Genomic DNA, 42,829 nt, shown 5'->3' with positions numbered 1-42,829 from the left:
CATCTTCATCGACGAGATCGACGCCATCGCCTCGAAACGGACGGACTCGAAGACGTCGGGCGACGCCGAGGTCCAGCGCACCATGATGCAACTGCTCGCCGAGATGGACGGCTTCGACGACCGCGGCGAGATCCGCATCATCGCGGCGACGAACCGCTTCGACATGCTCGACCGCGCCATCCTCCGCCCCGGCCGCTTCGACCGCCTCATCGAGGTGCCCGAACCCGGGGCCGAGGGGCGCGAGCGCATCCTCGACATCCACACCGACGGGATGTCGCTGGCCGACGACGTCGACTTCGCCGCCCTCGCCGAGGACACGGAAGGCTTCAGCGGTGCGGAACTCGCCAGCCTCGTCACCGAAGCCGGGATGTTCGCCATCCGTGACGACCGCACCGACGTCCGCATGGAGGACTTCGCCGCCGCCCACGAGAAGGTCGCCGGCGAGGGCGACGACTCGCCGGGGACGCCGGTCGCGTTCTACTGACTGCCACCGACGCTCCCGCGTTCGGCCGGTCGCTGTTCTCCCGCTCTCGCTCTCTCTCGCACCGCTCGCACCCCTCTGTTCTCACCGCGACACGAGCCGTCGTTCCACTCCTCGGGGAGGGTTTATCACCGAAGGGGCGGCCAGCGCTCCCCGTGACGTGACTCACGTCGCGGCGAGGGACGCGAGTGTGCGACGCCACTCGCCGCGAGCGGCCGCGGCGTCGCCTGTTCGCCACGCGATTCGCCTCGGACGAGACGGCCACGAGCGCGGACGGGGAGTGAGAGCATCCGTCGCGCGTCGAGCGAAGCGCAACCGCTTTTCGCGCGCTTACCCTGAGTGACGACGATGGGACTGATTCGGGTCGTGAGCGGCACGGCGAGCGCCCCAACGCCCATGGCGTCGTACGACGCGGCACTGGCAGCCGCGGGTGTCCACAACTACAACCTCGTGACCGTCTCCTCGGTCATCCCCGCGAACGCGCGCGTCGAACGCGTCGGGGTCGCGCCGGACCTCGGACCGCCCGGCGAGCGGTTGACGGTGGTCGAGGGGCGCGCCACCGTGGAGACGGGCCGTGCGGTCGCCGGTCTGGCGTGGGCGCGCGCGCCGGACGGCCCCGGCCTCTTCTACGAGGCCAGCGGGAGCGACGAGGCCGCCGTCGAGTCGCGCCTCGACGAGGGACTGGAGGCGGGGAAGGCCCTGCGGGACTGGCCGTTCGAAGACGAGGGGCGGGAACTCGTCGCGGCGGAGGCGGCCGACACGGGCTACACGACCGCACTCGCGCTCGCGGTGTACGGCGAGAGCACGCCGCTGCTCTGAGCGAACCTCGCATCACTTTTAAGCGTTCGACCCGAGGGTCGGTCGAATGCACGGCAACACACCGTACGCGGGCCGGTCGACGGACGCCGACGTGGACCTGACACCCGAACAGGTCGCGACGTTCCGGACGGACCTCACGGCGATGACGGCGTACGCGCGGACGCTGCTCCCCGACGAGTTCGTCGTCGGCTCCGAACTACGAGACGGGAGCGACGGCCCGGAGGCGACCCTCGCGGTCCAGCCACCGGTCGGTCACGTCGTCTCCGCCGGCGTCACCGCCGACGCGACCGAAGAGGAGCGTGCGGCGCTCGTCCACGAACTCGCCGCCGGCGCCGCAGTGCAGGTGAAGCAGGCGGTCGACGACGTGACGCCGACGGCCGGCTGACGGTCCGCTCCCGTTCGTTCCGCTCGTTCACCGCACCCAGTTAGACGAGCGCGCCCGACTGCAACAGGACGATGAGTGCCGTCAGCGTCGGGATACTGAGCAGCGTCGACGTGAGGACCGTCGCGCTGACGAACTCGGCACCCGAGAGACCGTCGGTCTCCGGCCCGAACTCCAGCAGGAGGATGAGCGGCGTCACCGCCACCGGGGTCGCACACTCGAGGACGAACACGCGTGCGGCGGTCTGGTTCGCCGGCGCGAGGAGGAGGACCACACCGACGGCGACGACCGGCGCGACGAGCAGTTTCAGGACGTTGACGGCGCCGACGCTCCCGACCGCCGTCCGGACGTCCGTCCCAGTGAGTTCGCTCCCGAGCATGAGGAGCATGAGCGGAATCGCGCTGTCGCCGACGAGTCGGAGCGTCTCCATCGCGCTGCTGTCGGCCGGTGGGAGGACGCCGAGCCACCGGAGGCCGATGGCGGCGACCACCGCGTAGACCAGCGGGATGGCGAAGACGTGTTTCACGCCCTCAGTCGGGTCGTTCCCGCCGCTGCGCGCGGCGATGAACACCCCGACGGTGTACATGACGACGTTCTGGACGGCGGTGTAGAGCACCGCCGTGCTCCGGCCGACCTCCCCGAAGGCGAACGTCGAGAGGGGGATGCCGAAGTTCCCGCAGTTGGCGAACGCGCACGTGAGGAGGAACGCGCCGAACAGCGGTTCGCCGTCGGTCGCGTACCGGCCCACGACCGCCGCGATGCCGAGCATCAGGAGGACGAAGACCGTCACGCCGACCGAGAGCTTCAGGATGGTCTCGCCGTCGAGCGTCGTCGTCGCGAGGCTGTGAAAGACCAGCGCCGGCGCGAAGACGTAGACGGTGACCGTGTTGAGAGGGCCGGTATCGAGGCCCTTCGCACGGCCAAGCGCGTAGCCCACCGCGCCGATGGCGATGATGGGGGCGATGGCGGTGGTGAAAATCGAGACGAACGACACGTCGGGTGGTTCGGTGGGGAGGCTACAAGCGTTACGTTCCGTCGGTCGACGCGTGGAGTCGCACGCGAGTCGTCGCTCGCGCTACGCCCCCTCGGGCGGGTCGACGAACAGCGCGTAGCCGAGCAACCCGGAGGCCGGGAGGCTCCCGCCGGCCAGGCCGACCACGAACGGGACCGAGAGGACGGCCCCCGCGACGCCCCCTACAGCGAGCGCTACGGGCATCGCGGCGAGCAGTGCGTCGTATCGCGTCGGCGCCGTCTCGTGGTCGCTCACGGTGTGGGCGACGAGCGCCAGCTAATTAATAGTTATTACCAGCGTCACTTCCCCCAGAAGGGGTCGACCTTGCGGCGCTTCTCGAGGTACTGGCTCAGCGCCTCGCGCTCGTCGCCGGGGATGTCCTCGAGCAGTTCCTGTTCGAGGATCTTCGCGTGTTTCTCGGGGAGTTCCGCCCACAGTTCGTCCCCCTCGTCTATCTGGCGGCCGACGGTCGGGCCGTCGATGGCGGCGGCGACCTGTTCGCCGACGCGCGCCTCGTCGACGTCCTCGCCCTGCGCCTGGAGGCTCTTGAGCGTCCCCACGCGCTTCGGTTCGTTCCCCTGGAAGACGACGACGTTGGAGTTGCGCCGGAGCGTCCCGGAGGCCACCTCGACGCCGACGACGGCGGGGTTGCTCTGACGGAAGACGTGGTCCTTGAGCACTCTGAACCGGCAGGGTCGGGAAATCTTGTCCATCACCGCCGTCTGCTGGGCGCGCTCGATCTCCGAGACGAACTCGTCGTACTCGTCGACGAGCTGGTAGATGACGTCGTCGGAGAAGACGCGGATGTCGCGGTCTTCGGCCTGCTGGGCCGCGTCGGGGAGCACCTCGACGTTGAACGCGAGGATGACCTCGTGTTTGGGGTCGTCGGCGGTGCTCGCCACCGCGACGTCGCGGGGGGCGACGTCGCCGACCTCGGCGCGGACGATGGGCACCTCCGCCTCGTCGAGTGCGTTGGCGATGGCCTCCAGCGAGCCGAGGGTGTCCGCCTTCACGACGATACCGTTCTCGGCGGTGTCGACCTCGATGTCGGCGAGTTCGGCCTCGACCTCCGCGACGACCTCCTCCTCGGGACGGCCGCGGACGACCCGGACGGGGGCGCCGGCGAGGGCGTCGTCGAGGTCGGGGGCGGCTATCTTCACACCCGCGGCGGCCGTCACGGCGTCGACCTGCTCGAAGCGTTTCTCCGTGCGAATCTCCGCGAGCGGCCGGGGTTGCAGGAGCGCGCGCACCTCGGTGACGATGGGGTCGTTCTTCGCGCCGACGACGACGGTGTCGTCGGTCCGGATGACGCCGTCGTAGAGCACGACGTCGAGGGTGGTGCCGAAGCCGCGTTCGTCCTTCACTTCGAGGACCGTCCCGGCCCCGGGGCCGGTGAGGTCGACCGCCATGTCCTCCTTCATGTAGCGCTGGGAGAGTCCCATGAGGACCGTGAGCAGGTCGGGGACGCCCTCGCCGGTGAGCGCGCTGACGGGGACGACGCCGATGTTGCCCCGGAAGTCCTGGACGCGCCAGTACATGTCGGCGGAGAAGCCGTTGTCCGAGAGTTCGCCGATGACCTCGTAGAGGCGCTGGTTGAGGGTGTTCTCCGCGCGCTCGCTCTGAGCCTCGATGGTCTGGAGCGTCGGGGTGTCCTCCTGGGGGTTCCAGCCGGGCGTGGTGTCTATCTTGTTGGCCGCGACGACGAACGGCGTCTGCGTGCGCTTGAGGATGTCGAGGGCCTCGAGCGTCTGGGGCTGGAAGCCGTCGTTGACGTCGACGACGAGGACGGCGATGTCGGCGAGGGCGCCGCCGCGCGAGCGGAGCGTCGAGAACGAGTGGTGGCCGGGCGTGTCGATGAACAGCAGGCCCGGCAGGTCGAAGTCCGAGGGGTCGATGAGGCTCCCCGCGATGTCGGAGATGACGTCGAGGGGGACGGCCGTCGCCCCGATGTGCTGGGTGATGGCCCCGGCCTCGCCGTCGATGACGGTCGAGCCGCGTATCTTGTCCAGTAGGCTCGTCTTCCCGTGGTCGACGTGGCCGAGCACGGCGACGATGGGCGTCCGGAGGTCGTTGCCCTCGTCGGCGGCGTTCGGGCCGGTGGTGGTGTCCGTGTCAGACATAAAGAGAGACCCCTTGTCCCAATTAACCCCGTCACCCCGGTTAAGTCTTTCAGAAGCGGCCCGGCGACGCTCAGCGAACCGTGAGCGACTCGCTGCGGGAACGAGCGCTCGCCCCTCGGCGTCGACACGCATCGGGGGTGGCCACGACACTCGAACGACGCGCGTCCGACACCTCCACGGAGTTTATATCGTTTCACTCGGAACGGTCCGGTAATGGCTGAGATACTGGCGGAGAACCTCTCCGGGAAGGACGTCATCGGGACCGACGGCGCGAAACTGGGCCACCTCTACAACATCACGATGGACCTGAAGACCGGCCGGCTGAACGACCTGGTCGTCGAACCGGCGAACCACGTCCACGACGTCGGCTTCGAGGAGGACGACCACGGACGGCTGCTGGTCCCCATCGGCGCGGTGCAGGCCGTGAAGGACCACATCGTCATCCGTCGGTAGACCATGCGCGTCCTCGACGCCTCGGCGTTCATCCGCGCGTACGACGCGGAGGGACCGACGGCCTCGATACCGCTCGTGCGCGAGGAACTCACCCAGCGGAGCGTCTACCGGTTCGACGCGCTGGAGGGTGCCGGGATGCACGTCCACGTCCCGAACGAGGCGGCCGTCGACCGGGTCCGGAGCGCCGCGAGCGCGACCGGCGACCGGGACGTCCTCTCCGCGACGGACACCCGCCTGCTCGCCGCGGCCCTCGAACTCGACGCCACGCTCGTCACCGACGACTACGCGATGCAGAACGTCGCGGCGGAACTCGACATCCCCGTCGAGGCCATCGGCCGCGAGGGCATCAGCGAGGAGCGGTCGTGGTCGTTCCAGTGCGTCGGCTGTGGCCGGACGTTCGACGCGAAGGCGGACCGCTGTCCGGTCTGCGGGAGCGACCTCACCCGCAAGCGCTAGTCGTCGCCCTGCAGGCTCTCCAGCCCGGCGTCGACGAGCTGTCTGAGCACCGCCTCCTGGGTGAGGCCGTACTCGCGGGCGAGCGACTCCACCTCGCAGGCCAGCCGCTCGTCGCACAGCAGGGTGTACCGCCGCATGGGAGGGACTACTCCGCCGCCCCGTATAAACTCTTGTCAGACGCCAGTCAGTCGCCAGTCAGTCGCCGGTCAGACCAGGCCGGTCGTGCTCGCGTAGGCGACGAGGAACTGCGTGGCGTTGTAGACGCCGTGAACCAGCGCCGGGACGACGAGCGTGTCCGAGCGTTCGTAGAGCGCCCCGAGGACCAGCGAGAGCGAGAAGATGGTCACGAGCGTGGCGAGCACCGCCGGGGTCGACCCCGTGAGGCCGAAGACGTGGATGGGCGCGAAGACGGCGCTCGTGAGGACGACGGCGCCGACCGTCCCGTACGTGCCGGTCAGCGAGGTCTGGATGACCCCACGGTAGAGCAGTTCCTCGGCGGGACCGACGACGAGCACCGAGAGCCCGGCGAGCACGAGCAGCAGGCGCGGGTCGCCGAGGCCCGTCTCGACGATGTCCGACGTCGCCAGGTCGACGCCGAGGGCACCCACGGCGAGGGCGATACCGTACTGTGCGACGAGGAGCACGACGAACCCGCCGACGACGAGCGCCCCGTCGCGGAGCGTGGGCCGACGGACGCGGGGGAGGTGCCAGCGGTCGGTCCGCTCGAGGAAGACGGCGACGACCCCGACGTAGCCGACCCCCTGGATGGCGAACGTCCCGAGGAGGACGAGCAACCCGGGGTCGTCGAGGACCGGGACGCCGGCGGCTTCGAGGACGGCCGCGACCGCGGCGAGCACGAGGTTCCCGACGACGTAGGCGGTGAGCGCGAGGCCGACGGCGAGCAGGAAGGAGCGAAAGCGTTCGTCGGGGTCGGCACGCTCCGAGGTCGTGGCCGTCGAACCCGTCGCGTCACGCACCGTCCGTCCCCTCCGGCGACACCGTGTCGGTCATCGTCGTCGGTACGGCCACGCCGCGAATAGGTCTTTCCCGACGCGGCCGTCACTCGATTTCGAGGCGCTCCTTCCCGGCGACGGCCTCGGCCTCCGCGAAGTCCCCGCCGCCGAGGAGGCCGCGGGCGGCACGCTTGCCCCACTCGACGGCCGGTTGCGTGAACGTCGAGACGTCCATCAGTTCGCCGGCGAGGATGCAGGCGACCTCCATGTCGTAGAGCAGACGGCCGACGCCCTCGGCGTCGAGCGCGTCCAGTTCGAGGCGCACGTTCGGGAGGTCGGCGGCGGCGAGGCTCGCCTCCGTCGCCTCGAACTCGGCGTCCAGCAGCGTCCCGAGGTCGGAGCCACCGAGGTACGACAGCCCCTCGATGTCGGTCCCGGGGATGGCGCGCCCGGGGCGGTCCCGGGGCCGGACGAGCGTGACGACCTTGTCGTGGCGACCGGCGCGGTAGAGTTGCAGTTGCGAGTGCTGGTCGGTCGCGCCGAGCGCGCGCACCGGCGTCTGACCCAGTCCGTCCTTCCCGAGGCTCTCGGCCCAGAGCTGGGCGAACCACTCCGCGAAGTACTCCAGGCGCTCGGCGTAGGGCATGAGGACGTTCGTCGTCGCACCCCGGTTCTCGAGGGCGTAGCAGACCGCGCCGTAGCCGTAGGCGGGACAGTCGTAGAGGCTTGGCGCGAGGGCCTCGCGGCCCGCCCGCCCGCCCGCGAGCAGCCCCGCGACGTCGTGGCCCTGGATGGCGGCGGGGACCAGTCCGACCGACGAGAGGACGGAGAACCGGCCGGGAACGCCCTCTGGCACGTCGAACGCCGGGAGGTCGTGTTCCTCGGCGAGCGCGCGCAGGGGGCCGTCCTCGCCGGTGGTGACGACGGTCCGCTCGGTCCAGTCGACGCCCGCCTCGGTCATCGCCTCGCGGACGACGAGGAAGTTCGCGAGCGTCTCCGCGGTGGTCCCCGACCGGGAGACGACGTGGACCGCCGTCTCCTCGAGGGGGAGCGCGTCGAGCACCTCGCTCGCCCCCTGTGGGTCGACGTTGTCGAGGACGTGGGCGTCCGCCGCCCCACGACCGAGGGCGGCCGAGACGGTGGCGGCCCCGAGGGCGCTCCCCCCGATGCCGACGGTGAGGACGGCCTCGCTGTCGGCGAGCGGGGCGACGGTCTCCTCGACGTGGGCGGCGTCGGTCCGCTCGGGGAGCGCGAGCGAGGCGTAGCCGAACTCCCGGTCGTCGATGCCGTCGACGATGCGCTCGTGGGCGCGCGCGACCCGGTCGTCGAGGCGGTCGAGCGACGCCCGCGACACGCCGGGAGTGGCGACCGACGCGAGCGCGTTGCCGATGTCGAGGTACATGTACGGGGCGTCGGAGCGGGGGATGATAGGTGAACCGACCGCGGACCGCGGCGCTTAATCGGGCCGGCCACCTACCCCGGCCAATGAGCGAGTCGGTCGAGGACCGCAGTTACAGCGGTCTCTTCGGAGCGTTCCCCTACGCCTTCCGGTCGAGTCGGTCGCGGCTGTTCAGGCTCTACGTCTTCGTCGGCGGGTTCCTCGCGTTCGCCGTGGGGGCGCTGTTCAGCCTCGCGCTCGTCGTCCTCCTCGGGGGGACGTCGGGCGCGGGTGCCGGGACGTTCACCTTCGTCCGCTCGCTGTTCATCGTCGTCGGTCTGTTCGCCGTCGCGCCGCTCGTGGCGCCCGTCCTCTTCGTCGCACGCCACCACCGGCACGGGACCGACGACGTGCGCTACGACCGCTGGTTCGCCCTCTCCGGGTTCCTGTTCATCTGCTCGCTGTACCTCGGGGCGGTCATCACCACGCCCCCGGACCAGCAGGCGGCGAACGCGGGCGTTCTCGCCGACGTCCTCTACGCGCTCCCCCGGCCGCTCGGCGTCGTCCCGCCGCTCGCCGTCGCGACCGGTATGTACCTCCTCCACCGACGACTCCGGTAGTCGGCGCGCCTCGACACCGACAAGGAGCGCGCTCGCCTATCGCGGGCCATGACCGACGAACCGGAGGCGACGGGGACGTACCTCGTCACGCACGCGGAGGACGACAGCGCGGTGTTGAACGACGTCGACAGCGGGCGAGTGCACCCGCTCGCGGAGAACCCCGGCGTCGAGGAGCGCGACGTCCTCGAGGCGACGCTCGCCCCGGAACCGCCGATGGAGGTGACCTGGCGGGTCGTCGAGGTGGAGGCGCGCCGGTCGCTGTCGCTCGAACGGAGCGAGGAACCGCCGACGGCACAGGAGCGAGCCATCGCGAGCGAGCAGTCGGTCGGCGACCTCACCCGCGAGGAGCGCGCCGGCGTCGGCGAACTGCACGTCCTCACGGTCGACCCCGACGACACGTCGGCGGCCGTCGACGACGTCCTCGCCGACGAGGGGACGCTCGTCCGGGCGGCCCGACTGGGCGTCGACCGGGTCGAGGTGCGGGCCGCGGACGACGTGGTCAGCGTCCGGTATCTCCCGTGACACCCCTGGTGTAATTGTCGGCTAACTGTCGAGACGCCCCGGAGCGAGGGTCTCGTGGGGGGCACCACAAAACGTATGGTATCATGAACCACAGAGAGACGTAGTAGTCGCTCGACATGAATGTCACTGTATGAACAGTCATTATTTCCCCACGGATGCGAGAGAGTATTCAATTGCTGATTGAAATACGCATGAAATCAGGACTTTCAACCCCCTATTGCTTGCGTATTGCCAATTCCAAGCCGAATGGTTTATCCGCTTTCGACATCGCGGTTTAAGCGATGATTTCGGGCCGCATCAGGAACGAGGACGCAGTCGCGACCGTCCGGGTGCTGTCGGTCGGCGCCTCGTACGCCGACGCGGCAGACGGGGCGCCGGCGCTGACCGTCGAGCACGCCTCGACCGCCGAGGACGGTCTCGACCGCGTCAGCGCGGGCGGACGAATCGACTGCGTCGTCTGCGGTCACGAACTGCCCGACATGACCTGCGCACGGTTCACCGACCGACTCCGGGCGCTCGACGACGAGGTGCCGCTGGTCGTCTTCGTCCCCGCCGGCGACGACGTGGCGGCCGCCGACGCCCTCGACGCGGGCGCGACGGACGTCATCCGGGCCGACGGCGCCGTCTCGGAGTCGCTGCTCTGCGCGCGCGTCCGGAACGCCGTCCGCGCGAGCGTCGGCGCCGACACCTGGGCCTACGTCGACGACCTCTCGGCGCTCCGGCAGGCCGCCCTCGAGGGCACCGCGCCGGCGACCCTGTTCGACGACGCGCTCTCGCTCGTCGCCCGGACGGTCGGCGCCTCGCGCTGTGGCCTCTTCGAGCGCCGCGAGACCGACGGGGGCGACGAGCTCGTGTTGCGCGCGGCCGTCGGCTGGGACGAGGACGCGCTCGACTCGCTCCGGGCGCGGGGGAACTCCGTCACCGCGGCCGCGACGGAGACGCCCGGCGAGGTACAGCACAACCGACGCGAGGGGGGCGGCGACGAGGTGGCGCTCGCGCTCTCCGTCGGCGGCAAGCCGTGGGGCGCGCTGACCGCCGTTGCCCCGGACGGCGAGGCGTTCACCGACCACGACGCCGAGGTGCTCGCCTCGGTCGCCGCGGTCCTCGAACCGGCCATCGCGCGACGCCGTCGGGCGCGCGAACTGAAGCGCTACGAGGCGGTCGTCGAGACGGTCGACGACGGCGTCTACGCGCTCGACCTCGACTACCGCATCACGGAGGTGAGCGACGCCCTCTGCGAGACGACCGGTTTCGACCGCGACGACCTCGTCGGGGCCGACGTCCGCTCGCTGGTCGACCTCCCGGCCGAGACCGACTGCTTCGAGACGGCCACCGAGCGCAACGGCCGGCCCGTCGGGTCGCGCCAGTTCGACGTCGCCCACGCGGAGGGCGGGACGATACCCATCGAGACGCAGTTCTCCGTCTTCCGCGGCCCCGACGGGGAGGAGGAACTCGTCGGTGTCGTGCGCGACGTCACCGACCGCACGCAGTACGAACAGACGCTCACGGCGCTGAACAACTCGACGCACGGGCTGTTGCGCGCCGAGTCCCGCGCCGAGGTAGGTGAGCGCATCGCCGCCACCGCGAGCGACGTCCTTGACCTCCCGGGGGTCGCCGTCTACCTCTTCGACGGCGACAACGGGCAGCTCGAACCGGCGACCGTCTCCGAGGGGATGCGCTCGCTGGTCGGCGACCTGCCGGCGCTCGGGCCGGGCGACACGTCGCTCGCCTGGCAGGCGTTCGTCGCCGGCGAGGAGATCCACAGCGACGACATCCGCGAGCGCGAGGAGGTGTACGACCCCGACACGCCGTTCCGAAGCGGGCTGTACGTTCCCCTGGGCGAACACGGCGTGCTCGTCGTGGAGTCGACGCGAACCGCCGCGTTCGAGGAACCGACGGTCGAACTCGTCGACCTGCTGGCCGCGAGCGCCGAGGCGGCGCTCAACCGCGTCCGGCGCGAGTCGCAGTTGCGCGAGCGCGACCGGGAACTGCGCGAGCAGAACGCCCGCCTGACCGGCCTCCAGCAGACGAACGACATCATCCGCGCCATCGACCGGGCGCTCGTGCAGGCGAACACCCGCGAGGAGATAGAGCGGGCGGTCTGTGACCGCCTCGCGACCGCCGACAACTTCGCGTTCGCCTGGATCGGCACGCCGGACGAGGCCGGCGAGGCGCTCCGTCCCCGGACGTGGGCGGGCGAGGAACGCGGCTACCTCGACGCCGTCTCGTTCTCGCTCGCCGAGGCGCGCGAACCGGCGGCCGCGGCGACGGCGACGCGCGAACCGGTCGTCGTCTCGGAGGTGGCGAACGGCTTCCAGGCCGAACCGTGGCGCCGGAGCGCCCTCACGAACGACTACCTCTCGGTGCTGGCGGTCCCGCTCGTCCACGGCGACGTGCTCTACGGGACGCTCGCGGTGTACGCCGACGAGCAGGGCGCCTTCGACGAGACGACCCAGACCGTCCTCGGCGAGGCCGGCGAGACCATCGCCAACGCCATCAACACCGTCGAGACCCAGCGGACGCTGCTGGCCGACCGGGTGACGGAACTCGAACTCGCCATCGACGAACCGGACGTCTTCCTGCGCACGCTCGCGGCGCACCTCGACGCCCGCCTCACCGTCGACGACATCATCGAGGAGTCCGGCGGGGCGTCGCTCGTCTTCCTCACCGCCGAGGGGACCGACACCGAGTCGCTCGCGGCGCTGGAGGAGGCGTTCGTCAGCGTCGAGCGCGTGGACGTCATCGCCGAGCGCGACGGCGCCATCCGCTGCGAACTGCGGTTCAACGGCGCCGACGTCGCGCCCGCGCTCACCGACTACGGCGCCGTCGTCAGGGAACTGGCCGCCGACGGCGAGCGCATCCGGGCCACCGTCGAACTCCCCTACGACGCCGACGTGAGGGAGTTCGTCGAGTCGGTCCAGGCGACCCACCCGAACACCGACCTCCTCGCGCGGCACAACCAGACCTCCGCGGTGCAGTCCGAGCGCGACGTCCGCGCCGGCATCACCGAGCGTCTCACCGAGCGCCAGTACGAGGTGTTGCGGACGGCGTACGCGAGCGGCTTCTTCGAGTGGCCCCGCGACCGGACCGGCCAGGAGGTGGCCGCCTCGCTCGACATCTCCCAGCCGACGTTCAACAAGCACCTCCGCGCCGCCGAAGGGAAACTGTTCACGATGCTCCTCGACGACGAGACATGACCGGACGCACAGGCGACGGAGTTCGACCGCGGTCCGGGGCGCGAACGGAGGGGCGAACGTGACCGAGGACCGACGGATGCGGTGGAACCGCGGGTCGCTCGCCTGCGACGTCGTCCGCACCGTGGCGGCCGTTCGCGGCGTCCCGCCGGCGACGCTCGAACACCGACTGTACGACGCCGTCGACGCCGACGCGCTCGAACGCCTGTTCGCCGCCCGCCCGGACGGGAGCGCGCGGCGCCCCGGGCGCGCCTCGTTCGTCCTCGCCGAGTGTCGGGTGGTCGTCGAGGCCGACGGCGGCGTCGTCGCCTACCGACTCGACGAGTGACACGTCCGCCCCGGCGGGTCTGTCGGCGTCGTGGTGCTATCAGTCCTCGAATGAGAATGCTTATTCGCGGGGGGCAGCATCGTCGGCCATGGTTCGTTTCGAGGTACCGGACGTTGATTACACCCGGTACACGAACCGCCAGTTGCTGGCGCTGCCCCTCGCCACGCTGGCGGTCGCCCTCCTGATACTCGCGGGCTGGTACGTCACCACGGGTGCACCCGTCGCGCTCGGGGTGGACTTCACCGGCGGGACGGAGCTACAGGTACAGACGGACGACTCCGCCGAGGAGGTCCGAGCGACCTTCGCGGACACCGACTACCCGGTCGAGGAGGTACAGGCCATCGGCGCCGGCGGCGGCGGCGACGAGTACATCGTCACGTTCCAGGCGACCGAGGACCGGCAGGTCAGAGAGATAAGCGCGGCGGCGGAGGAGGCGGGCTACGAGGTCCAGTCCTCGCAGTCGCGCTCGCCGACGTTCGGCGCCGACGCCCAGCAACAGGCGCTCATCGGCGTCGTCGTCGCCTTCGCCGGGATGAGTCTCGTCGTGTTCGTGCTCTTTCGGTCGTTCGTCCCCTCCCTCGCGGTGGTGGCGAGCGCCTTCTCGGACGTCGTCATCCCCATCGCGCTGATGAACCTCTTCGGCATCGAACTCTCGCTGGGGACGGTCGCCGCCCTCCTCATGCTCATCGGGTACAGCGTCGACTCGGACATCCTGCTGAACAACCACGTGTTACGCCGGAGCGGCGACTTCTACGAGTCGACCTACCGGGCGCGCCGGACCGGCGTCACCATGACGCTCACCTCCATCGCCGCGATGACCGTCATGACCGTCGTCTCCTCGCCGCTGGTCTTCGGTATCCCGCTGCTGCCCGAGATCGGCCTCATCCTCGTGTTCGGACTCACCGCCGACCTCATGAACACCTACCTGCTGAACGTGAGCCTGCTTCGCTACTACAAGTACGAGGGGGTCGCTCAATGAGTCGCCTCGGCGCCGTCCGCCAGAACTGGCGTATCGTCCTGCTCGTCCTGTTCCTCGTCGGGAGCAGCGTCGGCCTGTTCTTCCCCGGCGGTGGCGGCGCGGACGCGCCGGCCGCCGGCGCGAACGCGACGGCCGCCGGTTCGGACGGCCCGACCAACCTCGACTACGGCCTCGAACTGGCCGGCGGGACGCGCCTGCGCGCGCCGCTGGTCGGCCTCACGGCGGAGGGCGTCGCCGTCGACCCACAGGAGGAGCGTGACGCCCAGCGGGCCATCGCGAACGAACTCGGCGTCTCGCAACTCGACGTGCAGGTACGCGCCGACGTCAACGAGACCGAGGGCGGTGCCGTGGAGGTGTTCTCGGAGAACGTCACGCAGGAGGAGTTCGCGACGGCGCTCCAGAACTCGGGCTACGACGTCCAGCAGAGCGACGTCAGGCAGGGCGTCACGCGCGAGACGATGGAGACGGCCGTCGAGGTGCTCAACCGGAAGATACAGGGCTCCGCCGGGTTCGCCGGCGGCGGGGCGAGCGTCGTCACGGCCGCGGACGGCCAGACGTTCGTCCTCGTCGAGGCGCCGGGCGTGAACCGGACGGAACTCATCGACCTCATCGGCGACCGCGGGCGGGTCGAGATCGTCGCCACCGCCCCGGCCGAGAACGCCACCAACGCCACCAACGGCTCCGACTACCGCGAGGTGTCGCTGCTCACGCAGGACGACCTCGCCGACGTCGGCACGGTCCAGCGCGACCAGCAGGACCGGCCGGTCGTCCCCGTGGTGCTCCGTGACAGCGCCGCGGAGGACTTCGCCACCACGCTCCAGGACCTCGGCTTCACCTCGCCGGAGGGTATCGCCTCCTGTCGTTACGACCAGAACCCGGAGGACCCGGGCTACTGCCTGCTGACGGTCGTCGACGGCGAGGTGGTCTACTCGGCGTCGATGGGCCAGAGCCTCGCCCGGAGCATCGAGAGCGGTGACTTCGAGACGGACCCCGCCTACCAGACCAGCGCGGCCAACCTCTCGGAGGCACAGGAACTGCGCCTGAACCTGGAGGCGGGGGCGCTCCCGGCGGAACTCGACATCGACTCGGGGACGACGTACTTCCTCCAGCCGAGCCTCGCCGAGCGCTTCAAGTCGCTCTCGCTGGCGACGGGGCTCGTCGCGTCCATCGCCGTCGCCGCCGTCGTCGCCTACCGCTACCGCGAACCGTCGGTCGCGCTCCCGCTCATCCTGACGGCGATGGCCGAGGTGTACATCCTCCTCGGGTTCGCCGCCGCGGTGGGCCTCGCGCTCGACCTCTCGCACATCGCGGGGTTCATCGCCGTCATCGGGACGGGGGTGGACGACCTGGTCATCATCGCCGACGAGATACTGCAACAGGGGGACGTGCGGACGGACAAGGTGTTCCGCTCGCGGTTCCGCCGGGCGTTCTGGGTCATCGGCGCGGCGGCCGCCACCACCATCGTCGCCATGTCGCCGCTGGCGGTGCTCTCGCTCGGCGACCTGCAGGGCTTCGCCGTCATCACCATCGTCGGCGTCCTCATCGGCGTCCTCGTCACGCGGCCGGCGTACGGCGACGTGCTCCGGAACCTCGTGCTCGACTAGAAGGCGTCGAGCGAGGACTGCTCGGCGGCGGCCAGCACGTCCTCGCACGTCTTCCACGACGCCCGCGCGCACTCGGGGAGCGTCCCGTGCTCCCGGACGTACTCGCGCAGGAACGTCCTCGTGGTCGGGTCGCTCGGGTAGCCGCTGCCCACCTCGCCGTGGGTCGCGGCGAGTCGGGCGACGGCCGCGTCGCGCTCGACCTTCGCGACGACGCTCGCGGCCGCGACGTGCGGATACGCCGCGTCGGCGCGGTGTTCCGCCCGGAGGTCCACGCCGCCCCCGAGCGACGAGACGACGCGCCGCCCGAAGCGCTCGGCGTCGACGTCGCCCGCGTCGAGGACCCCCGGACAGGCCCGACACCGGTCGAGGCCGGCGTCCCGCACGGCCTCGGCGTGGGCCGCGACGGTGAGCGAGTTCATGTCGGTCCCCGGGTCGTCGATACGGGCGACCGGGATACGGGCGACGCCGACGGTCACGGCCGGGTGGTCGCGCAGCGCCGCATCGAGCGACTCTCGACGACCCGGTGAGAGCCGTTTCGAGTCGTCGACGCCCCCGGGGAGGGCGTCCGTGGGGGCGACCACGCAGGCGGCGACCATGGGTCCGAGGACCGGCCCCTTGCCCGCCTCGTCGACGCCGAAGTGCATACCTCCCGGCGGGCGCGCGTCGACAAAGTCGTTACCGTCGCGCGACACCCGCTCCGAGCCGTCGCACGTGGGGGGTTAAGACGCCATTACCGCCGCGAAACGATGGAATTCAGCCGGTTCTGACCGTCCTAATCGTCAGGCGAACGTTCGCTGAGGAGAAGTTACCCGGAACATACTGTATTCGAAGAGTGTACCTTACAACGACACTTGCTATCGAGACGTGAGTCATGGAGAGAGACAGACGACTCACGACACGACGGGCGTTTCTCGCGACGGGGTCGCTCGCACTCGGTACGGGGTGCGTCGGGTCGCTCCGAACGAGGTCCCCGGACGACGAGTCGACGAACCGGACGGTCCCCCGCCGGGACGGCCCGAGCGATCGGAGCGACGACGACGCGCGTGGCGACGAGGAACCGGACGCGCACCGCGAGGGACCGGACGGCGTCCGACCCCCCTACCAGGGTCGGTACGTCGCCCGGGGGCGGCTCGTCGACGACATGAGCGACCTCTCCGCGTGGTCGGGTCGCGGGACCGTCGAGGCCGACGAGTCGGTCTACTTCGACGGCCCGCAGTCGCTTCGATACACCGACACCGAGCGCGTCGCCCTCGAGCGCACGTTCGACGAGCCGCTCGACCTCTCGGACGCGGCGCTCTCGCTGGCGGGGTACTTCGAGGAACCCGCCGACGGCCAGCCCACGCTGACGGTGACCGCGTTCGCGCCCGACAGCAGCAACTGCGTCCGCTTCCGGCACCCCTACATCGCGAACAAGGACGCCGGCTGGCAGCGGTTCGACCTCGCCCCCTGCGAGGTGAAGGGGTCGCCCGACCTCGCCGACGTCCGGACACTCCACGTCATGCTCTACGCCGGCAAGGGGAAGGAGGCCCGCCTCTGGCTCGACGACGTCCGCCTCCATCCCAAGCCCGACCGCGGAAAGCTCCTCTTCCGGTTCGACGACAGCCACCGCCACCACTACACGGACTACTTCACGACGCTCGAGGAGTACGGCTACCCCGGTATCGAGGCGGTCGTGCGCAACTCCATCGGCCGCGGGGACCGCCTCACCGTGCCGATGCTCCACCGGATGCAGGACGCCGGGTGGGACCTCTGTAACCACATGACCGCCCACCAGAACGTGACGGAGCTCTCCGAGGAGACGCTCCGGGCCGACGTCCGGGAGATGGCGGCCTTCTTCGAGGAGAACGGCATCACGCGCGGGACGAACTTCCACATCTACACCTTCGGCGCCTACGACGGGCCGTCGATGGACGTCCTCGCCGACTACTTCGACCTCGCGTTCGGCGGCGGCGGCCCGACGAACTACGCGCTCACGAACCCCATGTGCGTCGGCTCCGTCGGCGTCGACGGCGACCTGGAGGGGGCGAAGGAACTGGTCGACCTCGCCGTCGAGCATCGCTCGCTGTCGATTCCCCTCTTCCACCACTTCGACGCCGAGGACTTCGCGGAACTCGTCGAGTACGTCCACGCCTACGAGGCCCGCGGCGACCTCGACGTCGTCTCGGCGTCGGACCTCTGGGAACACCAGCGGTCGGGGGAACACTGGTAGGACGTCCCGGACCCACGGGGGACGCCGGTGAACGAAAACGAGCGTTCAGTCGTCGGCCTCGAGCGCGATGCGCTCTTCTTCCTCCTCGTCCTCTCGCTCGGCGGTACGCTCGTAGTGGTAGGCGTACTCCTCGGTGTAGTGGTGGCACATTGTGTGATACCCTACCACGACATTGTCAGCCAATATCTATAATGGTTTTGGCTAGCGCGTGACACAGTCGACGGCGCGTCACTCCGCCGTCGAATCGCGGAAGAAATCGGGGTCCTCGAACGGTTCGTCCTCCCCCTCGACGCGGAGCACGTCGAGGGCGGCCACCTCGCTCTCGACCCCGAGGAGGCTGGCGAGGCTCGGTTCCGTCCGCCCCTCGTCGCCGGAGACGAGTTCCTTGACGTAGAGGCCGCCCTCGCCGTGGATGTCGACGGTCGCGTGGTGGTCGTCGGTCAACTCGCCGTCCAGTTCGTACACGGTCCGGGTGCGCACGAGGTCCGCCCGTCGGTGGCTCACCCGGTTGGGGGTGCGCTGGTCGACGGTCGTCCCCTCGAGTTCGTCGAGCGCCGCCCGGAAGTCCTCGGGGGCGACCGGGTCGGCGAACTCGACGGTCGCACGGTAGGTCTTCGAGGCGTCGAGGTTCTTCACCCGCTCGACCATGTCGTGCGTGGCGAGGCGCAGGCCGAGCACCTCGGCGCGCCCGTCGGCGAACTCGTTGACCTCGCGCTGGAGGTCCTCGACGTCGACCGCCCGGACGCGGGGCTCTTTCACCTCGATGACGAACGGCCGGCCCCCCTCCAGCATGAGGGCGTCGACGTCCTCGCGGCCCGCGCCGTGGAAGACGGCCTCGGAGCCCTTCATCGCCTCCAGTACGACCGGGGCGGTCAACTGCTCGACGCTCGTCCCGTAGCGGTAGCCCGTCCCGTCGCACGTCTCGCAGGGCGCGCCGCGCTGGCGGCCGGTCGTGCCGCAGTCCGAGCAGGGCCAGCGCGTCTGCGGGATGTCGCGTTCGAGTTTGCGGTAGCGCCCGTAGACGAACGCGGAGTTCACCTGCACCTCTATCTCGTCGGTCGAGAGGTCGAGGAGGACGAGCACGTCCGGGCGTTCGAGGTCGAGGTCGGCCTCCGGGACGCCCGCCCCGATTCGCTTTCCCACCTCGCGGTTGAACTCGCCGTTCATCCCCTCGCCCGCGTCCTCGGGGAGACCGGCGTCCTCGCGGAGGAAGCGGTCGTTCTCCTCCAGCAACGGCGGGACGCGCGTCCCGACCTGGTAGGTCCGGAACTCCCACCCGCCGAGCGCCGCGAGCGCCCGCTCCGCGTACTCCTCGAAGCGTGTACACTCGCCCTCGCAGACCCAGCAGGCGGTCGCGTCGGGCGCCTCGTACGGTTCGTCGGCCGCGAGCGCGGCCGCCACGCGCATCGCGTTCCCGCGCTGGGCGTTGGTCAACCCGAAACTCCGGTCCGCGACGAGTCGACCGAGGCAGGCGTCACAGACCGCGCCCGTGTCGAGCGCCCTCTCGGCGACTTCGATGACGTCCATCGACCGGACGGACGCCGTCACGGTTCTTTGTGCTTCGGGTTCGCGGGCGCGGCACGCGCCGACCCACCCACCCTCGGTGCGACTCCGGCGCCGTCGCTCGGGGCGGTCTCGTCGGTCCGTCAGAAACGCGTCCGGTGGCGGGTTCCGAACCCGCTCGCGGCCGGTTCTCGGTCGGTTCGCGCACGGTCACGCGGGGGACGACGGGCGGGCCGTCGGTCCCCCCTCGCTCACAAGAGGAGCGAGATGACCGCCAGCACGAGGAAGACGAGGATGAGCAGTCGCGCGATGCTCATCGACATCCCCGCCACCCCGCCGAACCCCGCCAGCCCCGCGACGATGGCCAGCACGAAGAAGACCAGCGCGAGGTAGAGGAAGTCCCCCGAGAACTGGAGCGGCACCGCCGCCGCCGCGAGCGCCGGCGCGATCACGCCGACCCCCCCGCCGAACCGTTCTCAACCCATACACCACTCGCCAAAGTGACACAACACCTCATGGCGTTCGTGACTACCACACGTGAGAGATATAACCGTTGTTGCTGTGGGGTCGAATTATCGCGAGACGTGCTTGCACTCGCGTGCCGTGTCGGTGGTACGCTCAGACCACGGCGTCGTGTTCCTCCCGCGCGTGCGCTCGCAGTTCCTCCGCCGTCTCGAAGGTAGCACCGCAGCTACACCGGTGGACCGGGTTGACCTCGTCCGAGGACATATCCCTCGTTCGGATGAAGGGGGGTTATATGTTGTGTGTCACCACGGAACAGAGTGTGTGACGGCCCGGAGTGTTCTGGCCGTCTCAGCCCATCGCGCGCGAGAGCGGGTCGCGCCACGCGCGGCGCTGGTCGTAGGTGTCGAGCGTCTCGCGGACGCGCTCGCCGAGCAGGAGTTCCGCGTAACCGTCCTCGTCGGCCGCGGCGTCGAGCGTCCCGAGCGCCTCGGTGAGGCCCCGGCCGTCGTCGAGGGCGTCCCGGGCGCCCTGGCGGGTCGGGGCGGGGATGTAGGGGACGGACGCGGCGAGCGTGACGTCGTCGTCGCCCGACCCGCACTGCTCGTTGATGACGTCGAAGACCGAGCGGGTCTCGACGTCGACAGGGTGGGTGACGAACCACTCGACGGAGGACTCGGGGTAGCCGAGCGCCCGGCCGTACTGGCGCTCGGTCCGGTCGGTCGGTCGTGGACCGGTCGCGGCGAGGAAGTCGGGCAACGAGCGGCCGTCGCTCCCGACCAGCAGTTCGTACCACGTGACCGTCTCCTCGCCGTCGTCGACGGTCTCGACGGGGGTGAGGTGCCAGTCGAGGCCGGCGTCGTCCAGTCGGTCGCCGAGCCGGTCGTGGGTGAGGACGGCGTTACTTGCGACGTCGTCCCAGGCGGGCGCGCCGTCCTCGGTGAAGCAGGCAGCGACGCCGGCGAGCGGTTTCGCGCCGATACCGACCGCCAGGATGTCGATGACGTCGCTGACCGGTGCGGCCGGCGAGAGGTCGCGGCCGAGGTCGACGAGCCGTCGCGCGTGGGGTTCCGTGAGTGTCTCCGTCATAGGGGGGGACCGTCCGTTGTATCGGGCGTTCGGCGCGAACGGTTCGACGTCGACTGATGTGCGATAACCGGGGTACGGGGGTTCATGAGGGCACGCAGGACTGCCCACTCATGTACCTTCCGCCTGCGTCTGCATCGAATGAAAATCACGTCTCGAGGGGGAATTCGCGTCGGATACCGAACGTGTTTTGTCGGTCACGCCACCGGGGGAGGTATGAACGAGTCGCTGCTGCTCGCACTCGTCGTCGGCGTCCTCCAGGGGTTCTTCGAGTGGCTCCCTATCTCCAGTACGGGACAGATAGCGCTCTACCTGGCGGTCGTCGAGGGACTCCCGGGAGCGGCGGCGACCCGGTTCTCGCTGTTCTTGCACGCCGGGACGGCGCTGTCGGCGCTCGCGTACTACCGCGATGAGGTCGCGGAGGTGCTCCGGACGCTCCCCGAGTGGCGGCCCTCGACGGCGTTCGAGCGCACCCCCGAGACGTCGTTTCTCGCCGTCGCGACGCTCGTCTCCGGCGTGGTGGGTCTCGCCGCCTACGCGACCATCGAGGAGGTGGTCTCGGCGCTGACCGGGGGGGCGTTCGTCGCGCTCATCGGCGTTCTCCTGGTCGCCACCGGCGTCCTCCAGCGCGTCGCCTCGGGGGCGCTCGGCACCCGGACGACGCCGACGCTCGTCGACGCGCTGCTCGTCGGGGTGATGCAGGGACTCGCCATCCTCCCGGGCGTCTCCCGGTCGGGGAGTACGGCCGGTGCGCTCCTCCTCCGGGGCCACGACGGGCCGGCGTCGTTTCGCCTCTCGTTTCTCCTGTCGATTCCCGCGGCCGCCGGCGCTGGCCTCCTCGTCCTCCTCGACGAGGGCGTGCCGGAGCTCGACCCGACGATGGCCGTCGTCGCGCTGGCGACGAGCGCCGTCGTGGGCTACCTCACCATCGACGCCCTGATGCGCATCGTCGACCGCGTCGCGTTCTGGGGCGTCTGTGTCGGCCTCGGCGTCCTCGCCATCGTCGGCGGCGGGTTGATGCTCGTCTGAGATTCAGCGGTAGAGCGAGACGTAGAGCATACTGAACCCGACGATGAAGGGGACCGTCTCCACGAGCTGGAACAGCTGGTCCCACCCCTCGACCTGCGAGCTGAGGCTGGTGAGCGCCGTTCCCATGCTGATGAAGGCGAAGCCGATGAAGGCGTACTGGAGGGTGGTGCTGCCGCGCTGGGAGTACGCCTGGAAGCTGATGAGCGTGAGACCGAGCGAGAGCGCGAACAGTATCAGCCGCATCCCCATCAGCGCGACGGTGAGCACGGTGTCTAACACGGGTCACCTCCGCCCGTGGCGGACGCGAGCGTCATGCGCGCTGGAGGTCGTCCCACAGCTGCGTGAACCGGTCGGGGAGGTTCTCGTTCCGGTAGACGCGGACGTCGTACTCGCTGTCTTCGAGGGAGATGAGCGTGCTGTTGAAGTTACACTCGTAGCGCTTGAAGTGGTTGCCGTCCTCGACGATGGTCGTCCGACCGACGACGAGGTCGTGTTCCTTCAACATGTCGAGTCGTCGATACACCGTCGGTTGTGACAGCTCGCATCGCTCGCTCAGTTCCTTCGCCGACCGCGGTCCTCGACTTATCTCAGCGAGGATGAGGCGGGCCTTCGGGTCGCCGATCGTGTCGAGAATCTCCTCAACGTGCTGTTCGTCGGTCACTGTTACACACAGTACGGTTCTACCATCATAGATGTTTGCATCACCTCGCAATTAAATAGATTCTGTATTTACGGATATTAAATAAGTCTTATATATCAAGAGAGACATGTTCCGGGCATGGTAGGGACGACGGCGCGTGACGACGACTCGGACGGTCCGCGAACGGGCATCACGGTGGAGGCGCTGTACAACGAACTCCACGAGAGCGTGGAGACGGCCGACGACGCGGCCGACGACCCCGACGCGCGTGTCGAGCGCGTCGTCCGCGGTGCCCTCGACGACCGCTTCTCCGACGACGAGTTCGGCTTCGACGAGGAACTCGTGAAGGCGAACCTCGACGAGCTGCTGCTCGTCCTCGTCGGCGTGCGCGAGTCGAAGACCCACGGGAAGGCGCTGATTGGCGACCTCACCGACCACTTCGGGGCGCAGTTGAGTCCGGGGACGGTGTACCCTCGCCTGCACGGCCTGGCCGACGCGGGGTTCCTCGACGCCCAGGAGATGGTCAGGACGAAGGAGTACCGCCTGGCCGACACCGTCGACGGTGCACATCGCGTCGAACGGGCGATGCGCCAGCACCTCGCGCTCGCGGCGGTGTTCTACGCGGCCCTCGAGGAGTTCTGACCGGGGACGGGAGAACAGAACTTTGACGGCGGCGTAGGACGCGGGAAGAGCATGGACATCGACACCGGCGTCGTACTTGCGGCCGGGGAGGGGAGTCGGTTACATCCGCTCACCCACAACCGGCCCAAGCCGATGCTCCCCGCGGCGAACCGCCCCATCCTCGAGTACGTCCTCGACGCGCTCATCGACGCGGGCATCGAGCGTATCGTCCTCGTCGTCGGCTACAAGCGCGACCGGGTCCAGGACCACTTCGGCCCGAGTTACCGCGACGTCCCCGTCGAGTACGTCATCCAGAGCAAGCAACTCGGGAGCGGTCACGCCCTCCAGCAGGCCGCGAGCGTCGTCGAGGACTCCTTCGTGGTCGTCAACGGCGACCGCGTCGTGGATACGGGCCTCGTCGAGTCGGTGGTCGAGGCCGCCGACCCGGCGGACGCGGCGACCCTCGCCGTCCTCGAACACCGGCACGCGCGGCGCTACGGCGCGGTGACGATGGACGCCGAGACGGACCGCATCACCGCGCTGGTCGAGAAGCCGAGCGACGACGACTACCGCCTCATCAACGCCGGCGTCTACCTCTTCGACCGCTCGGTGTTCGACGCGCTCGCGGCCACGGAGTACGAGAACGGGGCGCTCCCGCTGACCAGCGGCGTCGAGCGACTCATCGAGGAGGACGCGGTGCGGGCGGTCCGCACCGACGGCCTCTGGGTCGACGCGACCTACCCGTGGGACCTGCTGACCGTCGCGACGGAGGTCCTGCGCCACGGCATCGTCGAGGGACACCAGCGCACCCCGGGTGTCTGGGTGGCGGACAGCGCCCGCGTCAACGACGACGCGAGCCTCCAGGCGCCGGTCGTCGTCGGCCCCGACTGCGAGGTGGCCGCCGGCGCCGTCATCGGACCGAACGTCGCGCTGGGGCGCAACACGACCGTCAGCGCGAACACGACGCTCGCGCGGGCCGTCCTCGACACCGACTGTCGCGTCGCGCCGGGGTCGACCCTGCTCGACTGCGTGGCCGGCCAGGACGTCCACCTCGGGGCTGACACGACGGTTCCCGGCGGTCCCGCCGAGGTTCGCGTCGGCGATTCGGTGTTCCACGAGCGTCTCGGTGCCGTCTTCGCCGACCGCGTGCGCGCCGAGGGCGGCGTCACCTGCGTCCCCGGCGCGCTCGTCGGGACGAACGCCCGACTGGGGACCGGCGTCGTCGTCGACGGTCGCGTCCGCGCGAACGCGCGGGTGGTCCGCTGATGTGCGGCATCATCGGCTGTGCCGGCCACGAGGGGCGGACGCTCGACACGCTCGTCCACGGCCTCTCGAAACTGGAGTACCGCGGCTACGACTCCGCCGGCGTCGCGCTCTCGGGAAGCGACGTGCAGGTCGAGAAGCGTGCGGGCGAACTCGACGCCCTCCGGGACGCACTCGCCGAGAGCGAGACGGACCTCGCCGGGAGCGTCGGCATCGGCCACACCCGCTGGTCGACGCACGGTCCCCCCACCGACGCGAACGCCCACCCCCACCGCGACTGCACGGGCGAGGTCGCCGTCGTCCACAACGGCATCATCGAGAACTACCAGGAGCTGCGCGACCGGTTGACCGACAACGGTCACACCTTCCGGAGCGACACCGACACCGAGGTCGTCCCCCACCTCATCGAGGAGCGCCTCATGGCGGGCGACGACCCCGAGACGGCGGTCCGGTCCGCCATCGAGCGCATCGACGGGAGCTACGCCATCGCGGTGGTCATCGCGGACGTCGACCGCGTGTTCGCCGCGCGCAACGACTCCCCGCTCGTCCTCGGCATCGCGGAGGACGCCCACTTCCTCGCGAGCGACGTCCCCGCGTTCCGGGAGTTCACCGACCAGGTGGTCTACATCGACGACGGCGAGTTCGCGGTCATCGAGGCCGACGGCTGGCACGTCACCGACGCGACCGGGTCGCTCGTCGACAAGCCGGTCCATACCGTCGAGTGGGACCCCGAGGAGACGGGCAAGAGCGGCTACGACCACTTCATGCTGAAGGAGATACACGAGCAGCCCCGGGCGCTGCGCCAGTGTCTCCGCGAGCGGGTCAACGAGATGGACGGCAAGGTGTCGGTCGACGTCGACTTCGCCCCCGAGCGCGTCCAGTTCGTCGCCTGCGGCACCTCCTACCACGCCGCGCTGTTCGGCGCACAGCTCCTCCAGCAGTCGGGCATCCCCGCACAGGCGTTCCTCGCGAGCGAGTACGCCACCGCGACGCCGCCCATCGGCGACGACCTCGTCGTCGGCGTCACCCAGAGCGGGGAGACGGCCGACACGCTGAGCGCACTGCGCGAGGCGCGCCGGCGCGGGGCGCGCACCCTCGCGGTGACGAACGTCGTCGGTTCGACGGCCGCCCGCGAGTGCGACCAGGCGCTCTACGTCCGCGCCGGCCCTGAGATCGGCGTCGCCGCGACCAAGACGTTCGCCGCACAGGTCGTCGCGCTCACCCTGCTCGCGCTGTCGACGGGCGACGGCGACCGCGACGCCATCGGCGCGCTCCGGAAACTCCCCGGGAACGTCCAGGCCGTCCTCGACGAGTCGACGGCCCGCGAGGTGGCCGAGGAGTACGTCGACTCGGACGCCTTCTTCTTCATCGGCCGGGGGCTCAGCTACCCGGTCGCGCTGGAGGGGGCGCTGAAGTTCAAGGAGATAACCTACGAGCACGCCGAGGGCTTCGCGGCGGGCGAGTTGAAACACGGCCCGCTCGCGCTCGTCACGAGCGAGACGCCCGTCTTCGCCGTCGTCACGGGCGACGGCGAGCAGGCGCGAAAGACCATCGGGAACGTGAAGGAAGTCGAGGCGCGCGACGCGCCGGTCATCGCCGTCACCGACGGGCAGTCCGACGTCGAACGCTACGCCGACCACGTCCTGCGCATCCCGGCCGGCGAGCCGCGGACGGCCGCCATGCTCGCGAACATCCAGTTACAGCTGGTGGCCTACCACACCGCCGCGATGCTCGGGCGCTCCATCGACAAGCCGCGCAACCTCGCCAAGAGCGTCACCGTCGAGTGAGCGCGCCGACATTCGGGTGACGCGGCGGCCGCGAGGCACGCAACATTTGTACGCCGGCGTCGTGTTCCGGGCATGGAGTCGGTCACCGGGCCGCCGGCGAAGATGGCCGCCAGACGCGAGGAGCTGACGCCGATGCTGTCGCAGTACTTCTCGCTCACCGAGGAGTACGACGACGCGCTCGTGCTCTTCCAGGTCGGTGACTTCTACGAGCTGTTCTGCGAGGCCGCCGAGGCGGCCGCCCGCGTCTGCGAGATAACGCTCACCCAGCGCGAGGACTCGACGGGCACCTACCCGATGGCGGGCGTCCCCATCGACAACGTCGCCCCCTACGTCGAGACGCTGCTGGGTGCCGGCTACCGCGTCGCCATCGCCGACCAGGTCGAGGACCCGGCGGAGGCGTCGGGACTGGTCGACCGGGCGGTGACGCGCGTCGTCACGCCGGGGACCGTTGTCGAGGACGAACTGCTCGCCGCCGGCGGGAACACCTACCTCGCCGCGCTGGCGCCCGCGCCGGACGGGGAGGAGGTCGGCGTCGCGTTCGTCGACGTCTCGACCGGCGAGTTCCGCGTCACGAGCGCCCGTCCGACGGTGGTCCAGGACGAACTGAACCGCTTCGCGCCGGCGGAGGTCATCGCGGCGCCCGACCTCGACCACGCCTTCGACGTCGAGGGGATGCGCACGCCCGTCCCGGACGAGCGCTTCGAGCCGTCGACCGCCCGCGAGCGGGTCTCGGCGTACGTCGCCACGCCGGAGTCGGTGCTCTCGGGGACGGCCGAACTGCGCGCCGCCGGCGCCCTCCTCGGGTACGCCGAGTACACCCAGGGCGTCGACGCCGGCGGACTGGCGTACATCACGCGGCTCACGCGCTACGACCCCCGCGAGGGGATGCGCCTCGACGCCACCGCGCTCCGGTCGCTGGAGGTGTTCGAGAACCGCGAGGGGGGCGACGCCCACACCCTGCTCGGCGTCGTCGACGAGACGTCGTGCGCGCTCGGGCGGCGCGAACTCACCCACTGGCTGCGCCGCCCGCTGCTCGACCGCGAGCGCATCGAGGCGCGCCACGACGCCGTCGAGGAGCTGACGCGCCTGTCGCTCGTCCGCGAGGAGGCTCGAGACCTGCTGCGCGACGTCTACGACGTCGAGCGCCTCGTCACGCGCGTCTCGCGCGGCCGGGCGAACGCCCGCGACCTCCGCTCGCTGAAGGCGACGCTCGACGTGGTCCCCGAACTGAAGGCGGCGCTCGCGGACGTAGAGTGCGACGCCCTCCGGGAGCGCCGGGACGCGCTCGACGACCTGGCGGACGTCCGCGGTCTCGTCGGGCGGGCCATCCACCCCGAACCGCCCATCGAGGTGACGGAGGGGGGCGTCATCCGCGAGGGGTTCGACGACGACCTCGACGACCTGCGGGCGACCGAGCGCGACGGCCGGGAGTGGGTCGCCGACCTGGAGGCGAGCGAGCGCGAGCGCACGGGCATCGACTCGCTGAAGGTCGGCTACAACGAGGTCCACGGCTACTACATCGAGGTGACGAACCCGAACCTCGACGCGGTCCCCGACGACTACACCCGTCGCCAGACGCTGAAGAACTCGGAACGGTTCTACACGCCCGAGTTGAAGCGCCGCGAGGACGAGATACTCGGCGCCGCAGAGCGCGCCGACGCCCGCGAGTACCGCCTGTTCACGGAGGTGCGCGAGGAGGTGGCGGCGGCGGCCGAGCGCGTCCAGCGCGTCGCGGGCGTGCTCGCCGAGCTCGACGTGCTCGCGGCGCTGGCGCACGTCGCCGTCGAACGCGACTACCACCGCCCGGAGTTCGGGAGCGAGGGGGTCCACATCGAGGCCGGGCGTCACCCGGTCGTCGAGACGACCCAGGAGGCGTTCGTCCCGAACGACGCCGACCTGCGCGAGCGACCGTTCGCCGTCGTCACGGGGCCGAACATGAGCGGGAAGTCGACGTACATGCGGCAGGTGGCGCTCGTCGTCGTCCTCGCGCAGGTGGGGAGTTTCGTCCCCGCCCGGCGGGCGCGACTCCCCGTGACGGACGCCGTCTTCACCCGCGTCGGCGCGAGCGACGACATCGCGGGCGGGCACTCCACGTTCATGCGCGAGATGGCCGAACTCACCGACATCCTCCACAACGCTACCGAGGACTCGCTGGTCCTGCTCGACGAGGTGGGCCGGGGGACGAGTACCGCCGACGGCCGGGCCATCGCGTGGGCGGTGACGGAGTTCCTCGACGACGAGGTGGGCGCGACGACGCTGTTCGCCACCCACTACCACGAACTGACCCGCCTCGCCGGGGACCGCCCCGGCGTCCAGAACCTCCACTTCGCCGTCGAGCGCGACGGCGAGACGGTCACCTTCCTCCACAGCGTCGCCCAGGGGGCCGCGGAGGCCTCCTACGGCGTGGAGGTGGCCCGCCTCGCGGGCGTCCCCGGGACGGTCATCGAGCGCTCGCGCGCGCTGCTCGAAGACGGCCTGCCCGACGAGGGGAGGGAGACGGTGACGCTGGAGGCGTTCGCCGGCGGCGAGACGGTACAGAACGGACACGGGGCGGCGAACGGGACGAGCGTCGACGGAGGCGACGACCCTGTGGACGACTCCGGGGGGACCGACGACCCGGACGGGCGAATCGGTTCGAGTGCGTCGGACTCGCCGGCGGTCGACGGGGTCCCGACGACGGGCGAGGGGGAGGCGGCGAGCGAGGCCGCGGCCGCACTCGAGGAGATACGGGGGCTGTCCATCGCGGCCATGACGCCCCTGGAGGCGCTCACCTACCTGCACGACCTGCAGGGGAGGCTCGATGGCGACGATTGAGCGCCTCGACGAGACGACGGTGGCGCGCATCGCCGCCGGCGAGGTGGTGACCCGGCCGGCGAGCGTCGTCCGCGAACTCGTCGAGAACGCGCTCGACGCCGGCGCGACGAGCGTCGAAGTCGGTGTCGAGAACGCCGGGCTGGACCTGATTCGCGTCACCGACGACGGTCACGGGATGGGCCGCGACGACGCCGTCCTCGCCGTCGAGCGCCACACGACGAGCAAACTGTCCGGCGTCGAGGGCGTCGAGCGCGTGTCGACGCTCGGCTTCCGCGGCGAGGCGCTCCCGAGCATCGCGGAGGTGGCGGACCTGGTAGTCACGACGAGAGCCGAGGGGGAGGGCGCGAGCGGGACGCGCGTCACCGTCGAGGGCGGCGAGACGGGCGTCGAGGCGGCCGGTCACGCCGTCGGGACGACCGTCGAGGTGCGCGACCTGTTCGCGCGCGTGCCGGCGCGCCGCGAGTCGCTCGGGACGCCGAAGCGGGAGTTCGCGCGCGTGAGCGACGCGCTCTCGCGGTACGCGCTCGCCCACCCGGACGTGCGCTTCCGACTCACCCACGACGGCCGGACCGTGCTCTCGGCGCCGGGGACGGGCGCGGACGTCGACGCCCTCCTCGCCGTCTACGACCGGGCGGTCGCCGGACAGAGCGCGTCGCTGGCCGCGAACGACGAGGGCGACGGTGGGGACGGGGACGTCCGGGTCGCCGGCGTCGCCTGCTACCCCTCGGTGACGCGCGCCTCGAAGGAGCACGTCTACGTGGCCGTCAACGGCCGGCCCGTCCGGGACGGCGACCTCCGGGCGGCCGTAGTCGCGGGCTACGGGGAGCTCCTCCCCGGCGACCGCTGGCCGGTCGCGGCGGTGCGTGTCTCGCTCGCGCCCGACGCGGTCGACCAGAACGTCCACCCAGCGAAACGGGAGGTCAGGCTCCGGGACCCGGAGGGAGTCGCCGACGTGGTGGAGCGGGCGGTCCGGGAGGCGCTCTCGACGGCGGACCTCGCGCGCGCCGCAGACGTGGCCTTCGACACGGAGACGGCGCTCGCGCCGGCGGAGTCGCGCTTCGAGGACCTGAGCGTCATCGGTCAGTTCCGCGGGCTCTACCTGCTCTGCGAGGCGGAGGGCGACCTCCTCGTGGTCGACCAGCACGCGGCCCACGAGCGGGTGAACTACGAGCGCCTGCGCGCCGCCGTCGACGGGGCGGTGCCGAGCGCGCCGCTCGACCCGCCCGCGACCCTCTCGCTGTCGACGCGGGAGGTGGCCCTCCTCGACGCCCACCGCGAGGTGCTGGAGGCGGCCGGCTTCCGCGTCGAACCCTTCGGCGGCGACAGCTACCGGGTGACGGGCGTGCCCGCACCGCTCGGGCGGGTGGCCGACCCCCGCGCGCTGAAGGACACCCTCGACACGCTCCTGACGGGTGAGCGGCCGGACGACCCGCGCGACGCGCTGCTGGCCGACCTGGCGTGTCACCCCTCGCTGAAGGCGGGCGACGCGCTCTCGCGGGCGGAGGCGGCCGAGTTGCTCGACCGCCTCGGCGAGTGCACCCAGCCCTACGCCTGCCCGCACGGCCGCCCGACGGTGCTGCGCATCGACGAGGCGACACTGGCGAAGGGGTTCGAGCGCAGCGCGACCCGGCTGGGGTAGTCGCGCTCGCACTCGCGCAACGTCCATACTACCTCCAACCCTCTCCACCCGCATGCGTGTCCACTTCTCCGGGCGGGCGTTCGACTACCAGACGCTCCGGGCGCTGGCCTACACCACCTTCGGCGGCGCAGAGCCCGGCGAGGTGCTCGCGACCGTCGAGCGCATCGACGACGGCGACACGGAAGCCTGGTACGACGAGTGGCGCCGAACCGCGGCGCGGGTCGAGCGGACGGCCGAGGAGGCCCGTGAGGCGGGGCACGACCGGACGGCCCGCTTCGCCTTCCTGCGCGCGCACACCTACTACCGGACCGCCGAGTTCTTCCTCCCGACCGACGACCCGCGGCGTCGACCGACCTACGAGCGGAGTCGGGCGACGTTCCGGTCGGGAACTGCCCTCCTCGACGTACCCCCGGAACGCGTGGCGATACCCTACGAGGGGACGACGCTGCCGGGATACGTCTTCGCCTCGGGTGGGACGGGACCGCGCCCGACGGTCGTCTGTCTCGGCGGGTTCGACTCGCTCTGCGAGGAACTCTACTTCCTCTGTGGCGTGCCCGAGGCGCTCGCACGGGGCTACGACGTGGTGCTCTTCGAGGGGCCGGGACAGGGCGCACCGCTCCGCGAGGAGGGGCTGACCGCCCGGCCCGACTGGGAGCACGTCGTCGGGCCGGTGCTCGACGCCCTCGAAGGACGCGAGCACGTGGACGAGTCGCGGATGGCGCTGGTCGGCGTCAGTTTCGGGGGGTACTACGCGCCGCGGGCGGCGGCGTTCGACGACCGAATCGCGGCGTGCGTCGCGTTCGACCACATGCACGACCTCTGGCGGGCGTCGGCGGTCGAGACGCCGCGACTGGCGCGGGCGTTGCTGTACGCCCCCGACCGCCTCGTGAACGCGCTGGCCGCCGTCGGCGGTCGGTTCAGCGTCGAGGCGCGCTGGCTGCTCTCGAACTCGCGGTGGGTGTTCGGCGTCGACTCGGCGGCGGAGCTCCAGCGCACCCTCCGGGAGTACTCCCTGACCCCCGTCACGCACCGCATCGACTGCCCGACGCTGGTGCTCGCGGGCGAGGACGACCACTTCGTCCCGCTGGAACTGGCCGAGGAGTTCGTCGAGGACCTGACCGCCCCCGCGACGCTCCGCGTGTTCACCGCGGAAGAGGGCGCAGGCGAGCACTGTCAGGTGGGGAACCTGCGGCTGGCGACGGGTGTCGTCTACGACTGGCTGGACGAGACGCTCTCGACGTGACGGCAGCAATCTATTAGTAGTCGCAGACGAGTTACTCGCTTAGTGAGTAACCAATGAGCATCATCGTCACCGGCGGTGACGGCTACGTCGGGTGGCCGACCGCACTCCGAATCGCGTCCCGCACCGACGAGCGCGTCGTCGCCGTCGACAACTTCGGTCGCCGCGAGTGGGTCGCCTCCGTGGGCGCGACGAGCGCCACGCCCATCGCGAGCATGGACGAGCGCCTCGCCGGCGCCCGCGAGGTCCACGACGTCCACAACCTCTCGTTCGTCGAGGGGGACCTCACCGACCGTGGGTTCGTCGACGAACTCCTCTCCGTCCACGAACCGCGCGTCGTCGTCCACGCCGCGGCCCAGCCGAGCGCGCCGTACTCCCAGATAAACGGCGAGCGGGCGAACTTCACCCAGCACAACAACATGCAGGCCACGCGCAACCTCGCGTTCGGCCTGCACGAGAACGGCCTCTCGGACACCCACCTCGTCGAGACGACGACGACGGGCGTCTACGGCGCGCCGACGTTCCCCATCCCCGAGGGTGGCGCGACGATGGAGAACGAGGGCGAGCGCGACGAGGTCCCCTTCCCGGCGATGGCGGGGTCGTGGTACCACCTCACCAAGAGCCACAACGCGGCGAACCTCCGCCTCGCGCACAGGCAGTTCGGCCTCCCCATCTCGGACGTGCGGACGGCCATCGTCTACGGGACGGAGACCGAGGAGACGCGCGCCGACGACCGCCTGAAGACGCGCTTCGACTTCGACTACTACTTCGGCGTCGTCGCCCACCGCTTCTGCGCGCAGGCCGTCGCGGGCTACCCGCTGACCGTCTACGGGAAGGGCGAGCAGCGAAAGCCGTTCGTCTCGCTCGAGGACACCGTCGAGGGACTCGCGCGGCTGGCACTGAACGACCACGCCGAGCGCCCGAGCGAGCACGTCGTCTACAACCAGGTGACGCGCCCCATCAGCATCGTCGGGATGGCCGAGACCATCGCGAGCGTGGGCGACGAGTTCGACCTCGACGTCGACGTCACGCACGTCGAGAACCCCCGCGACGAGGACGAGACCCACCAGATGGAGATCGAGAACGAGCGCTACATGGCCCTCATCGGCGAGCAGCGCCAGGACTTCGAGGGCGGCGTCCGCGACATCCTGGAGGCGCTGACGCGCTACGGCGACACCATCACGGCCCACGAGGACCGCTTCCTCCCCGACGTGCTGGAGGAGTAGTCGATGGACGTCCTCGTCACCGGTGGACTCGGTTACATCGGCAGCGTCCTCGTCCCCCTGCTGGACGGCGACGAGCGCGTCGACCGCGTGGTCGTCATGGACGACACCTCGACGGGGTCGCCGAGCGCGCTCCGCGGGGCGCTGACCGACGGCATCGACTTCCGCCAGGGCGACGTCCGCGAGTACGGCAACGTCGAGAGCGCGATGCGCGGCTGCGACGCCGTCGTCAACCTCGCGGCCATCACGGGCGCGTCGAGCACGCACGACCGCCGCGAGGAGACGTTCGCGACGAACCTCGAGGGGACGGAGAACGTCCTGACGGCGGCGGGGAAACTCGGCGTCGAGAACGTCGTCGTCGCCTCCTCGTGTAACCTCTACGGCCGGGCGACGAGCACCGACCTCGACGAGACGGTCGAACCGGACCCCATCAACCCGTACGCCGAGACGAAGTACGAGTGCGAGGGGTTGCTCCGCGAGGCCATCGACGAGTTCGGCTTCGACGGCGTCGCCCTGCGGATGGCGACGAACTACGGCGACGCACCCGGTGTCCGCTTCAACCTCGTCGTCAACACGTTCGTCTTCCGGGCGCTCACCGGCCGCCCGCTGACGGTGTACGGCGACGGGTCGAACTGGCGGCCGTTCATCCACGTCCGCGACGCGGCCCGGGCCTACGCCCACGCCGCGCTCGACCCCGGCGCGTGGGACCGCCTCGTCTACAACGTCGGGTCGAACGGCGGCAACTACCGCATCAGCGAGATAGCCGACCTCGTCGCGGACGAGGTCGCACCGGTGAACGTCACCTACCTGGAGGACGAACACCCCGGCCCCTCCTACCACGTCAACTTCGACCGCATCGCGGAGACCGGTTACGAGACGGCGTGGACGCTCCGCGAGGGCGTCCGCGACCTGGCGAACACATTCGAACCCAACTCATGACAGCCCACGACTCAGAGACCCACGAATCGGACGCTCCCCACGTCGCCGTCACCGGCGCGGCGGGCTACATCGGCAGTCGCGTCGTCCACGAACTCACCGAGCGCCACCCCGACTGGGCGGTGAGCGCCCTCGACAACTTCTACCTCGGCGACGTCCGCCGGGTGGGCGAGGTCCCCGTCGAGCACGTCGACATCCGCCACCGCGACGAACTGGAGGCCGCGCTCTCGGGCGCGGACGTCGTCCTCCACCTCGCGGCGCTCTCGGGCGTCGACGACTGCGACGACCACCCGGACCTCGCCTACGAGGTGAACGTCCTCGGCACGGAGAACGTCGCGTGGTACTGTCGGAAGACGGAGACCCCACTGGGCTTTCCCTTCTCGATGGCCGTCATCGGCGACCCCCAGGCGTTCCCCATCACCGTCGAGCACCCCCGCGACCCGCTCAACTGGTACGGGCGGACGAAGGTGCTCAACGAGCAGGCCATCGAGTGGTACGCGGACGGCGCGTTCCCGGCCCACCAGTTCATGGTCGCCAACCTCTACGGCGAACACGAGGTCGGCGGCCGGACCGTCTCGAAGGGGACGGTCATCAACTTCTTCGTGAACCGGGCGCTCGCGGACGAGACGCTCACCGTCTACGAACCCGGCACGCAGTCGCGCAACTTCGTCCACGTGAAGGACGTCGCACGGGCGTTCGCCGACAGCACGGAGTGTCTGCTCGACCGCGACGAGGCGGGCGCGACCGGCGTCGAGAAGTTCGAAATCGCCACCGACGAGGACCCCGGCGTCGTCGAGGTGGCCGACCTCGTCCAGCGCATCGCCCGGGAGGAGCGGGACGTCGACCCCGACGTGGAACTCGTCGAGAACCCCCGGAGCGGGGAGACGCTCGTCGACTCCTTCGCCGTCGACACCGAGGCGGCCCGCGAGGTGCTCGGCTGGTCGCCCGAGGAGAGCGTCGAGGCGAGCGTCCGCGACCTCCTGCGGGAGTAGCCCGGAGGCACGCCTCGACCGCCGACGCGTCCCCCGAATCGGTCGGCGGGTCGCGCCCGCGCTCGACCGAATCAGGGGAGGTAAGTACCGGGACCGGAGAGGGGTACGCAAGCACCACCGCGGCGGGGCACGCCGCGGCCGAGGTATCAAGGATGGGGGAGAGGAGCTACCGCGAGACGGTCGAACAGGCAGGACACGCAGTCGCCCGTCTCGACACGGAGGGGAGGATAGTCGACGTCAACCGCGCGTTCGAGACGCTGACGGGCTACGACGAGGGCGACGTCGCGGGCGAGTCCTACCGGACGTTGCTCCCCGCGACGCACGACGAACCGGTCGAACGCATCAAACGGGAGGTGCGCGCCGGCGAGACGTGGCGCGGGACGCTGACGATAGCGCGCGCCTCGGGGGAGCTCTCGACGCTCGACCAGACCGTCGCCCCGGTGACGGTCGACGGGTCCCTCGACCACCTCGCGGTCGTGGCGGCGCCCATCGACCACCCCGAGCGGGAGGTGCAGGTGAACGCGCTGGCGACGCGCCTCGGGCAACTCGAACGCCTCACGGCGGCCGTGCGTCCCATCGTCGGCACGCTCCTCAACGCGGCGACCCGCGAGGACATCCACCAGCCGCTGTGCGACCAGCTCGTCGAGGCGACGGAGTACGACGTCGCGTGGCTGGCCGACTACCGCCCCGAGAGCGAGGAGGTCGTCCTGCGTGCGGCGACGGGGGAGACGGGGATGGTGTCGCAGGCCGCCTCGACGGTCGAGGGGCCGGTCGCGCGGGCGCTTCGCTCGCGGACGGTCCAGGTCGTCGAGGACCCCGCGGACCGCCCCTCGATGCCGTTCGCGGGGACGACCGCCGGGCGCGACACGCGTCTCGACGTCCTCGTGCCGCTGTCGTACGGCGAGACGACCTACGGGGTCCTGGGGCTGTCCGCGGACCGCGAGCGGCCCGTCACGCCCGGCGAGCGAACCCTGCTCTCGGAGCTCGGTGGGACCGTCGGCTACGCCTACCACGCCATCGAGAACCGGCGACTGCTCCTCACCGACACGGTCGTCGAACTGGAGTTCCGGAGCACGGACCGGACGCTCCACGCCGTCGACACCTCGGCCGAGTTCGGTGCGCGCTTCGAACTGCGGAGTCTCGTCCCCGCGACCGACGGGGCGCTGCTGGCGTACGTCGAGGTGAGCGACGTCGACCCCGCCCGCATCGGCGAGCGGATGGGTGAGAGCCCCGACATCCGCGAGTTCAGCGTCATCCGTGCCGACGCCGACAGCGCGCTCGTCCAGTGTCAGCTCGTCGATGGCTTCCTCGCGCTCACCATCGCGGAGTACGGCGCGAACCTGACGTCGCTCGTCATCGAGGACGGCGTACTGAACGCCGTCTGCGAGGTGACCCCCCAGACGGACGTGCGGTCGTTCGTCGAACACGTCACGACGACCTACCCCGAGACGGAACTCGTCCGGAAGCAGGAACGACCGCGGCCCCACGGACCGGTTCGAGAGGACGGCGCCGGCGACGACGACGCGATGGCGGGTCTGACCGAACGCCAGCGGGAGGCCCTGGAGGCGGCCTACCGGGCGGGCTACTTCGAGTGGGCGAGAGAGAGCACCGCGGAGGAGGTCGCGGCGGCCATGAACATCTCGGCGCCGACCTTCCACAAACACCTCCGGAAGGGACTGAACGGGGTCATGGCGTCGCTGTTCGAGACGTACACGGACGGATGAGTCGGTTCTCGTGGGCTAGTCTGCCTAGCCCGTCTACCTATACCTGCTATCCCCCCACCTGTAGGTAGAATGAGTCGAGTTATCGGTTCTCCGACCGATTCGGGACCACACGGCCCGGTCCCGGTCGATTCGGTCTTTCGGCTACTGAGTGACCGGCACCGACGACGAGTGATGTCCTACCTCGACCGCGAGGAGACGAACACCGAACTCGCCGTGCTCGCCGACGAACTCGCAGACGCCGACGCGGACGCCGAGCGCGACCGAGTGGCCGTCCGTCTCCACCACGTCCACCTCCCGAAACTCGACGACGCGGGCGTCCTCACCTACGACGCCGCCACGCGGACCGTCGAACGCGAGGGCGCGGCCGACCGCCTCGACCCGTACCTGATGCTCGCGCGTGCCGACGAGCGCGGCGACGTCGTCCGGGGGGCCCACCCGTGAGTGCGGACACGACCCCGGACACCGTCGTCGGCGCCACCTCGACGCGCTACGTGGTCATGGCGCTCCTGCGCGAGCACCAGGTCGTCTCGCTCGCGGACCTCGCCGACGAGGTGGCCACCCGGCGCCACGACCGGCCGCTCGCGGACCTCTCCCCGACGACGGTGCTCGAGGTCTACGACGAACTGTACGAGGAGCACGTCCCGGCGCTCGAACGCGTCGGGAGCGTCAGCTACGACCAGGAACGTGACCTGGTGGCGCTCTCGGGGTACACGGTGGAGGAGACGGCGTTGGGGGAGGAGGCGCTGCGGTTCTACGAGTGTGAGAGCGGCGAGTAGCGACGGACGCTCCCGCAAGCCCTGACCCTTACCGCGACTGTTGCGTGACGGTCGTCTCGGTCGTGGCTCCCGCGCTCTCTTCGCCCCGCACGAGCGGTTCGTACCACTCCCTGTTCTCCCGGTACCACTCGATGAACGCCGCGAGGCCCTCGCGAATCGTGTACTCGGGTTCGTACTCCAGCAGGGCCGCCGCCGTCCCCGTGTCGGCGTGCGTGTGCGCCGCGTCGCCGGTCCGCGCCGCCTCGTACTCGATGTCGAGCGAGGGGGCGATGTGGTCGCGGACCTCCTCGGCGAGGACCTGGATGCTGATGTTGTCGGTGCTCCCGACGTTGATGGCGCGCCCGTCGGCGGCGTCGGTGTCGAGGAGCGCGAGGTTCGCCCCGACGATGTCGTCGATGAAGGTGAAGTCACGGGTCTGCTGGCCGTCGCCGTAGATCACCGGCGACTCGCCGTTCATGCACCGCGAGACGAAGTTCGAGATGGCCATGTTCGGACGCATCCGGGGGCCGTAGACGGTGAAGTAGCGGAGGCCGACGAACGGGAGACCGTACGATTCGGCGTACGCACAGCCGTAGCGTTCGGCGGCGAGTTTCGACGTACCGTAAGGGCTGACCGGCGTCGTCGGGTGCTGTTCGTCGTAGGGGAGGTACTGCGGCTTGCCGTAGACGGAGGAGGAACTCGCCATGACGACGCGCTCGACGTCGGCCTCGCGGGCGGCGTCGAGGAGGTTCAGCGTCCCGCCGACGTTGACCTCGTTGTACTCGCGGGGGCGGTCGACGCTCGGTCGCACGCCGGCGAGACCGGCCTGGTGGTAGACGAACGCCGCGTCGCCGACGAGGTCCGAGACGAGGTCCTCGTCGCGGATGTCCCCCCGGACGAACGAGTACGACCCCTCGCCCTCGGCGGCGACCCGACCGCGCTCGACCGTCCGCTCCTTGATGCCGACGTCGTAGAACGGGTCGAGGTTGTCGAGGGCCGTGACGTCGTGGCCGCGCAGAGCTAGTTGTTCAGCGAGGTGACCACCGATAAAACCAGCACCTCCCGTGACTAATATGTTCATAGACAGTTGACAGACCGAACGATGTAAAAGATTTCCGCCTCGTCGCTACGTCTCCGTCCGTTCCTCGTCGTCGCCCGTGACGACGTCGAAGAGCTGGCGAATGACGATGGCGGTGTCGAACCAGAGCGACTGACTCCTGATGTACTCCACGTCCGACTGCAGTTTCTCCTCGGGGTCGGAACTGGAGATACCCTCCGTCTGGGCGAGGCCCGTCAACCCCGGCTTGACGAACCAGCGCTTTCGCCAGTGGGGGGTCTCCTGTTCGAGCAGAACCTCCTCGTCGACCCACGCCGCGCGGGGGCCGACGACGCTCATGTCGCCGACGAGAATCGAGTAGAGTTGCGGTATCTCGTCGAGGTGCGTCCGGCGGAGGACGGCGCCGACGGGTGTGACGCTGTTCTCACGTTCGCCCGGCGTGGAGTCCTCGCTCCCCTCGTACATGCTACGGAACTTGTAGACGGTGAAGGTCCCGCCGAATTCGGCGGTACGCTCCTGCGTGTAGAACACCGGCCCCTCGCTGTCGAGACGCACCGCCAGCGCGATGAGCAGGATGACCGGTGAGAGCGCGAGCAGGCCGCCCGCGGCGAACGCGACGTCGAAGAGGCGTTTGAGCATCCGGTCCTGCCAGTCCCACGGTTCGAGGTCCACGTCGACCAGGTCACCGCCGCGCCCGGCGACGAGGACGCTGTCGGCGTGGTCGCTGTGGACTTTCGCGCCGACGCCCGACCGGTCGCACTGGTCGAGCGTCGCGAAGAACTGCTCGCGGTCCGGCCGCGAGAACGCCAGCAGCGCCGTGTCGATGTCGTACTCCGCGAACACCACGTCGAGGTCCGACACCCCGCCGAGACAGGGGAGGCGGACGAGCGGGTTCTCGCTCGCCGCCAGCGTCTGACCGCCATCGGCGCGAACCCCGCCGCGCGGGTCGTCGGTAGAGAACCGTGTGGGTGGAGAGACGTAGCCGACGACCGTCAGGTCGGTCGTCTCGACGAGTGCCGCCATCGCCTCGGGGTCGTCGCCGACGATGACCGCCCGTTCACCGTCGCCGCTCGGCCGCGGGCGCGCGCTGACGAACCAGGCCGGCAGCAGGACGGACAGCGTCGCGCCGACCAGGAGGAGGGTCGTCCGCGGCAGCCGATAGGTGTAGTCGAAGTAGCCGATGGCCGCGAGGGCGACGAAGGCGACGACGAGACGGCGCTCTGCCAGCGCGATGGTGTCGAGCACCCGCCGCCGTGTCGGTCGGAACAGGGGGAGATACGCCGTCACGACGACGAACACGCTCGTCGTCACCGCGAGGGTGAGTTCCTCGTATCCCCAGGTCTGCTGGGGGAGCGTGTCGAGGAGGGGGAGCGAAGTGAGGGTGTCCTGCGCGAAGGGGTGGTTCGCGGCGACGACGGCGAGCGCCGTCGCCCCGGCGACGACGGCGACGCTCATCTGTCGATACCACCGCGTCCGTTCCATTGAACGAACGGTATTGTGTTCGCTACATAATACTTACGTTAGTATGTACTACTACCGCAAAATCCAATCTGAGAAATTGATTGAGCTAGATGTATCAGCATCGGCACTGAATAACAGGGCCCGGCGCGTCAGTCGGACTCGGCCTCCTCGGCGGTTTCGCCCCCCTGGAGCCGGCGTTCGGCCTCGTCGCGGTCCTCGGGGTAGCCGACGTCGATGCGCCAGCCGTCCATCCGGATGGCGTCGATGGTGCGCCCGCTCTGGATGAGGAGGTTGACCGCGTCGCTGAGTTCGTACTCGCCGCGGTCGGAGGGCTGGACGAGGTGACAGGCGTGAAAGATGGCGGGCGAGAAGGTGTAGAAGCCCGTCATCACGAGGTTCGTCGGCGGGTCGTCCGGTTTCTCCTCGACGGCGATTATCTCGCCGTAGTCGTTCGTGTTGCAGACGCCGTACCGGGACGCCTCCTCCCAGGGCACCTCCTCGACGAGGAAGGCGGCGTCGGCGCGCTCCTCGGCCTGCCGGCGAATCACGTCGGCGAGGTTGGCCTCGAAGACGTTGTCCCCGAGGATGAGCATGAAGTCGTCGTCGATGTGCTCCTCGACGGTGAGCAGCGCGTGTGCCAGCCCGTTGGCCTCCCGCTGATGGCAGTAGGTGATGGGGACGCCCTCGTAGCTGTCGCCGTAGTACTTGATGATCTCCTCTTTCAGGTAGCCGACGACGATGAACAGGTCGTCGGCGCCGAGTTCGATGAGACGGTCCAGACAGTGCGTCAGGATGGGCCGGCCGTCGATTTCGACCATCGCCTTCGGCTTGTCGTCGGTGAGCGGGCGAAGCCGAGTCCCCTTCCCGGCGGCGAGTACGACTGCTTGCATACGCGGTCACTCACCGGCCCTCAGTAAATAAGTTGGTCACCGGGGACGCACATTATTCACGGACGATTACACTAGATTTATTCCCGGGAGCTCCGGACGTGCGAGCGGTGTGCTGCCAATGAGCGAACGAGACATCACGGAGGTCCTCGCCGACGCACCCTCGAACTGGGGGAAGTGGGGCGACGACGACGAGACGGGCGCGCTGAACTACCTCACCGAGGCGGAGGTGCTTCGGGGGGTACAGGCGGTCGAACACGGCCGGACGTTCACCCTCGGCCTCCCCATCGGTCGGCGGGAGGGCGACCCGGTCTGGCCGGGGCGGAGCGCCGCCGACCACTACATGGAACTCGACAAGGGACACTTCGAGTCCGGGAAGTTCGAGATGCCGGCGGCCGGCGGGCTGGAGTACGCCGACGACGTCATCTACATGTTCCTCCAGGGGACGACGCAGTTCGACGCGCTGGGACACGTCTGGTACGACGACCAGCTGTACAACGGCTTCGACGCCGGCACGACCAAGGGCGGGATGGGTCGCTGCTCTATCGAGCCGATGGCCGACCACGGCGTCGTCGGCCGGGGCGTCCTGCTCGACGTGGCTCGCCACCGGGGGCGCGAGCGCCTCGACCGCGGCGAGCGCATCACCCTCGACGACCTCGAGGCGTGCGCCGACGAGCAGGGGGTCGACCTGCGACCGCGCGACATCCCCCTTATCCGGACGGGGTGGATAGAGCTGTTCTACGAGGAGGGCGAGGAGGCGTTCTACGGCGACGAGTTCGACGAGCCCGGCATCACCTACTCCGATGACCTCGTCGAGTGGTTCCACGAGATGGAGATACCCGCCTTCGGGACCGACACCATCGCCAACGAGCAGACCGTCTCCGACGAGACGGAGACGCTCCTTCCGCTGCACGGCGCGTTGCTCCGCGACCAGGGCGTCGCGTTCAACGAGATAAACCGCCTGGACGAACTGGCCGACGACTGCGCCGAGGACGGCAAGTACGACTTCCTCTACGTCGGGTCGCCCCTGAAGATCGTCGGCGGCACCGGGTCGCCGGTCAACCCCATCGCCATCAAATGACCGACGCACCGCACCTCGACGCCTACCGGTTCCACGAACGCGAGTTCGACGACTACGACCACCTGCTCGACGCCTTCGAGTGGGAGGTGCCAGACCGGTTCAACATGGCGTCGTACGTCTGCGACCGCTGGGCCGACGACGAGGGACGGGTCGCCCTCTACGCCGAGGCCGAGGACGGGACGCGCCGGGAGTACACCTATCGCGAGTTCCACGAGGTGTCGAACCGCCTCGCGAACTGCCTCGCCGACCGGGGGGTCGAGCGGGGCGACCGGGTGGGGGTGAACTGCCCGCAGAAACCCGAGACGGTGTTCGCGCACGTCGCGGCGTGGAAACTCGGCGCCGTCTCCGTTCCCCTCAGTACGCTGTTCGGCACCGACGCTCTCTCCTATCGCCTCGCCGACAGCGAGGCGAAAGCCTGCGTCGTCGACGCCGCGAACGTCGACACCCTCCGGGCAGTGCGCGAGGACCTCCCCGACCTGGAGACGGTCCTCACCGTCGACTGCGAACCCGAGGGCGACGAGGACCTGCTGTGGGACGCCGTCGAGGAGCACGGGAGAGAACACGAAACCGTCGACACCGACGCGGAGGACGACGCCATCGTCATCTACACCTCGGGGACGACCGGGGCCCCGAAGGGCGTCCTGCACGCCCACCGGATGTTGCTCGGGCACCTCCCGCTCTTCCTCACCACGTTCTGTAACGTGAGCATCGAGGCGGACGACGTCTACTGGACGCCCGCGGAGTGGGCGTGGGTCGCCTCGCTGTTCGACGTGCTCTTCCCCGGTCTCTACTACGGCAAGCCCGTCCTCGCGTACGACGGCGGGCCGTTCGACCCCGAGACGGCGTTCGAACTCATCGAGCGCTACGGCGTGACCAACTACTTCGCGCCGCCGACCGCCCTCCGGATGATGATGCAGGTCGAGTCGCCCCGCGAGCGCTTCGACGTCGACACCGTCCGCGTCATCCCCTCCGGCGGGGAGTCGCTCGGCCAGTCCATCGTCGACTGGGCCGAGGCGACCTTCGACGGGGCGGCCGTCCACGAGGGGTACGGTCAGACCGAGGCGAACCTCGTCGTCGGCGACTGCACCGCCCTCACCGAGTTCCGCGAGGGGAAGATGG

42 protein-coding genes (1 of these 42 cut by a window edge) are annotated in these 42,829 nt (G+C 70.1%); 27 read left to right on the top strand and 15 right to left on the bottom strand.

Annotated features, from left to right (window positions below; genetic code table 11):
* From P1Y20_RS14905 to P1Y20_RS14895, 3 genes are all read left to right on the top strand, one after another.
* Window positions 1-484, top strand: a 484-nt coding sequence (locus tag P1Y20_RS14905) for an AAA family ATPase (protein WP_304449445.1), incomplete at its 5' end; no start/stop codon positions are given.
* Window positions 485-829: 345 nt separating this feature from the next.
* Window positions 830-1,300: a pyruvoyl-dependent arginine decarboxylase gene (locus tag P1Y20_RS14900; protein ID WP_304449444.1), complete on the top strand. Its 471-nt coding sequence runs from the start codon at window positions 830-832 to the stop codon at window positions 1,298-1,300.
* A gap of 46 nt (window positions 1,301-1,346) precedes the next feature.
* On the top strand, window positions 1,347-1,685 hold the full coding sequence (locus P1Y20_RS14895; RefSeq protein WP_304449443.1) for a DUF5811 family protein: 339 nt from the start codon (window positions 1,347-1,349) through the stop codon (window positions 1,683-1,685).
* 40 nt (window positions 1,686-1,725) lie between these two features.
* On the opposite strand, the gene P1Y20_RS14890 is transcribed toward P1Y20_RS14895, so the two are convergent.
* From P1Y20_RS14890 to infB, 3 genes are all read right to left on the bottom strand, one after another.
* On the bottom strand, window positions 1,726-2,676 hold the full coding sequence (locus P1Y20_RS14890) for an AEC family transporter (protein ID WP_304449442.1): 951 nt from the start codon (window positions 2,674-2,676) through the stop codon (window positions 1,726-1,728).
* 81 nt (window positions 2,677-2,757) lie between these two features.
* Window positions 2,758-2,949: a DUF8015 family protein gene (locus tag P1Y20_RS14885; RefSeq protein WP_304449441.1), complete on the bottom strand. Its 192-nt coding sequence runs from the start codon at window positions 2,947-2,949 to the stop codon at window positions 2,758-2,760.
* A gap of 44 nt (window positions 2,950-2,993) precedes the next feature.
* Entirely contained in the window at window positions 2,994-4,814 is a 1,821-nt protein-coding gene (gene infB, locus P1Y20_RS14880; protein WP_304449440.1) for a translation initiation factor IF-2, read from the bottom strand.
* Between the two features lie 213 nt (window positions 4,815-5,027).
* Here infB and P1Y20_RS14875 point away from each other — a divergent pair, with 213 nt between their 5' ends.
* On the top strand, window positions 5,028-5,267 hold the full coding sequence (locus P1Y20_RS14875; RefSeq protein WP_304449439.1) for a PRC-barrel domain-containing protein: 240 nt from the start codon (window positions 5,028-5,030) through the stop codon (window positions 5,265-5,267).
* Between the two features lie 3 nt (window positions 5,268-5,270).
* A complete protein-coding gene (locus P1Y20_RS14870; protein ID WP_304449438.1) occupies window positions 5,271-5,723 on the top strand; it encodes an NOB1 family endonuclease in 453 nt (150 codons plus the stop codon).
* Here P1Y20_RS14870 and P1Y20_RS14865 read toward each other — a convergent pair.
* The 3 genes from P1Y20_RS14865 to P1Y20_RS14855 all read right to left on the bottom strand — a co-directional run bounded on the left by P1Y20_RS14865 (window position 5,720) and on the right by P1Y20_RS14855 (window position 8,078).
* Window positions 5,720-5,860: a CopG family transcriptional regulator gene (locus P1Y20_RS14865; protein WP_304449437.1), complete on the bottom strand. Its 141-nt coding sequence runs from the start codon at window positions 5,858-5,860 to the stop codon at window positions 5,720-5,722. The two genes, P1Y20_RS14870 and P1Y20_RS14865, sit on opposite strands and share 4 nt — an antisense overlap.
* Before the next feature lie 69 nt (window positions 5,861-5,929).
* Window positions 5,930-6,700, bottom strand: coding sequence for a CPBP family intramembrane glutamic endopeptidase (locus tag P1Y20_RS14860; protein WP_304449436.1), 771 nt, complete (start codon window positions 6,698-6,700; stop codon window positions 5,930-5,932).
* An 82-nt stretch (window positions 6,701-6,782) separates the two neighbouring features.
* Window positions 6,783-8,078 (bottom strand): phosphoglucose isomerase-related protein, encoded by a 1,296-nt coding sequence (locus P1Y20_RS14855; RefSeq protein ID WP_304449435.1) that lies wholly within the window; start codon window positions 8,076-8,078, stop codon window positions 6,783-6,785.
* Between the two features lie 83 nt (window positions 8,079-8,161).
* On the opposite strand from P1Y20_RS14855, the gene P1Y20_RS14850 reads away from it, so the two are divergent.
* From P1Y20_RS14850 to P1Y20_RS14825, 6 genes are all read left to right on the top strand, one after another.
* The gene (locus P1Y20_RS14850; RefSeq protein WP_304449434.1) at window positions 8,162-8,674 is read left to right on the top strand and encodes a DUF8056 family protein; all 513 of its coding nucleotides are present in this window, start codon (window positions 8,162-8,164) and stop codon (window positions 8,672-8,674) included.
* Window positions 8,675-8,722: 48 nt separating this feature from the next.
* Complete coding sequence (locus P1Y20_RS14845; RefSeq protein WP_304449433.1) at window positions 8,723-9,196, top strand: DUF5812 family protein; 474 nt, start codon at window positions 8,723-8,725, stop codon at window positions 9,194-9,196.
* 281 nt (window positions 9,197-9,477) lie between these two features.
* Window positions 9,478-12,393 carry a bacterio-opsin activator domain-containing protein gene (locus P1Y20_RS14840; protein ID WP_304449432.1) on the top strand — a complete coding sequence of 972 codons (2,916 nt, stop codon included), beginning with the start codon at window positions 9,478-9,480 and terminating at the stop codon, window positions 12,391-12,393.
* Window positions 12,394-12,451: 58 nt separating this feature from the next.
* Window positions 12,452-12,718: a HalOD1 output domain-containing protein gene (locus P1Y20_RS14835; protein WP_304449431.1), complete on the top strand. Its 267-nt coding sequence runs from the start codon at window positions 12,452-12,454 to the stop codon at window positions 12,716-12,718.
* Between the two features lie 88 nt (window positions 12,719-12,806).
* On the top strand, window positions 12,807-13,697 hold the full coding sequence (gene secF / locus P1Y20_RS14830; protein ID WP_304449430.1) for a protein translocase subunit SecF: 891 nt from the start codon (window positions 12,807-12,809) through the stop codon (window positions 13,695-13,697).
* Complete coding sequence (locus P1Y20_RS14825; RefSeq protein WP_304449429.1) at window positions 13,694-15,301, top strand: preprotein translocase subunit SecD; 1,608 nt, start codon at window positions 13,694-13,696, stop codon at window positions 15,299-15,301. The genes secF and P1Y20_RS14825 overlap by 4 nt, the downstream gene beginning before the upstream one ends.
* Here the strand turns inward: P1Y20_RS14825 and rnhB are convergent.
* Window positions 15,298-15,945, bottom strand: coding sequence for a ribonuclease HII (gene rnhB / locus P1Y20_RS14820; protein WP_304449428.1), 648 nt, complete (start codon window positions 15,943-15,945; stop codon window positions 15,298-15,300). The two genes, P1Y20_RS14825 and rnhB, sit on opposite strands and share 4 nt — an antisense overlap.
* A gap of 227 nt (window positions 15,946-16,172) precedes the next feature.
* Here rnhB and P1Y20_RS14815 point away from each other — a divergent pair, with 227 nt between their 5' ends.
* Complete coding sequence (locus P1Y20_RS14815; RefSeq protein WP_304449427.1) at window positions 16,173-17,510, top strand: polysaccharide deacetylase family protein; 1,338 nt, start codon at window positions 16,173-16,175, stop codon at window positions 17,508-17,510.
* A gap of 228 nt (window positions 17,511-17,738) precedes the next feature.
* Here P1Y20_RS14815 and P1Y20_RS14810 read toward each other — a convergent pair whose 3' ends face one another.
* The 3 genes from P1Y20_RS14810 to P1Y20_RS14800 all read right to left on the bottom strand — a co-directional run bounded on the left by P1Y20_RS14810 (window position 17,739) and on the right by P1Y20_RS14800 (window position 20,564).
* The gene (locus tag P1Y20_RS14810) at window positions 17,739-19,037 is read right to left on the bottom strand and encodes a tRNA pseudouridine(54/55) synthase Pus10 (protein ID WP_304449426.1); all 1,299 of its coding nucleotides are present in this window, start codon (window positions 19,035-19,037) and stop codon (window positions 17,739-17,741) included.
* A 227-nt stretch (window positions 19,038-19,264) separates the two neighbouring features.
* On the bottom strand, window positions 19,265-19,465 hold the full coding sequence (locus P1Y20_RS14805) for a DUF1328 domain-containing protein (protein ID WP_304449425.1): 201 nt from the start codon (window positions 19,463-19,465) through the stop codon (window positions 19,265-19,267).
* 361 nt (window positions 19,466-19,826) lie between these two features.
* A complete protein-coding gene (locus P1Y20_RS14800; protein WP_304449424.1) occupies window positions 19,827-20,564 on the bottom strand; it encodes a hypothetical protein in 738 nt (245 codons plus the stop codon).
* Between the two features lie 213 nt (window positions 20,565-20,777).
* Here P1Y20_RS14800 and P1Y20_RS14795 point away from each other — a divergent pair, with 213 nt between their 5' ends.
* Window positions 20,778-21,590, top strand: a complete 813-nt coding sequence (locus P1Y20_RS14795; protein ID WP_304449423.1) for an undecaprenyl-diphosphate phosphatase — start codon at window positions 20,778-20,780, stop codon at window positions 21,588-21,590.
* Window positions 21,591-21,593: 3 nt separating this feature from the next.
* Here P1Y20_RS14795 and P1Y20_RS14790 read toward each other — a convergent pair whose 3' ends face one another.
* Both P1Y20_RS14790 and P1Y20_RS14785 read right to left on the bottom strand, forming a co-directional pair.
* Window positions 21,594-21,839, bottom strand: a complete 246-nt coding sequence (locus tag P1Y20_RS14790; RefSeq protein ID WP_304449497.1) for a DUF7521 family protein — start codon at window positions 21,837-21,839, stop codon at window positions 21,594-21,596.
* Window positions 21,840-21,900: 61 nt separating this feature from the next.
* Complete coding sequence (locus tag P1Y20_RS14785) at window positions 21,901-22,251, bottom strand: ArsR/SmtB family transcription factor (protein WP_304449422.1); 351 nt, start codon at window positions 22,249-22,251, stop codon at window positions 21,901-21,903.
* A 117-nt stretch (window positions 22,252-22,368) separates the two neighbouring features.
* Here P1Y20_RS14785 and P1Y20_RS14780 point away from each other — a divergent pair, with 117 nt between their 5' ends.
* The 12 genes from P1Y20_RS14780 (at window position 22,369) to P1Y20_RS14725 (ending at window position 37,245) form a co-directional block, all read left to right on the top strand.
* Window positions 22,369-22,872 carry a PadR family transcriptional regulator gene (locus tag P1Y20_RS14780; RefSeq protein ID WP_304449421.1) on the top strand — a complete coding sequence of 168 codons (504 nt, stop codon included), beginning with the start codon at window positions 22,369-22,371 and terminating at the stop codon, window positions 22,870-22,872.
* Between the two features lie 51 nt (window positions 22,873-22,923).
* Entirely contained in the window at window positions 22,924-24,117 is a 1,194-nt protein-coding gene (locus tag P1Y20_RS14775) for a sugar phosphate nucleotidyltransferase (protein ID WP_304449420.1), read from the top strand.
* Entirely contained in the window at window positions 24,117-25,901 is a 1,785-nt protein-coding gene (gene glmS, locus P1Y20_RS14770) for a glutamine--fructose-6-phosphate transaminase (isomerizing) (protein WP_304449419.1), read from the top strand. Before P1Y20_RS14775 ends, glmS begins: the two co-directional genes overlap by 1 nt.
* A gap of 72 nt (window positions 25,902-25,973) precedes the next feature.
* Window positions 25,974-28,715: a DNA mismatch repair protein MutS gene (gene mutS / locus P1Y20_RS14765; protein WP_304449418.1), complete on the top strand. Its 2,742-nt coding sequence runs from the start codon at window positions 25,974-25,976 to the stop codon at window positions 28,713-28,715.
* Window positions 28,702-30,354, top strand: a complete 1,653-nt coding sequence (gene mutL, locus P1Y20_RS14760; RefSeq protein ID WP_304449417.1) for a DNA mismatch repair endonuclease MutL — start codon at window positions 28,702-28,704, stop codon at window positions 30,352-30,354. Before mutS ends, mutL begins: the two co-directional genes overlap by 14 nt.
* Before the next feature lie 52 nt (window positions 30,355-30,406).
* Window positions 30,407-31,597 (top strand): alpha/beta hydrolase family protein, encoded by a 1,191-nt coding sequence (locus P1Y20_RS14755; protein ID WP_304449416.1) that lies wholly within the window; start codon window positions 30,407-30,409, stop codon window positions 31,595-31,597.
* 53 nt (window positions 31,598-31,650) lie between these two features.
* The gene (locus tag P1Y20_RS14750) at window positions 31,651-32,820 is read left to right on the top strand and encodes an NAD-dependent epimerase/dehydratase family protein (RefSeq protein WP_304449415.1); all 1,170 of its coding nucleotides are present in this window, start codon (window positions 31,651-31,653) and stop codon (window positions 32,818-32,820) included.
* Between the two features lie 3 nt (window positions 32,821-32,823).
* A complete protein-coding gene (locus tag P1Y20_RS14745; RefSeq protein ID WP_304449414.1) occupies window positions 32,824-33,756 on the top strand; it encodes an NAD-dependent epimerase/dehydratase family protein in 933 nt (310 codons plus the stop codon).
* Window positions 33,753-34,745 carry an NAD-dependent epimerase/dehydratase family protein gene (locus P1Y20_RS14740; RefSeq protein WP_304449413.1) on the top strand — a complete coding sequence of 331 codons (993 nt, stop codon included), beginning with the start codon at window positions 33,753-33,755 and terminating at the stop codon, window positions 34,743-34,745. Before P1Y20_RS14745 ends, P1Y20_RS14740 begins: the two co-directional genes overlap by 4 nt.
* A 152-nt stretch (window positions 34,746-34,897) precedes the next feature.
* Window positions 34,898-36,469: a bacterio-opsin activator domain-containing protein gene (locus P1Y20_RS14735; protein ID WP_304449412.1), complete on the top strand. Its 1,572-nt coding sequence runs from the start codon at window positions 34,898-34,900 to the stop codon at window positions 36,467-36,469.
* 69 nt (window positions 36,470-36,538) lie between these two features.
* Entirely contained in the window at window positions 36,539-36,910 is a 372-nt protein-coding gene (locus tag P1Y20_RS14730) for a DUF7344 domain-containing protein (protein WP_438359929.1), read from the top strand.
* Window positions 36,907-37,245: a DUF7344 domain-containing protein gene (locus P1Y20_RS14725; RefSeq protein WP_304449410.1), complete on the top strand. Its 339-nt coding sequence runs from the start codon at window positions 36,907-36,909 to the stop codon at window positions 37,243-37,245. Before P1Y20_RS14730 ends, P1Y20_RS14725 begins: the two co-directional genes overlap by 4 nt.
* A 28-nt stretch (window positions 37,246-37,273) precedes the next feature.
* On the opposite strand, the gene P1Y20_RS14720 is transcribed toward P1Y20_RS14725, so the two are convergent.
* The 3 genes from P1Y20_RS14720 to aglF all read right to left on the bottom strand — a co-directional run bounded on the left by P1Y20_RS14720 (window position 37,274) and on the right by aglF (window position 40,632).
* The gene (locus P1Y20_RS14720; protein ID WP_304449409.1) at window positions 37,274-38,305 is read right to left on the bottom strand and encodes an NAD-dependent epimerase/dehydratase family protein; all 1,032 of its coding nucleotides are present in this window, start codon (window positions 38,303-38,305) and stop codon (window positions 37,274-37,276) included.
* Window positions 38,306-38,350: 45 nt separating this feature from the next.
* Window positions 38,351-39,763: a sugar transferase gene (locus P1Y20_RS14715; RefSeq protein ID WP_304449408.1), complete on the bottom strand. Its 1,413-nt coding sequence runs from the start codon at window positions 39,761-39,763 to the stop codon at window positions 38,351-38,353.
* Window positions 39,764-39,891: 128 nt separating this feature from the next.
* On the bottom strand, window positions 39,892-40,632 hold the full coding sequence (aglF, locus tag P1Y20_RS14710; RefSeq protein ID WP_304449407.1) for a UTP--glucose-1-phosphate uridylyltransferase AglF: 741 nt from the start codon (window positions 40,630-40,632) through the stop codon (window positions 39,892-39,894).
* Window positions 40,633-40,750: 118 nt separating this feature from the next.
* Between aglF and P1Y20_RS14705 the strand changes: the two genes are divergently transcribed.
* Both P1Y20_RS14705 and P1Y20_RS14700 read left to right on the top strand, forming a co-directional pair.
* The gene (locus tag P1Y20_RS14705) at window positions 40,751-41,710 is read left to right on the top strand and encodes a cyclase family protein (RefSeq protein ID WP_304449406.1); all 960 of its coding nucleotides are present in this window, start codon (window positions 40,751-40,753) and stop codon (window positions 41,708-41,710) included.
* Window positions 41,707-42,829 carry the 5' portion of an acetate--CoA ligase gene (locus P1Y20_RS14700; RefSeq protein ID WP_304449405.1) on the top strand. Its footprint extends 542 nt past the window's final position, so only the first 1,123 of its 1,665 coding nucleotides appear in the window; it begins with the start codon at window positions 41,707-41,709; its stop codon lies off the right edge, out of view. The genes P1Y20_RS14705 and P1Y20_RS14700 overlap by 4 nt, the downstream gene beginning before the upstream one ends.

Origin of the sequence: Halomarina ordinaria (genome assembly GCF_030553305.1) — an archaeon.
In the GTDB taxonomy this organism is placed as follows: Archaea; Halobacteriota; Halobacteria; order Halobacteriales; family Haloarculaceae; genus Halomarina; species Halomarina ordinaria.
The sequence above is the reverse complement of the archived record's forward strand: the minus strand, read 5'-3'. Positions and strand labels throughout refer to the sequence as shown.

Excerpts from the sequence above, each read along its gene's own strand:
- P1Y20_RS14900 (WP_304449444.1), top strand. The coding sequence starts at position 830 with ATGGGACTGATTCGGGTCGTGAGCGGCACGGCGAGCGCCCCAACGCCC.
- P1Y20_RS14895 (WP_304449443.1), top strand. The coding sequence starts at position 1,347 with ATGCACGGCAACACACCGTACGCGGGCCGGTCGACGGACGCCGACGTG.
- infB (WP_304449440.1), bottom strand. The coding sequence starts at position 4,814 with ATGTCTGACACGGACACCACCACCGGCCCGAACGCCGCCGACGAGGGC.
- P1Y20_RS14875 (WP_304449439.1), top strand. The coding sequence starts at position 5,028 with ATGGCTGAGATACTGGCGGAGAACCTCTCCGGGAAGGACGTCATCGGG.
- P1Y20_RS14870 (WP_304449438.1), top strand. The coding sequence starts at position 5,271 with ATGCGCGTCCTCGACGCCTCGGCGTTCATCCGCGCGTACGACGCGGAG.
- P1Y20_RS14865 (WP_304449437.1), bottom strand. The coding sequence starts at position 5,860 with ATGCGGCGGTACACCCTGCTGTGCGACGAGCGGCTGGCCTGCGAGGTG.
- P1Y20_RS14855 (WP_304449435.1), bottom strand. The coding sequence starts at position 8,078 with ATGTACCTCGACATCGGCAACGCGCTCGCGTCGGTCGCCACTCCCGGC.
- P1Y20_RS14850 (WP_304449434.1), top strand. The coding sequence starts at position 8,162 with ATGAGCGAGTCGGTCGAGGACCGCAGTTACAGCGGTCTCTTCGGAGCG.
- P1Y20_RS14845 (WP_304449433.1), top strand. The coding sequence starts at position 8,723 with ATGACCGACGAACCGGAGGCGACGGGGACGTACCTCGTCACGCACGCG.
- P1Y20_RS14840 (WP_304449432.1), top strand. The coding sequence starts at position 9,478 with ATGATTTCGGGCCGCATCAGGAACGAGGACGCAGTCGCGACCGTCCGG.
- secF (WP_304449430.1), top strand. The coding sequence starts at position 12,807 with ATGGTTCGTTTCGAGGTACCGGACGTTGATTACACCCGGTACACGAAC.
- P1Y20_RS14825 (WP_304449429.1), top strand. The coding sequence starts at position 13,694 with ATGAGTCGCCTCGGCGCCGTCCGCCAGAACTGGCGTATCGTCCTGCTC.
- rnhB (WP_304449428.1), bottom strand. The coding sequence starts at position 15,945 with ATGCACTTCGGCGTCGACGAGGCGGGCAAGGGGCCGGTCCTCGGACCC.
- P1Y20_RS14815 (WP_304449427.1), top strand. The coding sequence starts at position 16,173 with ATGGAGAGAGACAGACGACTCACGACACGACGGGCGTTTCTCGCGACG.
- P1Y20_RS14810 (WP_304449426.1), bottom strand. The coding sequence starts at position 19,037 with ATGGACGTCATCGAAGTCGCCGAGAGGGCGCTCGACACGGGCGCGGTC.
- P1Y20_RS14800 (WP_304449424.1), bottom strand. The coding sequence starts at position 20,564 with ATGACGGAGACACTCACGGAACCCCACGCGCGACGGCTCGTCGACCTC.
- P1Y20_RS14795 (WP_304449423.1), top strand. The coding sequence starts at position 20,778 with ATGAACGAGTCGCTGCTGCTCGCACTCGTCGTCGGCGTCCTCCAGGGG.
- P1Y20_RS14790 (WP_304449497.1), bottom strand. The coding sequence starts at position 21,839 with ATGGGGATGCGGCTGATACTGTTCGCGCTCTCGCTCGGTCTCACGCTC.
- P1Y20_RS14780 (WP_304449421.1), top strand. The coding sequence starts at position 22,369 with ATGGTAGGGACGACGGCGCGTGACGACGACTCGGACGGTCCGCGAACG.
- P1Y20_RS14775 (WP_304449420.1), top strand. The coding sequence starts at position 22,924 with ATGGACATCGACACCGGCGTCGTACTTGCGGCCGGGGAGGGGAGTCGG.
- glmS (WP_304449419.1), top strand. The coding sequence starts at position 24,117 with ATGTGCGGCATCATCGGCTGTGCCGGCCACGAGGGGCGGACGCTCGAC.
- mutS (WP_304449418.1), top strand. The coding sequence starts at position 25,974 with ATGGAGTCGGTCACCGGGCCGCCGGCGAAGATGGCCGCCAGACGCGAG.
- mutL (WP_304449417.1), top strand. The coding sequence starts at position 28,702 with ATGGCGACGATTGAGCGCCTCGACGAGACGACGGTGGCGCGCATCGCC.
- P1Y20_RS14755 (WP_304449416.1), top strand. The coding sequence starts at position 30,407 with ATGCGTGTCCACTTCTCCGGGCGGGCGTTCGACTACCAGACGCTCCGG.
- P1Y20_RS14750 (WP_304449415.1), top strand. The coding sequence starts at position 31,651 with ATGAGCATCATCGTCACCGGCGGTGACGGCTACGTCGGGTGGCCGACC.
- P1Y20_RS14745 (WP_304449414.1), top strand. The coding sequence starts at position 32,824 with ATGGACGTCCTCGTCACCGGTGGACTCGGTTACATCGGCAGCGTCCTC.
- P1Y20_RS14740 (WP_304449413.1), top strand. The coding sequence starts at position 33,753 with ATGACAGCCCACGACTCAGAGACCCACGAATCGGACGCTCCCCACGTC.
- P1Y20_RS14735 (WP_304449412.1), top strand. The coding sequence starts at position 34,898 with ATGGGGGAGAGGAGCTACCGCGAGACGGTCGAACAGGCAGGACACGCA.
- P1Y20_RS14730 (WP_438359929.1), top strand. The coding sequence starts at position 36,539 with ATGAGTCGAGTTATCGGTTCTCCGACCGATTCGGGACCACACGGCCCG.
- P1Y20_RS14720 (WP_304449409.1), bottom strand. The coding sequence starts at position 38,305 with ATGAACATATTAGTCACGGGAGGTGCTGGTTTTATCGGTGGTCACCTC.
- P1Y20_RS14715 (WP_304449408.1), bottom strand. The coding sequence starts at position 39,763 with ATGGAACGGACGCGGTGGTATCGACAGATGAGCGTCGCCGTCGTCGCC.
- aglF (WP_304449407.1), bottom strand. The coding sequence starts at position 40,632 with ATGCAAGCAGTCGTACTCGCCGCCGGGAAGGGGACTCGGCTTCGCCCG.
- P1Y20_RS14705 (WP_304449406.1), top strand. The coding sequence starts at position 40,751 with ATGAGCGAACGAGACATCACGGAGGTCCTCGCCGACGCACCCTCGAAC.